Source organism: Cupriavidus sp. FW305-F7 (assembly GCF_058782875.1).
In genome coordinates this window covers 112952-169365 of record NZ_JBYSYC010000013.1, presented here as the reverse complement: position 1 = coordinate 169365, position 56414 = coordinate 112952, and the positions used below count along the sequence as shown (strand labels likewise).

At 66.5% G+C, this 56414-nt stretch carries 55 protein-coding genes and 1 pseudogene (1 of these 56 cut by a window edge); 39 read left to right on the top strand and 17 right to left on the bottom strand.

Annotated features, from left to right (window positions below):
- On the bottom strand, positions 1-871 hold the 5' portion of the coding sequence (locus AC3WL8_RS14875; RefSeq protein ID WP_153954831.1) for a protein adenylyltransferase SelO. Its footprint begins 701 nt before the window's first position; only the first 871 of its 1572 coding nucleotides appear in the window; its start codon is at positions 869-871; its stop codon lies beyond the left edge, outside the window.
- 458 nt (positions 872-1329) lie between these two features.
- Between AC3WL8_RS14875 and AC3WL8_RS14870 the strand changes: the two genes are divergently transcribed.
- The 7 genes from AC3WL8_RS14870 (at position 1330) to AC3WL8_RS14840 (ending at position 11017) form a co-directional block, all read left to right on the top strand.
- Complete coding sequence (locus AC3WL8_RS14870; RefSeq protein ID WP_013956528.1) at positions 1330-2955, top strand: 3-(methylthio)propionyl-CoA ligase; 1626 nt, start codon at positions 1330-1332, stop codon at positions 2953-2955.
- A gap of 140 nt (positions 2956-3095) precedes the next feature.
- Positions 3096-4346 (top strand): branched-chain amino acid ABC transporter substrate-binding protein, encoded by a 1251-nt coding sequence (locus tag AC3WL8_RS14865; RefSeq protein WP_013956529.1) that lies wholly within the window; start codon positions 3096-3098, stop codon positions 4344-4346.
- 190 nt (positions 4347-4536) lie between these two features.
- A complete protein-coding gene (locus AC3WL8_RS14860) occupies positions 4537-5484 on the top strand; it encodes a branched-chain amino acid ABC transporter permease (protein WP_010810051.1) in 948 nt (315 codons plus the stop codon).
- 4 nt (positions 5485-5488) lie between these two features.
- Positions 5489-6802, top strand: a complete 1314-nt coding sequence (locus AC3WL8_RS14855; RefSeq protein ID WP_013956530.1) for a branched-chain amino acid ABC transporter permease — start codon at positions 5489-5491, stop codon at positions 6800-6802.
- Positions 6799-7572 carry an ABC transporter ATP-binding protein gene (locus AC3WL8_RS14850; RefSeq protein WP_013956531.1) on the top strand — a complete coding sequence of 258 codons (774 nt, stop codon included), beginning with the start codon at positions 6799-6801 and terminating at the stop codon, positions 7570-7572. The genes AC3WL8_RS14855 and AC3WL8_RS14850 overlap by 4 nt, the downstream gene beginning before the upstream one ends.
- Positions 7572-8285 carry an ABC transporter ATP-binding protein gene (locus AC3WL8_RS14845; protein ID WP_153954830.1) on the top strand — a complete coding sequence of 238 codons (714 nt, stop codon included), beginning with the start codon at positions 7572-7574 and terminating at the stop codon, positions 8283-8285. Before AC3WL8_RS14850 ends, AC3WL8_RS14845 begins: the two co-directional genes overlap by 1 nt.
- 461 nt (positions 8286-8746) lie before the next feature.
- On the top strand, positions 8747-11017 hold the full coding sequence (locus AC3WL8_RS14840; RefSeq protein ID WP_211980987.1) for a TonB-dependent receptor: 2271 nt from the start codon (positions 8747-8749) through the stop codon (positions 11015-11017).
- Positions 11018-11111: 94 nt separating this feature from the next.
- On the opposite strand, the gene AC3WL8_RS14835 is transcribed toward AC3WL8_RS14840, so the two are convergent.
- A complete protein-coding gene (locus AC3WL8_RS14835) occupies positions 11112-12674 on the bottom strand; it encodes an amino acid permease (protein ID WP_492378381.1) in 1563 nt (520 codons plus the stop codon).
- Positions 12675-13163: 489 nt separating this feature from the next.
- Here AC3WL8_RS14835 and AC3WL8_RS14830 point away from each other — a divergent pair, with 489 nt between their 5' ends.
- From AC3WL8_RS14830 to AC3WL8_RS14765, 14 genes are all read left to right on the top strand, one after another.
- Positions 13164-15245, top strand: coding sequence for a 3-hydroxyacyl-CoA dehydrogenase NAD-binding domain-containing protein (locus AC3WL8_RS14830; RefSeq protein WP_153954828.1), 2082 nt, complete (start codon positions 13164-13166; stop codon positions 15243-15245).
- Positions 15246-15275: 30 nt separating this feature from the next.
- Positions 15276-15920 (top strand): bifunctional nicotinamidase/pyrazinamidase, encoded by a 645-nt coding sequence (pncA, locus tag AC3WL8_RS14825; RefSeq protein WP_013956536.1) that lies wholly within the window; start codon positions 15276-15278, stop codon positions 15918-15920.
- A 47-nt stretch (positions 15921-15967) separates the two neighbouring features.
- Positions 15968-17146 (top strand): acetyl-CoA C-acyltransferase, encoded by a 1179-nt coding sequence (locus AC3WL8_RS14820; protein WP_013956537.1) that lies wholly within the window; start codon positions 15968-15970, stop codon positions 17144-17146.
- 300 nt (positions 17147-17446) lie between these two features.
- Entirely contained in the window at positions 17447-19309 is a 1863-nt protein-coding gene (locus AC3WL8_RS14815) for an acyl-CoA dehydrogenase (protein WP_153954827.1), read from the top strand.
- Between the two features lie 46 nt (positions 19310-19355).
- Positions 19356-20138, top strand: a complete 783-nt coding sequence (locus AC3WL8_RS14810) for an SDR family oxidoreductase (RefSeq protein ID WP_013956539.1) — start codon at positions 19356-19358, stop codon at positions 20136-20138.
- A 127-nt stretch (positions 20139-20265) separates the two neighbouring features.
- A complete protein-coding gene (locus AC3WL8_RS14805) occupies positions 20266-20703 on the top strand; it encodes a PaaI family thioesterase (RefSeq protein ID WP_013956540.1) in 438 nt (145 codons plus the stop codon).
- Between the two features lie 93 nt (positions 20704-20796).
- Positions 20797-21807: an NADP-dependent oxidoreductase gene (locus tag AC3WL8_RS14800; RefSeq protein ID WP_013956541.1), complete on the top strand. Its 1011-nt coding sequence runs from the start codon at positions 20797-20799 to the stop codon at positions 21805-21807.
- A 77-nt stretch (positions 21808-21884) separates the two neighbouring features.
- Positions 21885-22733, top strand: a complete 849-nt coding sequence (locus AC3WL8_RS14795) for a class II aldolase/adducin family protein (RefSeq protein ID WP_153954826.1) — start codon at positions 21885-21887, stop codon at positions 22731-22733.
- A 40-nt stretch (positions 22734-22773) separates the two neighbouring features.
- A complete protein-coding gene (locus AC3WL8_RS14790) occupies positions 22774-23709 on the top strand; it encodes a glutathione S-transferase family protein (protein ID WP_153954825.1) in 936 nt (311 codons plus the stop codon).
- A gap of 60 nt (positions 23710-23769) precedes the next feature.
- A complete protein-coding gene (locus AC3WL8_RS14785) occupies positions 23770-24672 on the top strand; it encodes an SDR family oxidoreductase (RefSeq protein WP_013956544.1) in 903 nt (300 codons plus the stop codon).
- A gap of 34 nt (positions 24673-24706) precedes the next feature.
- Complete coding sequence (locus AC3WL8_RS14780; protein ID WP_153954824.1) at positions 24707-25657, top strand: alpha/beta fold hydrolase; 951 nt, start codon at positions 24707-24709, stop codon at positions 25655-25657.
- Between the two features lie 252 nt (positions 25658-25909).
- Entirely contained in the window at positions 25910-26122 is a 213-nt protein-coding gene (locus AC3WL8_RS14775; RefSeq protein ID WP_228772498.1) for a GntR family transcriptional regulator, read from the top strand.
- Complete coding sequence (locus AC3WL8_RS14770; protein ID WP_228772497.1) at positions 26119-26391, top strand: hypothetical protein; 273 nt, start codon at positions 26119-26121, stop codon at positions 26389-26391. Before AC3WL8_RS14775 ends, AC3WL8_RS14770 begins: the two co-directional genes overlap by 4 nt.
- Positions 26349-26891, top strand: coding sequence for a hypothetical protein (locus AC3WL8_RS14765; protein WP_228772500.1), 543 nt, complete (start codon positions 26349-26351; stop codon positions 26889-26891). Before AC3WL8_RS14770 ends, AC3WL8_RS14765 begins: the two co-directional genes overlap by 43 nt.
- 41 nt (positions 26892-26932) lie before the next feature.
- On the opposite strand, the gene AC3WL8_RS14760 is transcribed toward AC3WL8_RS14765, so the two are convergent.
- Both AC3WL8_RS14760 and gbd read right to left on the bottom strand, forming a co-directional pair.
- Entirely contained in the window at positions 26933-27454 is a 522-nt protein-coding gene (locus AC3WL8_RS14760) for an O-acetyl-ADP-ribose deacetylase (RefSeq protein WP_013956548.1), read from the bottom strand.
- A 77-nt stretch (positions 27455-27531) separates the two neighbouring features.
- Positions 27532-28680 carry a 4-hydroxybutyrate dehydrogenase gene (gene gbd / locus AC3WL8_RS14755; RefSeq protein WP_013956549.1) on the bottom strand — a complete coding sequence of 383 codons (1149 nt, stop codon included), beginning with the start codon at positions 28678-28680 and terminating at the stop codon, positions 27532-27534.
- Between the two features lie 334 nt (positions 28681-29014).
- On the opposite strand from gbd, the gene AC3WL8_RS14750 reads away from it, so the two are divergent.
- The 4 genes from AC3WL8_RS14750 to AC3WL8_RS14735 all read left to right on the top strand — a co-directional run bounded on the left by AC3WL8_RS14750 (position 29015) and on the right by AC3WL8_RS14735 (position 32258).
- Positions 29015-30037: an alpha/beta hydrolase gene (locus AC3WL8_RS14750; RefSeq protein WP_013956550.1), complete on the top strand. Its 1023-nt coding sequence runs from the start codon at positions 29015-29017 to the stop codon at positions 30035-30037.
- Between the two features lie 80 nt (positions 30038-30117).
- Entirely contained in the window at positions 30118-31101 is a 984-nt protein-coding gene (locus AC3WL8_RS14745) for a tripartite tricarboxylate transporter substrate binding protein (protein WP_013956551.1), read from the top strand.
- Between the two features lie 115 nt (positions 31102-31216).
- On the top strand, positions 31217-31654 hold the full coding sequence (locus tag AC3WL8_RS14740; protein WP_013956552.1) for a YbgC/FadM family acyl-CoA thioesterase: 438 nt from the start codon (positions 31217-31219) through the stop codon (positions 31652-31654).
- 235 nt (positions 31655-31889) lie between these two features.
- Positions 31890-32258, top strand: coding sequence for an EF-hand domain-containing protein (locus tag AC3WL8_RS14735; RefSeq protein WP_153954823.1), 369 nt, complete (start codon positions 31890-31892; stop codon positions 32256-32258).
- 100 nt (positions 32259-32358) lie between these two features.
- Here the strand turns inward: AC3WL8_RS14735 and denD are convergent, their stop codons facing one another.
- Positions 32359-33333, bottom strand: coding sequence for a D-erythronate dehydrogenase (gene denD, locus AC3WL8_RS14730; protein WP_153954822.1), 975 nt, complete (start codon positions 33331-33333; stop codon positions 32359-32361).
- Between the two features lie 89 nt (positions 33334-33422).
- Between denD and AC3WL8_RS14725 the strand changes: the two genes are divergently transcribed.
- Positions 33423-34232 carry an RNA-guided endonuclease InsQ/TnpB family protein gene (locus AC3WL8_RS14725; RefSeq protein WP_492378382.1) on the top strand — a complete coding sequence of 270 codons (810 nt, stop codon included), beginning with the start codon at positions 33423-33425 and terminating at the stop codon, positions 34230-34232.
- A gap of 54 nt (positions 34233-34286) precedes the next feature.
- Here AC3WL8_RS14725 and otnI read toward each other — a convergent pair whose 3' ends face one another.
- The 6 genes from otnI to AC3WL8_RS14695 form a co-directional block, all read right to left on the bottom strand.
- The gene (gene otnI / locus AC3WL8_RS14720) at positions 34287-35069 is read right to left on the bottom strand and encodes a 2-oxo-tetronate isomerase (protein WP_013956556.1); all 783 of its coding nucleotides are present in this window, start codon (positions 35067-35069) and stop codon (positions 34287-34289) included.
- Between the two features lie 67 nt (positions 35070-35136).
- Complete coding sequence (locus AC3WL8_RS14715; protein WP_013956557.1) at positions 35137-36510, bottom strand: MFS transporter; 1374 nt, start codon at positions 36508-36510, stop codon at positions 35137-35139.
- Positions 36511-36639: 129 nt separating this feature from the next.
- Positions 36640-37293, bottom strand: a complete 654-nt coding sequence (gene otnC / locus AC3WL8_RS14710; RefSeq protein WP_114130384.1) for a 3-oxo-tetronate 4-phosphate decarboxylase — start codon at positions 37291-37293, stop codon at positions 36640-36642.
- Positions 37290-38591, bottom strand: a complete 1302-nt coding sequence (gene otnK / locus AC3WL8_RS14705; protein ID WP_013956559.1) for a 3-oxo-tetronate kinase — start codon at positions 38589-38591, stop codon at positions 37290-37292. Before otnK ends, otnC begins: the two co-directional genes overlap by 4 nt.
- A 12-nt stretch (positions 38592-38603) precedes the next feature.
- Positions 38604-39497: an L-threonate dehydrogenase gene (gene ltnD / locus AC3WL8_RS14700; RefSeq protein ID WP_153954820.1), complete on the bottom strand. Its 894-nt coding sequence runs from the start codon at positions 39495-39497 to the stop codon at positions 38604-38606.
- A 55-nt stretch (positions 39498-39552) separates the two neighbouring features.
- Positions 39553-40287, bottom strand: coding sequence for a FadR/GntR family transcriptional regulator (locus AC3WL8_RS14695; RefSeq protein WP_211980990.1), 735 nt, complete (start codon positions 40285-40287; stop codon positions 39553-39555).
- Positions 40288-40488: 201 nt separating this feature from the next.
- Here AC3WL8_RS14695 and AC3WL8_RS14690 point away from each other — a divergent pair, with 201 nt between their 5' ends.
- A complete protein-coding gene (locus AC3WL8_RS14690; protein ID WP_013956562.1) occupies positions 40489-40917 on the top strand; it encodes a GNAT family N-acetyltransferase in 429 nt (142 codons plus the stop codon).
- Between the two features lie 18 nt (positions 40918-40935).
- Here AC3WL8_RS14690 and AC3WL8_RS14685 read toward each other — a convergent pair whose 3' ends face one another.
- From AC3WL8_RS14685 to ygfZ, 3 genes are all read right to left on the bottom strand, one after another.
- Positions 40936-41763 carry an NRDE family protein gene (locus AC3WL8_RS14685; protein WP_153954819.1) on the bottom strand — a complete coding sequence of 276 codons (828 nt, stop codon included), beginning with the start codon at positions 41761-41763 and terminating at the stop codon, positions 40936-40938.
- Between the two features lie 69 nt (positions 41764-41832).
- The gene (locus AC3WL8_RS14680; protein WP_013956564.1) at positions 41833-42123 is read right to left on the bottom strand and encodes a DUF4936 family protein; all 291 of its coding nucleotides are present in this window, start codon (positions 42121-42123) and stop codon (positions 41833-41835) included.
- A gap of 17 nt (positions 42124-42140) precedes the next feature.
- A complete protein-coding gene (gene ygfZ, locus AC3WL8_RS14675) occupies positions 42141-43157 on the bottom strand; it encodes a CAF17-like 4Fe-4S cluster assembly/insertion protein YgfZ (protein WP_492378380.1) in 1017 nt (338 codons plus the stop codon).
- Positions 43158-43381: 224 nt separating this feature from the next.
- Here ygfZ and mltG point away from each other — a divergent pair, with 224 nt between their 5' ends.
- The 8 genes from mltG to AC3WL8_RS14635 all read left to right on the top strand — a co-directional run bounded on the left by mltG (position 43382) and on the right by AC3WL8_RS14635 (position 49097).
- Positions 43382-44377: an endolytic transglycosylase MltG gene (gene mltG / locus AC3WL8_RS14670; RefSeq protein WP_013956566.1), complete on the top strand. Its 996-nt coding sequence runs from the start codon at positions 43382-43384 to the stop codon at positions 44375-44377.
- Between the two features lie 7 nt (positions 44378-44384).
- Positions 44385-44996 (top strand): dTMP kinase, encoded by a 612-nt coding sequence (tmk, locus tag AC3WL8_RS14665; protein WP_013956567.1) that lies wholly within the window; start codon positions 44385-44387, stop codon positions 44994-44996.
- Between the two features lie 117 nt (positions 44997-45113).
- Positions 45114-46121, top strand: a complete 1008-nt coding sequence (locus tag AC3WL8_RS14660; protein ID WP_153954817.1) for a DNA polymerase III subunit delta' — start codon at positions 45114-45116, stop codon at positions 46119-46121.
- Positions 46122-46182: 61 nt separating this feature from the next.
- A complete protein-coding gene (locus tag AC3WL8_RS14655) occupies positions 46183-46575 on the top strand; it encodes a PilZ domain-containing protein (protein ID WP_010810001.1) in 393 nt (130 codons plus the stop codon).
- A gap of 37 nt (positions 46576-46612) precedes the next feature.
- Positions 46613-47113 (top strand): GNAT family N-acetyltransferase, encoded by a 501-nt coding sequence (locus AC3WL8_RS14650; protein ID WP_153954816.1) that lies wholly within the window; start codon positions 46613-46615, stop codon positions 47111-47113.
- Between the two features lie 24 nt (positions 47114-47137).
- Positions 47138-47932, top strand: a complete 795-nt coding sequence (locus tag AC3WL8_RS14645) for a TatD family hydrolase (RefSeq protein WP_013956571.1) — start codon at positions 47138-47140, stop codon at positions 47930-47932.
- Positions 47925-48692: an ankyrin repeat domain-containing protein gene (locus tag AC3WL8_RS14640; protein ID WP_013956572.1), complete on the top strand. Its 768-nt coding sequence runs from the start codon at positions 47925-47927 to the stop codon at positions 48690-48692. Before AC3WL8_RS14645 ends, AC3WL8_RS14640 begins: the two co-directional genes overlap by 8 nt.
- A 15-nt stretch (positions 48693-48707) precedes the next feature.
- Positions 48708-49097 carry a YkvA family protein gene (locus AC3WL8_RS14635; RefSeq protein WP_041228373.1) on the top strand — a complete coding sequence of 130 codons (390 nt, stop codon included), beginning with the start codon at positions 48708-48710 and terminating at the stop codon, positions 49095-49097.
- Here AC3WL8_RS14635 and egtB read toward each other — a convergent pair.
- Positions 49094-50383 (bottom strand): ergothioneine biosynthesis protein EgtB, encoded by a 1290-nt coding sequence (gene egtB, locus AC3WL8_RS14630; RefSeq protein ID WP_013956574.1) that lies wholly within the window; start codon positions 50381-50383, stop codon positions 49094-49096. The two genes, AC3WL8_RS14635 and egtB, sit on opposite strands and share 4 nt — an antisense overlap.
- 182 nt (positions 50384-50565) lie before the next feature.
- Positions 50566-51186, bottom strand: coding sequence for an FMN-dependent NADH-azoreductase (locus AC3WL8_RS14625; protein ID WP_013956575.1), 621 nt, complete (start codon positions 51184-51186; stop codon positions 50566-50568).
- Between the two features lie 140 nt (positions 51187-51326).
- On the opposite strand from AC3WL8_RS14625, the gene AC3WL8_RS14620 reads away from it, so the two are divergent.
- The 3 genes from AC3WL8_RS14620 to AC3WL8_RS14610 all read left to right on the top strand — a co-directional run bounded on the left by AC3WL8_RS14620 (position 51327) and on the right by AC3WL8_RS14610 (position 53567).
- The gene (locus tag AC3WL8_RS14620) at positions 51327-52274 is read left to right on the top strand and encodes a LysR family transcriptional regulator (protein ID WP_013956576.1); all 948 of its coding nucleotides are present in this window, start codon (positions 51327-51329) and stop codon (positions 52272-52274) included.
- Positions 52275-52471: 197 nt separating this feature from the next.
- Complete coding sequence (locus AC3WL8_RS14615) at positions 52472-52891, top strand: DoxX family protein (RefSeq protein ID WP_013956577.1); 420 nt, start codon at positions 52472-52474, stop codon at positions 52889-52891.
- A gap of 109 nt (positions 52892-53000) precedes the next feature.
- The gene (locus tag AC3WL8_RS14610) at positions 53001-53567 is read left to right on the top strand and encodes a DUF4136 domain-containing protein (protein ID WP_041227891.1); all 567 of its coding nucleotides are present in this window, start codon (positions 53001-53003) and stop codon (positions 53565-53567) included.
- Between the two features lie 18 nt (positions 53568-53585).
- Here AC3WL8_RS14610 and AC3WL8_RS14605 read toward each other — a convergent pair.
- Positions 53586-54816: pseudogene (locus tag AC3WL8_RS14605) on the bottom strand (EAL domain-containing response regulator).
- A 250-nt stretch (positions 54817-55066) separates the two neighbouring features.
- Here AC3WL8_RS14605 and AC3WL8_RS14600 point away from each other — a divergent pair.
- A partial coding sequence (locus AC3WL8_RS14600) for a DNA translocase FtsK 4TM domain-containing protein (RefSeq protein ID WP_492378379.1) occupies positions 55067-56414 on the top strand: 1348 nt, incomplete at its 3' end.

Below are 56414 nucleotides of genomic sequence, written 5' to 3'. Positions count from 1 at the left end.
CGTCGAATGCATCGAGGAAGCCGAACGGGCCGTAGTCGATGGTCAGGCCCAGGATCGACATATTGTCGGTATTCATCACGCCATGGCAGAAGCCCACCGCCTGCCAGTGCGCGATCAGGTCGGCGGTGCGCAGCGAGACCTCCCGCAGCAGCGCCTGGTAGGGCTGGGTGTCGTCGCGGCACGCGGGCATGAAGTTGTCGATGACGAAATCCGCCAGCTTGCGCAGCGCGGCCACGTCGTCGTGCGCGGCGAAATGTTCGAAGTGCCCGAAGCGGATAAAGGTCGGCGACAGCCTGGTCACCACCGCGGCGGTCTCGATGGTCTCGCGGCGCACCGGCGCGTCCGAGCCCATGATCGACAGTGCGCGAGTGGTCGGCACGCCCAGTGCGGCCATGGCTTCGGAGCAGAGGTACTCACGGATCGACGAGCGCAGCACCGCGCGGCCATCGGCCATGCGCGAGTAGGGCGTCAGGCCCGCGCCCTTGAGCTGGATTTCCCACGGGCCGGTGGCGGTCTCGGCCTGCGCCAGGCGGATGGCACGGCCATCGCCGAGCTGGCCGGCCCACACCCCGAACTGGTGCCCGGAATATACGCTGGCGAGCGGGTCGGCCCAGTCCGGCACCTGGTTGCCGACAAAGGTCTCGATAAAGTCCTCGCGGCTGCCGATGTTGGCGTCCCAGCCGAGCAGCGCCGCCGCGGCCGGCGCCACCCCCACCAGGTAGGGTGACGGCAGCGGCGTGGGACGCAGGCGCGTAAAGAACTGCATGCCGAGTTCGGCGAAGCCGGGCGCGGTGCGAAAGGGCACGGACAGCGTGGCCGGCGTGGCTGTGTCGGAGGGCTGCGGAGCTTGTGACTGGGGCGTGTCTGGCATCGCGTAGGGGCGCCTCGGGGCGCAAGGGGCGGTGCGAATTCCGTGCGTTCGTCGATGTGCGGCGAACCGCGTAAAAGGCGGTGCAGCGCGGCATGCCGGGCGCACGAAAATGCGATGGTGGCTAGGGAAAACGACATGTTGAGGTGCAACATGCCACGCAGTATTGTACGTCCTCAACGGCACTCGACCGCTCGACCGAGTGAATGCCGCCATGCACCGCACGGTTATTTTCCTCCTTCAGTGCGCACATGAATCCGGTGCATGGGCTTTTCGCAGAATTGCGGCCCCGAATTCGATGGCAATACCGACGGCAACCCCGACGGCAATACGCAACGACAGTACGGCAGTGCACAACGAGATCGGCCGGATGCCGATTTGGTGCATGGAAACGACCGCCAAAAAATAGTACGGTTGTTCGTTTTCAGGCGAATTACACAAGACATTCAGGAGGCAGGTTCATGGCATTGATGGGTCAAATGATGAGCGCGCCGCTGCTCATTTCCTCCATCATCAAACACGCCGCGCGTTACTACGGCAGCACCGAGATCGTCTCGCGGCGCACGGAGGGCGACCTGCATCGCTATACGTACCGCGATTGCGAACTGCGCGCCCGCAAGCTGGCGCAGGCGCTGGGCGCACTGGGCGTGAAGCAGGGCGAGCGCGTCGGCACGCTGGCCTGGAACGGCTACCGCCACCTGGAGATCTACTACGGCGTGTCCGGCATGGGCGCCGTCTGCCATACCATCAACCCGCGCCTGTTCCCCGAGCAGATTGCCTATATCGTCAACCACGCGGAAGACGGCTATGTCTTCTTCGACCTGACCTTCCTGCCACTGGTGGAAGGCGTTGCGCCGCATTGCCCCAACGTCAAGGGGTGGGTGGCGATGACCGACCGCGCGCATATGCCGGCCGAATCCAAGGTGCCGCTGCTGTGCTACGAGGAGCTGATCGACGCGCAGGACGGCAACTACGAATGGCCGCAGTTCGACGAGAACCAGGCGTCGAGCCTGTGCTATACGTCGGGCACCACCGGCAATCCCAAGGGCGCGCTGTATTCGCACCGCTCGACGGTGCTGCACTCGTATGCGTCGGCACTGCCCGACGCGCTGGGCTGCTCCGCCAGCGACGTGATCCTGCCCGTGGTGCCGATGTTCCACGTCAATGCCTGGGGCCTGCCGTACTCGGTGCCGCTGGTCGGCGCCAAGCTGGTGCTGCCGGGTGCCAAGCTGGACGGGGCCTCGATCTATGAACTGTTCGAGCAGGAGAAGGTGACCTTCTCCGCCGGCGTGCCGACGGTGTGGCTCGGCCTGCTCCAGCACGTGCAGTCGAACAAGCTCAAGTTCTCCACCTTCCGCCGCACCGTGATCGGCGGCTCGGCCGCGCCGCCGGCGATGATCCGCGCGCTCGAGGCGCTGGATGTGGAAGTGATCCACGCTTGGGGCATGACCGAGATGTCGCCGCTGGGCACGTCGTGCAAGCTGCTGGCCAAGCACCAGGACCTGTCCGACGCCGACCGCCACAAGATCCAGGAAAAGCAGGGCCGCGTGATCTTCGGCGTCGACATGAAGATTGTCGATGGCGACGGCAACGAGCTGCCGTGGGACGGCAAGGCCTTCGGCGACCTGATGGTGCGCGGGCCGTGGATCATCGACCGCTACTTCCGCAACGATGCCAATCCGCTGGCCGACGGCTGGTTCCCGACTGGCGACGTCGCCACCATCGACGCCGATGGCTTCATGCAGATCACCGACCGCAGCAAGGACGTGATCAAGTCCGGCGGCGAATGGATCTCGTCGATTGATATCGAGAACGTCGCCGCTGCGCACCCCGCGGTGCATATGGCGGCCTGCATCTCAGCCTACCACCCCAAGTGGGATGAACGCCCGCTGCTGGTTGTGGTGAAGAAGCCCGGCGCCGAAGTCACCCGCGAAGAATTGCTGCAGTTCTTCGAGGGCAAGGTCGCCAAGTGGTGGATCCCGGACGACGTGGCCTTTGTCACCGAGATCCCGCTGACCGCCACCGGCAAGATGCAGAAGCTCAAGCTGCGCGAGCAGTTCAAGGACTACAAGCTGCCGACCGCCTGACGCCGGCACGCGCTTTCCGGTGCGCCATGCCTGCTTGCGGCATGGCGTGTCCGGGGCCGGCTGCAGGGCGTGGCATGGAGGACGCCGCGCAGCCAGCCAAATACGACGACAAGCCAACGACAAGAGTGAAGGAGACAGGTATGACCAAAATGCGTCCGCTGGTGGCCGGTGTGGCCGTGTTTGCCGCACTGGGTTCTGCGCTGGTTTCAGGTACCGCACTCGCGGATACGGTGAAGATCGCCTTCATTGACCCGCTATCGGGGCTGATGGCTCCCGTTGGGCAGAACCAGCTCAAGAGCTGGCAGTATGTCGCCGACATCGCCAACCAGAAGAACTGGGCCGGCGCGCACAAGTTTGAGGTGGTGGGTTTCGACAACAAGCTGTCGCCGCAGGAAAGCCTGACCATCCTCAAGCAGGCGGTCGACCAGAACATCCGCTATATCGTGCAGGGCAACGGCTCGTCGGTCGGGCTGGCGCTGCAGGACGCGGTGGCCAAGCACAACGAGCGCAACCCCGGCAAGGAGATCGTCTACCTGAACTACGCCGCGGTGGACCCGGACATGACCAATGCCAAATGCAACTACTGGCATTTCCGGCTCGACGCCAACTCGGACATGAAGATGGAGGCGCTGACCACCTTCCTGGCCAAGGACCCGAACGTCAAGAAGGTCTACCTGATCAACCAGAACTACTCGTTCGGCCACCAGGTGGCGCGCGCGGCCAAGGACTACCTGAAGCGCAAGCGCCCGGACATCCAGATCGTCGGTGAAGACCTGCACCCGCTGGCGCAGGTCAAGGACTTTGCCCCGTACGCGGCCAAGATCAAGGCCTCTGGCGCCGATACCGTGATCACCGGCAACTGGGGCAGCGACCTGGCGCTGCTGATCAAGGCGGGCAAGGATGCCGGCCTGACCACCAATTACTACACCTACTACGCCGGCACCACCGGCGTGCCCACGGCGATGGGCGCCACCGGCGCCGAGCACGTCAAGTATGTCGGCTACTACAACCCCAACAACAAGGGGTTCAAGGGAGCGGATGTCATCGAGGGCTTCAAGAAGAAGTACAACGATGACTTCTACGTGATGGCCTCCTACACCGGCATTGCCATGCTGGCCAAGGCCTTCAAGGACACCGGCTCGACCGATCCGATCAAGGTTGCCAAGGCGCTCGAGGGGATCAAGGTCGACAGCATGAACGGCACGGTCGAGATGCGCAACTCGGATCACCAGGCGCAGCAGTCGCTGGTGGTCGCCACCTGGACCAAGGTGGATGGCAAGGAAATTAAGTACGACCAGGAAAACACCGGCTACGGCTGGAAGACCAACGCGCTGATGGACCAGTACGTGTCGGCCCAGCCGACTTCCTGCCAGATGAAGCGGCCGGGCTGATCCTGTTCGTGACGGGCCGGCCACGCTGACAAAGTGGCCGCCCGATCCTGCATACTTTCGGTCTTTTTCGGTCGATACCGGGGAGCGTCCGGGGCGGGCATCCGCCCCCGGAGGGGGACGCTCACCCTCAATCCAACCGGACGGATGCCGGCATGCCCACGCATGGCGGCGCCAGCTTGAAGGACACGCTGTGGAATTCTTCGTCATCTCACTGCTGAATGGCATCAGCTACGGGCTGCTGCTGTTCATGCTGTCATCGGGCCTTACGCTGATCTTCAGCATGATGGGCGTGCTTAATTTCGCCCACGCCAGCTTCTACATGCTGGGCGCCTACTTTGCCTACACCATCGCCAGCAAGGTCGGGTTCTGGCCGGCGCTGATCTTCGCGCCGCTGCTGGTGGCGGGCGCGGGCGCGCTGGTGGAGCGCTTCGGCCTGCGCACGGTGCACAAGTACGGCCACGTGGCCGAGCTGCTGTTCACCTTCGGCCTGGCCTACCTGATGGAAGAGGGCGTCAAGCTGGTGTGGGGCCTGGCGGCGGTGCCATACCGGATTCCCGCGGAGCTGGACGGGCCGCTGTTCACGGTGTTCACCTCGTCCTTCCCCAAGTACCGCGCCTTCATGATGCTGGTGTCGCTGGGCATGCTGGTGGCGATCTACCTGGTGCTGACGCGTACCCGCATCGGGCTGGTGATCCAGGCCGCGCTGACGCACCCGGAGATGGTCGAGGCGCTGGGCCACAACGTGCCGCGCGTGTTCATGATGGTGTTTGGCGGCGGCGCCGCGCTGGCCGGGCTGGCGGGGGTGATCGGGGGCAATGCCTTTGTCACCGAGCCGTCGATGGCCGCGGCAGTCGGGTCGATCGTGTTCGTGGTGGCGGTGGTGGGCGGCATGGGATCGCTGGTGGGCGCCTTCATTGCGTCGATCCTGATCGGCGTGCTGCAGACCTTCGCGGTCACCATCGACGCCTCGCTGGCGGGCCTGATGACCAGCCTGGGGCTGGCCGTCAGCGAGGCCACGCCGTTCTATTCCTTGTGGAAGCTCACGGTGGCCCAGGTGGCGCCGGTGCTGCCGTACCTGTTGCTGGTGGTGATGCTGATCTTCCGCCCGCGTGGACTGATGGGAACCCGGGAGAGCTGACACCATGGAGCAAGCGATGCAACAACCCCGCGAGCCGGTGGTGACCGGCCGCACCCTGCGCTACAGCCCGCTGAATCTGGCGCGCTGGATCATCTGGAGCCTGACCGTGCTGGCCATGCTGGTGCTGCCGCTGATCTTCACCGGGGGCTTCGCCATCACGCTGATGTCGCAGATGGGCATCATGATCATTTTCGCGCTGTCGTACAACATGCTGCTCGGGCAGACCGGCATGCTGTCGTTCGGCCACGCGGTCTACTCCGGCCTGGGCGCGTTTATCGCCGTGCATGTGCTGAATATGGTCGGGGCGGGCAAGGTCTGGCTGCCGGTGTCGATGCTGCCGCTGGTGGGCGGCCTGGCGGGCGCCTTCTTCGGCGTGATCTTCGGCTACGTCACCACCAAGAAATCCGGCACCACCTTTGCCATGATCACCATGGGCATTGGCGAGATGGTGTTCGCCAGCTCGCTGATGTTCCCGGAGTTCTTCGGCGGCGAGGGCGGCATCTCCACCAACCGCGTGGTCGGTGACCCGTTCCTGGGCATCACCTTCGGGCCGGGGCGCCAGGTGTACTACCTGATCGCGGCGTGGTGCCTGCTGTCGATGGTGGCGATGTACGCCTGGACGCAGACGCCGCTGGGCCGCATCGCCAACGCCGTGCGCGACAACCCCGAGCGGGTCGAGTTCATCGGCTACAACACCCAGCGCGTGCGCTACCTGGTGCTGATCCTGTCGGCATTCTTCGCGGGTATCGCGGGGGCCCTGGGCGCCATCAACTTCGAGATCGTCTCGGCCGAGAATGTCAGCGCGGTGCGCTCCGGCGGCGTGCTGCTGGCGGTGTTCATCGGCGGCGCGGGCGTGTTCTTCGGGCCCATCATCGGCGCGGTGGTGTTCGTGCTGTTCGCGGTGGCGCTGTCGGACCTGACCAAGGCCTGGCTGCTGTACCTGGGCCTGTTCTTCGTGTTGATGGTGATGTTCGTGCCGGGCGGGCTGGCCAGCCTGCTGCTGATGCAGATGCCGCTGCTGGGCAAGGGCAAGCTGGGCCCCATGCTGCCGTCCTACGCGCGTGCCGGCGGCGCCGGCGTGGTGCTGCTGCTGGCCATGATCCTGACGGTCGAGCTGGTCTACAAGGTTCAGGTCGATAGCGCCAACGGCACCGCGATGTCGCTGTTTGGCGTCGGCTTCGATGCCGCAACCTGGACGCCATGGCTGGTGGCGGCGGTGCTGTGGGCGGCTGGCCTGTTCGCGTGGCGCCTGGCGGCGGCGCGGGTGCGCGGTGCGTGGGACAAGGTACAGATGGAAATCGCAGGAGGCAGGGCATGACAGCGGCACTGGAACTGACCGATGTACGCAAGAAGTTCGGCCAGACGGAGATCATCCGCGGCGTGAACCTGAGCATCCCGAAGGGTGAGCGCCATGCGCTGATCGGGCCGAACGGGGCGGGCAAGTCGACCACCTTCAACCTGATCTCGGGGCGCTTTGCGCCGACCAGCGGCACGGTGCGCCTGAACGGCGCGGAGATCGGCGGGCTGCAGCCCTTCGTGATCAACCGCATGGGGCTGTCGCGCAGCTTCCAGATCACCAACATCTTCCATCGGCTGTCGGTGTTCGAGAACCTGCGCTGCGCGGTGCTGTGGTCGCTCGGCTACAAGTATTCGTTCTGGCACCGGCTCAAGGGCCTGCGCGACACGCGCGAGCGCGCGGAGGAGGTGCTGGAACTGATTGGCATGCAGCACCGCCGCGACAGCCAGGCGGGCCTGCTGACCTATGCCGAGCAGCGTGCGCTGGAGATCGGCATCACCATCGCCGGCGGTGCCGAGGTGATCCTGCTGGACGAGCCCACCGCGGGCATGAGCCGCTCCGAGTCCGATCACGCGGTCGAACTGATCCGCAAGGTTACCGTCGGCAAGACGCTGGTGATGGTGGAGCACGACATGAGCGTGGTGTTCGGCCTGGCCGACCGCATCTCCGTGCTGGTCTACGGCGAAGTGATCGCCACGGATACCCCGCAAGCCATCCGCAATAACCGCAAGGTCAAGGAAGCCTACCTGGGCACCACCCTCGACGAGGAAGCCACCGAAGGAGCGCACTGATGGGCAAGCGCATGCTGAACGTCCAGGGCCTGCACGCCTACTACGGCAAGAGCCATATTCTCCACGGCGTGGACGCGCATATCGACGAAGGCGAGATCGTCGCGCTGCTGGGCCGCAACGGGGTGGGGCGCTCGACCATGGCCAAGGCCGTCCTCGGCATGGTCAAGGCCGAGGGCTCGGTGCGGTTTCGCGACGAAGAGATCCTGGGGCGGCGTACCTTCGAAATCGCGCACCTCGGGATTGGCTATGTGCCGGAGAACCGCGACATCTTTCCGACCCTGACGGTGCGGCAGAATTTGCTGCTGGGGGAGAAGCGCAACCCACGGCAGGCCAAGCCGCGCTGGACCGTCGAGGACATGTTCAACATGTTCCCGCGGCTGAAGGAGCGCGAGAACACCTCGGCCGGCGTGCTCTCCGGCGGCGAGCAGCAGATGCTGACGCTGTGCCGCACGCTGATGGGCGACCCCGACCTGGTGTTGATCGACGAACCGACCGAAGGGCTGGCGCCGATGATCGTGGCCTTGGTCGGGGACTACCTGAAGACGCTGAAGGAGCGGGGTATTTCCGTGCTGCTGATCGAGCAGAAGCTGGCGATCGCGCTGGACATTTCCCAGCGCGTCTACGTGATGGGACACGGGCACATCGTGTTCGAAGGCACGCCCGCGGAGCTGAAGGCCAACTCGCAGGTGAGAAAGGAGTGGCTGGAGGTCTGATCCGGCGCTTACCATGGATTTGCGCCGGGTCTGCATCGACCCGGCGCCAAGGCCCAGCCGCGCCCTGCGGCACAGCTTCAGCCGGGCTGAAATATCAGAAGAATCAATAGCTTGTCAGCGCCCTGGCGGTGACGGGAAAGCAACGCCGGGCGGACGCTCCCGCACGCGCCATGCCCGCCGGTAGCGCGAAGTAGACTAGTCAACTAGCTGCCGTGCACCATCAAAAAGTGGCTATATTGTCACGCAAAATTGATATATGCAGCCATTTCTGCCGTTTCATGCATTGTATTCGACACTTTTTATAGTTGAATGCGAATGATTCGTGTTTGTGTTTTGATTTGTATCAATCTATAATCGCCCGCCGTTATGGATGACATGAATCAAAGCTTTCGCGCTGCCTGAACTTGTCTTCATGACCATGAATAGATCGAGTCAAGAAAACTACAAAGGGAAGGTAGATCGTGAAACAACAACAGGACACGTTCCGGCTGAATCCGCTGGCCGGGGCGCTCGCCGGCGCCATGGCAGTGTTTGCCATGCAGGGCGCTGCGGCGCAGGAGAGCCAGCCTGCCGCCGTGGCCGGTGCCGGCACCAAGCCCGTGACGCTGCAGAGCGTGACGGTGACTGGGGCGAAGGAGGACGGCTACAAGGTGGATGAGGCCCAGTCGGCCAAGTTCACCGCGCCGCTGCTGGATACCCCCAAGTCCGTCACCGTGGTGCCGGCACAGGTGGTACAGCAGACTGGTTCCAACTCGCTGCAGGACGCGCTGCGCACCACGCCGGGCATCACCTTCGGCGCCGGCGAAGGCGGCAACCCGATCGGCGACCGTCCGTTTATCCGCGGCTTCGACTCGATGTCGAGCATCTATGTCGACGGCGTGCGCGACACCGCTTCGCAGACACGCGACACCTTCAATATCGAAAGCATCGAAGTCATCAAGGGCCCGAGCTCGGCCTTTGGCGGCAAGGGCTCGGCCGGCGGCATGATCAACATCGTGTCGAAGCTGCCGACCAGTGAGAACTTCGCGCAGGGCTCGGTGGGCGTGGGCACGGACTCTTATTTCCGCGCCACGGCTGACGGCAACTACGTGCTCAACGACAATACTGCCGTGCGCCTGAATGCGCTGGGGTATACCGCCAACGTGCCCGGCCGCAACGAGGTCGACCAGAACTCCTGGGGCTTCGCGCCGTCCGTGACCTTTGGCCTGAATTCGCCCACGCAGGTCACGCTGTCGTACTACCACCTGCAGGGCAACGGCATGCCGGACTACAGCATCCCGTATTCCCGTCCTGCCAGCCAGTCGACCAAGGCCAGTCCGTCGCAGCCGGCCAGTGTCGACCGCAACAATTTCTACGGCCTGACCGACCGCGATTTCCAGAAGACGCAGTCCGATATCGCCACGGCCACGGTCAAGCATGACTTCCGCAACGGCCTGGTGTTCAGCAACACCAGCCGCTGGGGCCGCGCCAGCAACAACTACATCGTCACCAACCCTGACGACAGCAAGGGCAACGTGCCGCGCGGCTTTGTCTGGCGCAATACCAAGAGCCGTGATTCGGCGACCGAGACGCTGACCAACCAGACCGACCTGAGCGCCAAGTTCGACACCGGCAGCCTCAAGCACACCGTGCTGTTCGGCTTTGAGTTCAGCCGCGACGATACCAGTAACACCCCATATAACGTGGTCTCGGCCAACCCCGCGGCGGCCGCGGGGATCTGCAATGCGTCGCTGGTGGCCAGCTTCGACTGCGCGCCGCTGGCCAACCCGAACCCGAACGACCCGTGGCGCGGCAGCATCACCAAGATGCCCGTCACCACCACCACGACCACCAACACGCAGTCGGTCTACCTGTTCGACACGGTGGAGATCACCAAGCAGTGGCTGGTCAACGGCGGCGTCCGCTACGACAACTACGACACGCACTCGTTCGCCAACGCGTACAGCAACCCGAACACTGGCGCAGCCGTGGCGCAGCTGGATGTCCGCAACAAGTCGCACTTCTTCAACTACCAGGCGGGCGTGGTCTACAAGCCGGTCGAGTACGGCAGCATCTATGTGTCGTACGGTACTTCGTCGACGCCGCCGGGCTCAACCAATGGCGACGGGGCGGACAACATTACCCTGGCGCAGCGCAACCTGGAGCCGGAAACCTCACGTTCGGTGGAAATTGGCACCAAGTGGGACCTGCTGGCTCGCCGTCTGTCACTGACCGGTGCGATCTTCCAGATCGAGAAGAACAACGCGCGGGTCGCGGTTGATGCCAACACCACGATCAATGCCGGTAAGCAGCGCGTGAAGGGCTTCGAACTGGGCTTCGCCGGCAGCCTGACCGACAAGTGGGGCGTGTTCGGCGGCTATACCTACCTGAACAGCGAGCTGATCGACAACGGTCCGCAGGCAGTCAACGCGGCCAACAACGGCAACCAGTTCCCCAATACGCCGAAGAACAGCTTCAGCCTGTGGACCACCTACCAGGTGCTGCCGGCGCTGACTTTGGGCGCGGGTGCGTACTATGTCGACAAGGTCTATGCCAACCCGGCCAACTCGCTGTATGTGCCGTCGTACTGGCGCTTTGACCTGATGGGCGCCTACAAGGTGAACAAGAACCTGTCGCTGCAGCTCAATATCCAGAACCTGTTCGACAAGACGTACTACACCAAGGCGCACAACCACTACGGCGCGCTGGGGGCGGGGCGCTTTGGCATGCTGACGGCGAACTTCAGGTTCTGAGGGGTACTGCGGCCGGAGTTCGGCAACCTCGGCCTGCGCAATCTGTGTGCCCCCTCTCCCGCTTGCGGGAGAGGGGGGTGAGGGCGGGGCGCCCCTACGAAGTCATGCCAGTGCCTGCCCTCACCCCCTGCCCCTCTCCCGCAAGCGGGAGAGGGGAGTGAACCGGCGGTTTCGGCAAGTCAAACGGCATATCGTCGTAATCAATCAGCCGTGACTTCTTTACGGCCCGGTACCCCCACCACAGCGCCAGGAACGCCGGCACGCCGATATAGGTCGCCACGATCTCCGGCCACAGGTTCGGAATATCCGCAAACGCCTGGTAGTTCTGCCCGGCCACGATCACCACGCACAGCATCACGGTAAAGATGGGGCCGAAGGGATAGAGCGGCGAGCGGTACGCCAGCATGCCTACGTCATAGCCCTGGTGCACCAGCCCGCGACGGAAGCGGTAATGGCTGATGGCAATGCCCAGCCAGGCAAAGAAGCCGGTCATGGCCGAAGTGTTGAGCAGCCACAGGTAGGCCGCCTTGTTCCCGAACAGCGAACTGAAGAAACACAGCGCGCCCACGGCGGTGGTGGCCAGCAGCGCATTGAATGGCACGCCGCTCACGGTCAGCTTGCCGAACGCGCGCGGCGCGCGGCCGCTGACGGCCAGGCCGTAGAGGATCCGGGTCGACACGTACATGCTGGAGGTGCCGGCCGAGAGCAGCGCGGTCAGCACCACCGCGTTCATCAGCCCCGCGGCAAAGGCCAGGCCGGCGTGGCGGAACACCAGTGCGAACGGGCTCACGCCCACGTCGGTGACGTCGTTGCGCAGCAGGCTGGGATCGGTATAGGGAATCAGCACCCCGATGATCAGGATCGCGATCACATAGAACAGCAGGATGCGCCAGAAGGTCTGCCGGATCGCGCGCGGGATGGTCCTGGCCGGGTTCTCCGCTTCGCCGGCGGCCACGCCCACCGTTTCCGTGCCCTGGAAGGAGAAGCCCGCGATCATCGCCACGCCGATCATGGCCGGGATGCCGCCGACAAAGGGCGCGTCGCCCATGGTGAAGTTGCGCCAGCCCGACTGCGGGCCACCTTTCATGATGCCGAAGATCATTAACAGGCCCACGCCCAGGAACACGATCACGGTCACCACCTTGATCAGCGCGAACCAGTACTCGGCCTCGCCGAAGCCGCGCACCGAGAACGCATTGAGCCCGAACATCAGCAGCAGGAACGCGGCGCTCCAGACCACGCCGGGCATTTCGGGGAACCAGTACTGCATCACCAGCTGCGCCGCGGTCAGTTCCACGGCGATGGTCACCGCCAGGCTGAACCAGTAGTTCCAGCCCAGCGCGAAGCCGAAGCCTTCGTCGACATAGAGCGCGCTGTAGGTGACAAAGGAGCCGGCCACTGGCATATGCACCGCCAGCTCGCCCAGGCTGGTCATCAGGCAATAGACCATCAGGCCGAGCAGCATGTACATCAGCAGCGCGCCGCCGGGGCCGGCCTGCGCGATCGAGGCGCCCGAGGCCACGAACAGCCCGGTGCCGACCGCGCCGCCGATGGCAATCATGGTCAGGTGGCGGGCCTTGAGCTTGCGCTTGAGGTGGTCGTGCTCGACTACCGGGTGCTGGTGCTCGTGAGCGTGGGAATGTGAGGGGGAAGACATCAGGGTCGCTGGACCTTCCGCCGATCCGCATCTTGTGGAACCCGGACGGCAAAAAACGAAAAGCCGCGAGTCTACCGTGTCGGCCCGCGCGATTTGTCCGTGTCGGTCAAATAAAGTCCGATACTGATTTAGAGGCGGCACTCAGTCGCACTCTGAAAGTGCTCTATCAGGCACGTCATGGCGATTTGGCGCTGGGTTAGGTGCCCCCTCCATGCATCGCGATCAGGGGCGGCATTCGCGCCGCGCATGTCGCCGGAATAGTCCGAAAATTGAAATTGAACGACCGTGCTATTTTGTGTATGCTTGTTTCGCCCAAGCGCCGGAAGGCGTTGCGGGACGCGGGAAAGCGGCAGGTCGGGCGGAGGGTTTACCCGCCCATGACAGTCACCTCCCGCAGCAGTCGCCGGCCGCCGCTGGCCGCGCCTTGCAGTAAAAAATGAATTCGAGAATTCGAATCCCGAGACAACTTTTGACACCAAAGGAACCAGCATGACAGCGCAGTATCAGGTTCAGGACGGCGTAGCCGTCATCACGCTCGACAATCCCCCTGTCAACGGCCTGGGTCACAGCACCCGGCTTGGCATCGTCGAAGGCATGACCCGTGCGCTGGACGATGCCGCCGTCAAGGCCATCGTCATCACCGGCGCTGGCAAGGCTTTCTCGGGCGGCGCCGACATCCGTGAATTCAATACGCCCAAGGCCATGCAGGAGCCGACGCTGCACTCGGTGATCCGCGTGCTGGAAGGCTCCTCCAAGCCGGTGGTGGCCGCCGTGCACTCGGTCGCCATGGGTGGCGGCCTGGAACTGGCGCTGGGCTGTAACTACCGCGTGGCGTCCAAGGGCGCGCAGATCGCGCTGCCGGAAGTGAAGCTGGGCCTGCTGCCCGGCGCCGGCGGCACGCAGCGCCTGCCGCGCGTGATCGGCCTGGAGGCCGCGGCAAACATGATTGTGTCGGGCACCCCCGTGCTGTCCGAGAAGTTCGCCGGCACCAAGCTGTTCGACGAGATCGTCGACGGTGACGTGCTGCCCGCGGCGGTCAAGTTCGCGCAGAACGTCGGTGCCGCCGCCGGCCCGCACCCCAAGGTGCGCGACCTGAAGGTGCGCCACGAGAACCCCGAAGGCTACCTGGGCTTTGCCCGCAACACGGTGGCCGCGATGGCAAAGAACTTCCCGGCGCCGCTGAAGTGCCTGGAAGCGGTGGCCGGCTCGCTCAAGCCGTTCGAGCAAGGCCTCAAGGAAGAGCGCGAGGGCTTCTTGTTCCTGGTGACCACGCCGGAATCGCGCGCGCTGCGCCACGCCTTCTTCGGCGAGCGTGCCGCCAGCAAGATCCCCGACGTGCCCGAAGGCACGCCGACCCGCAAGATCGAGAAGGTCGCCGTGATCGGCGCCGGCACCATGGGTGGCGGCATCAGCATGAACTTCCTGAACGCGGGCATCCCGGTCACCATCCTGGAAACCAAGCAGGAAGCGCTGGACCGCGGCGTGGCCACGATCCGCAAGAACTACGAGAACAGCGCCAAGAAGGGCAAGCTGACGCAGGAGAAGGTCGAGCAGCGCATGGGCCTGCTGAGCACCACGCTGTCCTATGACGACCTCAAGGACGCCGACCTGATCATCGAGGCCGTGTTCGAGGAAATGGGCGTCAAGGAGACCGTGTTCAAGAAGCTGGATGAAGTCGCCAAGCAAGGCGCGATCCTGGCCTCGAACACCTCCACGCTGGACGTCAACAAGATCGCCTCGTTCACCAAGCGTCCGCAGGACGTGGTCGGCATGCACTTCTTCAGCCCGGCCAACGTGATGAAGCTGCTGGAAGTGGTGCGCGGCGAGAAGACCGGCAAAGACGTGCTGGCCACGGTCATGCAGATCGGCAAGAAGATCAAGAAGACCGCGGTGGTGTCGGGCGTGTGCGACGGCTTTATCGGCAACCGCATGATCGAGCAGTACAGCCGCCAGGCAGGCTACCTGCTGGACGAAGGCGCGCTGCCGGAACAGGTGGACAAGGCCATCGAGAAGTTCGGCTTTGCCATGGGCCCGTTCCGCATGGGCGACCTGGCCGGCAACGACATCGGCTGGGCCATCCGCAAGCGCCGCGCGGTGGACAAGCCGGACATCCAGTACTCGAAGACCGCCGACCTGCTGTGCGAGATGGGCCGCTTCGGCCAGAAGACCGGCGCGGGCTGGTACGACTACAAGGCGGGCGACCGCAAGCCGTACCCGAACCAGCAGGTCAACGACATGATCGTGCAGCATTCGAAGGACCTGGGTATCACGCGCCGCAAGATTTCTGACGAAGAGATCGTCGAGCGCCTGGTGTTCGCGCTGGTCAACGAAGGCGCCAAGATCCTGGAAGAAGGCATTGCTTCCAAGGCCTCGGATATCGACATGGTGTACCTGACCGGCTACGGCTTCCCGCTCTTCCGCGGCGGCCCGATGCTGTACGCGGACCAGGTCGGCCTGTACAACGTGGCGCTGTCGATGAAGCGCTATGCCAAGGGCTACCACGGTGAAGCCTGGCAGGTCGCGCCGCTGCTGCAGAAGCTGGCGGACGAAGGCAAGGGCTTTAACGGTTAATACAGCCACACGGTTCAGCCTGGAGCTGAGATGAACACCACTATCGGACCGGACGATTGCCTGCTGGTGATCGACGTGCAGAACGACTTCATGCCGGGCGGCGCGCTTGCCGTGCCCCACGGCGATGAGGTGGTGCCCGTCATCAACCGGCTGGCGCGTGCGTTCGGTCATGTGGTGCTGACACAGGACTGGCATCCCGTCAGCCACGTCTCGTTCGCGGCCAACCATGCGGGCACGCAGCCGTTCCAGACGCTGACGCTGCCGTATGGCGAGCAGGTGCTGTGGCCGGTGCATTGCGTGCAGGACACGCCCGGCGCTGCGCTGCATGCGGGCCTGCACGTGCCGCATGCGCGGCTGGTGATCCGCAAGGGCCATCACGCCGATGTGGACAGCTACTCCGCCTTCCTGGAGGCGGACCGCGCCACGCGCACCGGGCTAGCCGGCTACTTGCGCGAGCATGGCGTCAAGCGCGTGTTCTGCGCCGGGCTGGCGACGGACTACTGCGTGGCCTGGAGCGCGCTCGATGCGCGCGCCGCGGGCTTTGCCGCCGCGGTGATCGAGGATGCCTGCCGCGCCATCGACCTGGAAGGGTCGCTGGCCAGGGCATGGCAGGACCTCGGCGCCGCCGGCGTTGCGCGCGTCACGTCCGCTGAACTGCTCAAGGGCCAGGGCTGAACCGAACCACCGAACTGAACGACACAAGAGATTCCGAGGAGCAAGACATGAACGAAGCAGTCATCGTATCCACCGCGCGGACCCCCCTGGCCAAGAGCTGGAAGGGCGCCTTCAACATGACCCACGGCGCCACGCTGGGCGGCCATGCCGTCCAGCACGCCATTGCCCGCGCCAAGATCGAGGCCGCCGAAGTGGAAGACGTGCTGATGGGCTGCGCCAATCCGGAAGGTGCCACCGGCGCCAACATCGCGCGCCAGATCGCACTGCGCGCCGGCTGCCCGGTCACCGTGCCCGGCGCCACCGTCAACCGCTTCTGCTCGTCTGGCCTGCAGACCATTGCCATGGCCGCCCAGCGCGTGATCGCCGATGAGGGCGACATCTTCGTCGCCGGCGGCGTGGAGAGCATCTCGTGCGTGCAGCAGGAGATGAACCGCCATATGGTCCAGGAAAGCTGGCTGCTGAAGAACAAGCCGGAAATCTACTGGAACATGCTGCAGACCGCCGAGAACGTGGCCAAGCGCTACAACATCTCGAAGGAGCGCCAGGATGAGTACGGCGTGCGCAGCCAGCAACGCGCCGCCGCCGGGCAGGAAGCCGACAAGTTCAAGGACGAGATCGTGCCGATGACGGTGCTGGCGGGCGTGGCCGACAAATCGACCGGCCAGCTGGTGACGAAGGAAGTCACCATCTCCGCCGACGAAGGCATCCGCGCCGATACCACGCTGGAAGGCGTGGCCAAGATCCGCAGCGCCGTGCCGGGCGGCGTGATCACCGCCGGCAATGCCTCGCAGTTCTCGGACGGCGCTTCGGCTGCCGTGGTAATGAACGCACGCGTGGCCGAGGCCCGCGGCCTGCAGCCGCTGGGCGTGTTCCGCGGCTTTGCCGTGGCTGGCTGCGAGCCGGACGAGATGGGCATCGGCCCGGTCTTTGCCGTGCCCAAGCTGCTGAAGAAGGCTGGCCTGAAGGTCGACGACATCGGCTTGTGGGAGCTGAACGAAGCCTTCGCCGTGCAGGTGCTGTATTGCGCCGATACGCTGGGCATCCCGATGGACCGCCTGAACGTCAACGGCGGCGCCATCGCCGTGGGCCACCCCTACGGTGTGTCGGGCGCGCGCCTGGTCGGCCATGCGCTGATCGAAGGCAAGCGCCGCGGTGTGAAGTACGTGGTGGTGACCATGTGCATCGGCGGTGGGCAGGGCGCGGCTGGATTGTTCGAAGTGCTCTGAAGCAGGGCACGGTCATGGCGCTGGTCCCATGCTTTGCATGGGACCAGGCAGGGCGCGTATGCGCCTTTTTTTGACCACAGCTTTACACCCGACGCCGGTTTGCTCCCCTCTCCCATTTATGGGAGAGGGGCGGGGGAGAGGGCGGGAGTCTCCACGGAGTGAAGCGTTCCGGCGCTTGCCATACGCCGGCCCTCTCCCCCAGCCCCTCTCCCGCAGGCGGGAGAGGGGAGCAAACCGGCGGTTGGTTAGAAGGCAACAAGAATTCACGGCGCGCCACGCAGTGCGCCGCATGGAGACACCATGTCGATGATCCTTTCCCGCCGCGACCTGAACTTCGTGCTGTACGAATGGCTCAAGGTCGACGAGCTCACGCGCATCCCGCGCTATGCCGATCACTCGCGCGAGACCTTCGACGCCGCGCTGGACACCTGCGAAAAGATCGCCACCGACCTGTTCGCGCCGCACAACAAGAAGAACGACCAGCAAGAGCCGCATTTCGACGGCGAGACCGTCAGCATCATCCCCGAGGTCAGCACCGCGCTGAAAGCCTTCTGCGAGGCCGGGCTGATGGCCGCCGGCCAGGACTATGAACTGGGCGGCATGCAGCTGCCAGTGGTGGTCGAGAAGGCCGGCTTCGCCTACTTCAAGGGTGCCAACGTCGGCACCAGCTCGTACCCCTTCCTGACCATCGGCAACGCCAACCTGCTGCTGACGCACGGCACGCCCGCGCAGGTCGAGACCTTCGTCAAGCCGGAGATGGAAGGGCGCTTCTTCGGCACCATGTGCCTGTCCGAGCCGCAGGCGGGCTCTTCGCTGTCGGACATCACCACGCGCGCCGAGTACGAGGGCGAATCGCCGCTGGGCGCGCAGTACCGGCTGCGCGGCAACAAGATGTGGATCTCGGCCGGCGAGCACGAGCTGTCGGACAATATCGTCCACCTGGTGCTGGCCAAGATCCCCGGCCCGGACGGCAAGCTGATCCCGGGCGTGAAGGGCATCTCGCTCTTCATCGTGCCCAAGTACCTGGTCAACGAAGACGGCTCGCTGGGCGAGCACAACGACGTGGTGCTGGCCGGCCTGAACCACAAGATGGGCTACCGCGGCACCACCAACTGCCTGCTCAACTTCGGCGAAGGCATGAAGTACCAGCCGGGCGGCAAGGCCGGCGCGATCGGCTACCTGGTGGGCGAGCCGCACAAGGGCCTGGCCTGCATGTTCCACATGATGAACGAGGCACGCATCGGCGTGGGCCTGGGCGCGGTGATGCTGGGCTATACCGGCTACCTGCACGCGCTGGACTACGCGCGCAACCGCCCGCAAGGCCGCGCGGTCGGCCCCGGCGGCAAGGATGCGGCCAGCCCGCAGGTGAAGCTGGTCGAGCACGCCGATATCCGCCGCATGCTGCTGGCGCAGAAGAGCTATGTCGAAGGCGGCCTGGCGCTGAACCTCTATTGCGCGCGCCTGGTCGACGAGGAAGAGGCCGCGGCGGCCGCCGGCGACGAGGCCGCGCATGCGCGCCTGGCGCTGCTGCTCGACATCCTGACCCCGATCGCCAAGAGCTGGCCGTCGCAATGGTGCCTGGAGGCCAACAACCTGGCGATCCAGGTGCATGGCGGCTATGGCTACACACGCGAGTACAACGTCGAGCAGTTTTACCGCGACAACCGCCTGAACCCGATCCACGAAGGCACGCACGGCATCCAGGGCCTGGACCTGCTGGGCCGCAAGGTGGTGATGAAGGATGGCGCGGCCTTCAAGCTGCTGGGAGAGCGCGTGCAGGACACCATCGGCGGCGCGCTGGCCGCCGGCGATGCCGAGCTGTCGCAGCAGGCAGGCGCCCTCGGCGCCGCCACCAGACGCCTGGCCGAGGTCACGCAGGCGCTGTGGAGCGCGGGCGACCCCAACGTGACGCTGGCCAATGCCTCGGTCTACCTGGAGGCCTTCGGGCACGTGGTGGTGGCGTGGATCTGGCTGGAGCAGGCACTGCTGGCGCAAGCCGCGCTGCCGCGCGCGAACGGCAAGGAAGACGAGGACTTCTACCGCGGGAAGCTGGCCGCGGCGGCTTACTTCTTCCGCTGGGAGCTGCCCAAGGTCGGCCCGCAACTGGCGCTGCTTGAATCGCTCGACCGCACCACGCTCGACATGCAGGACGCGTGGTTCTGAGCGGCGCTCGCCCATCCCCGAACACTACAGAACGAAGGAAGACAATATGCGTACCATCCAGCAACTATTTGACCTGAAGGGCAAGACCGCGCTGATCACCGGCGGCTCGCGCGGGCTTGGCCTGCAGATTGCCGAGGCGCTCGGCGAGCAGGGCGCGCGCGTGGTGCTGTCGGCACGCAAGGCCGATGAGCTGCAGGCGGCGCAGGCGCACCTGAAATCGCTCGGCATCGAGGCCGACTGGATCGCCGCCGACGGCTCGCAGGAGTCGGAGATCGCGCGCCTGGCGGACGAAGCCATCGCTAAACTGGGCCACGTCGACATCCTGGTCAACAACGCCGGCGCCACCTGGGGCGCACCCGCCGAAGACCACCCGGTCGAGGCCTGGGACAAGGTAATGAACCTGAACATCCGCGGCCTGTTCCTGCTGAGCCAGCGCATCGGCAAGCTGTCGATGATCCCGCGCCGCTATGGCCGCATCATCAACGTGGCGTCGATCGCGGGCCTGGCCGGCAACCCGCCGGGCAGCATGGAGACCATTGCCTACAACACCTCCAAGGGTGCGGTGGTCAATTTCACGCGCACGCTGGCGGCCGAGTGGGGCGAGCACAACATCACCGTCAACGCGCTGGCGCCGGGCTTCTTCCCGTCAAAGATGACCAAGGGCTCGCTCGAGCGCATGGGCGTAGAGGCGATGTGCGCCGGCGTGCCGCTGCACCGCCTGGGCGACGACGAGGACCTGAAGGGCGCGGCTCTGCTGTTTGCCAGCGACGCCGGCAAGCACATCACCGGCCAGATCTTGGCGGTGGACGGCGGCGTCAGCGCGGTCTGAGCCGGGCCAGGGGCATTCCGGACATGACGCACGGCGCGGCTTGGCGGAATCCCGGATTGCCCTCAAACTTGGGGCCGGCGCGAGGCCTCGGCCTCGCCGGCACCTAATTCTCGGACTCGCAATTGCCATGAACCAGTTCAAAGGCCCCCTGACCCACATTCCCTTCCTCGCCGACCTCGGCGTGACCTGCAACCTTGCCGAAGGCGGCCGCAGCGAGATCGCGCTGCCGATCGAGAAGCGCCACCAGAACAGCTGGGACATGGCCCACGGCGGCGTGATCATGACGCTGCTCGACGTGGCCATGGCGGTGGCCGGCCGCAGCAGCGACGCGGATGGCCGGGGCGTGGTCACCATCGAGATGAAGACCAGCTTCATGACGCCGGGGCGCGGCGCGCTGACCGCGCGCGGCACCACCGTGCACCGCACCACCACCATGGTGTTCTGCGAAGGCGAGATCGTCGATGCCGACGGCAAGACCGTGGCGCGCGGCTCGGGCACCTTCAAGTACATCCGGCGCATGCCGCCGCAGCGCCCGGGTGAAACCGATACCGGTGCCGACGGCTGAGCGCCGGCACCGATGCAGCAGACGGGGCAGCGCGGCTGTCCCTCCCGACGCAGTATTCAAGCCGTTCCATATTCCTACTGAAAGGAATCGATCATGTCCAAAACGTTCAAGCGCATAGTCCTGGCCTCGCGTCCCGAAGGCGCGGTGACGCCGGCCAATTTCCGCCTGGAAGAAGTGCCCGTGCCGCAGATCGCCGACGGCCAGGTGCTGGTGCGCAACCATTACCTGTCGCTGGACCCGTACATGCGCGGCCGCATGAACGACAGCAAGTCCTATGCCGCGCCGCAGCCGCTCGATGAGGTCATGATCGGCGGCACCGTGGGCGAAGTGGTGGAAAGCAAGAACAGCAAGTTCAAGCCGGGCGACAAGGTGGTCGGCATGTTCGGATGGCAGGAGATGGGCGTCAGCGACGGCACCGGCCTGCAGCCAGTCGACACCACGCATATCCCGCTGTCGGCCTACCTAGGCTCGGTCGGCATGCCGGGCGTGACCGCCTGGTACGGCCTGAACAAGATCATCCTGCCCAAGCCGGGCAAGACCATCGCGGTCAGCGCGGCTTCCGGCGCGGTGGGCAGCGTGGTCGGGCAGCTGGCCAAGCTGGCCGGCTGCCGCGCGGTCGGCTTTGCCGGCGGCAAGGACAAGTGCGACTACGTGGTCAATGAGCTGGGCTTCGATGCCTGCATCGACTACAAGGCGGCCAAGGATCCCAAGGAGCTCTACACGATGCTCAAGGAAGCCACCCCGGACGGCATCGACGGCTATTTCGAGAATGTCGGCGGCGATATCCTGGACGCCGTGCTGACGCGCATGAACGCCTTCGGCCGCATCGCCATGTGCGGCATGATCGCGGGCTATGACGGCCAGCCGCTGCCGCTGAAGAACCCGCAGCTGATCCTGGTGTCGCGCCTGACCATCGAAGGCTTTATCGTCTCCGAGCACATGGAAGTCTGGCCGCAGGCGCTGAAGGAACTGGGCACCGCTGTCGCACAGGGCAAGCTCAAGTTCCGCGAAAGCATCGCTGAAGGCCTGGCCAGCGCGCCGGAAGCCTTTATCGGCCTGCTCAAGGGCAAGAATTTCGGCAAGCAGCTGGTCAAGCTGGTCTGATCGGCGCATGCAGGGCCGCGGCGCGCCTGCCGGGCGCGCCGCGGGCAACGGATTTCACCAAAAAAACGGAGACACCGATGAATGCCCCGCAAGCCCCGCAAATCCAGAGCGACGACGAGATCGGCGCCGGCCTGCCCGAAGAGGTCAAGGCCCGCTACCGCAACCTGCCGCGCCCGCCGCAGTTCGCCACCGCCGCCGAAGAGCGCCTGCACCGCAAGCAGCGCCTGGCCGCGGCCTTCCGGCTGTTTTCCAGGTTCGGTTTCGATGAAGGCGTGGCCGGCCATATCACCGCGCGCGACCCGGAGTTTCCCGATACCTTCTGGGTCAATCCCTTCGGCGTGCATTTCAGCCAGGTCAAGGTCTCCAACCTGATCCGCTGTGACCACCACGGCGACGTGGTCGAGGGTGACTACCCGGTCAATGCCGCGGCCTTTGCCATCCATTCGCGCGTGCACCAGACCCGCTCCGACGCGGTCGCGGCCGCGCATTCGCACAGCACCTATGGTCGCGCGTGGTCCACGCTGGGCCGCCCGCTCGATCCGCTGACGCAGGACGTGTGCGCGTTCTACCAGGACCATGCGGTCTATGACGATTTCGGCGGCGTGGTGGTGGAACTCGACGAGGGCCAGCGCATCGCCAATGCGCTGGGCCAGAACAAGGCCGCGATCCTGCAGAACCATGGCCTGCTGACGGTCGGCAAGACCGTGGACGAAGCCGCCTGGTGGTTCATCACCATGGAGCGCTCCTGCCACGTCCAGTTGCTGGCCGAAGCCGCCGCGGCGCGCACCCAGGCGCCGCTGAAGCTGATCTCCGATGCGGCCGCGCGCCAGGCCTATTCGATCGTCGGCACGGCGCAGGCGGGCTGGTTCCAGTTCCAGCCGCTCTATGCCCGCATCGTCAAGGAACAGCCGGACCTGCTGGACTGAATTCGCACGGCACCCGCTGGCAAACATGGAGGTGGACCGCATGGCTGACATCATTCTTCACCAGTACGCAACTTCGCCATTCTCCGAGAAGGTCCGCCTGCTGCTGGGCGCCAAGGGACTGGCGTGGCAGGCGGTGGAAATCCCCGCCATCCTGCCCAAGCCTGACCTGCTGGCGCTGACCGGCGGCTACCGCCGCACGCCGGTGATGCAGGTCGGTGCCGATATCTACTGCGATACCGCGCTGATCTGCGAGGTGCTGGACGCGCTGGCGCCCACGCCGGCGCTGTATCCGCCGGCCCAGGCCGCGGTGGCGCGGGTCGCGGCAGCCTGGTTCGATGCGGCGCTGTTCACGGCGTCGGTGACCTATGTGTTCCAGCCAGCCGGCGTTGCCAGCATGCTGGGCCACCTGTCGCCGGCGCAGGTCCAGGCCTTTAGCGCCGACCGCAAGGCCATGCGCGGCGACACCAATGCGCTGCGCATGCCGTTGGCCGAAGCCACCGCGCTGCTGCATGAAACGTTCGGTCAACTGGAAACGCAGTTCGCGGCCGGGATCGAGCATGTGGCCGGGCCGGCGCTGTCGGTTGCCGACTTCTCGCTGTACCACAACCTATGGTTTATCCGCCGCGCCGGCGCGCTGGCGCAGCTGCTGGAGGCTTACCCGCGCCTGCAGGCCTGGTATGCGCGCATGAACACCTTCGGCCATGGGCGGCCGCGCGTGATCGACAGCGAGGACGCGCTCGGCGCCGCGCGCAGTGCCGATCCGGTCGTGCTGGATGAGGGTGTCATCGCCGATGCCGGCCTGCAGGCCGGCGACCCCGTCACCGTCACGCCCACCGACTATGCGCGCGACCCTGTGGCCGGCGTGCTGCTGTCGCTAACCGCGCGCCGCGTCACGCTGCGCCGCCAGGACCCGCGCGCCGGTGCGCTCAATGTGCATTTCCCGCGGCAGGGCTACCAGGTGCAGCGCGCCGCCTGAGCGCGCGCACGGCACACGGCCCGTCGTTCCCCAAACGAATCACGCAACAGGACAGACGATATGAAGGATTTCTCCAACAAGGTGGCTGTCATTACCGGCGGTGCCTCGGGTTTCGGCAAGGAGTTTGCCCACATTGCCGCCGACATCGGCATGAAGCTGGTGCTGGCGGATGTGCAGGAAGACGCGCTGGACGCGACCGTAGCGGAATTCAAGGCACGCAATGTGCCGGTGATCGGGCTGCGCACGGACGTCTCGCGTGCCGACCAGGTGCAGGCGCTGGCCGATGCTGCCATCGAGGCCTTTGGCCAGGTCAACCTGCTGTTCAATAACGCCGGCGTGGGCGCGGGCGGCCTGATCTGGGAGAACTCCGAGAAGGACTGGGAGTGGGTGCTGGGCGTCAACCTGTACGGTGTGGTGCACGGCGTGCGTATCTTCACGCCGCTGATGCTGGCCGCGGCAGGGAAGGATCCGGCCTACCAGGGCCATATCGTCAACACGGCGTCGATGGCGGGCTTGCTGAACCCGCCGGCAATGGGCGTGTACAACGTGTCCAAGCACGCGGTGGTGGCTTTGACTGAAACCCTATACCAGGACCTGGGCCTGGTGACGGAGCAGGTGCGCTGCTCGGTGCTGTGCCCGTACTTCGTGCCGACCGGCATCAACCAGTCCCAGCGCAACCGGCCCGCCGACCTGGCCAACCAGGCGCCGCCGACGCGCTCGCAGCTGGTGTCGCAGGCCTTGTCGGACAAGGCCGTCGGCTCCGGCAAGGTGACCGCCGCCGAGGTCGCGCAGCTGACCTTCGATGCCATCCGCGACGAAAGCTTCTATATTTATTCCCACCCCCAGGCGCTCGCCCCCGTGCGCCAACGCTTCGAGGATATCGTCGGGCAGCGCAATCCCGGCGATCCGTTTGCCGACAAGCCCGAGGTCCGCGCGGGCCTCGTTGCCGCGTTGCGCGGCTGACGCCAGCACAACGCCACAACGAGGAGGACCGCATATGGAGAACAACATGGCTGCCCCCGCCGCCGTGATCCGCCACCTGCAGTACGCCACGCTGCCCAACGGCACCCGCCTGCACTACGCCAGCGCGGGCGAGCGCGGCAAGCCGCTGATGCTGTTCGTGCACGGCTTTCCTGAATTCTGGTTCGAATGGGAGGCCCAGCTGGCCGAGTTCGGGCGCACGCATTTTGCCGTGGCGCCGGACCTGCGCGGCTACAACCTGTCGAGCAAGCCCGCCGAGGTCGAGGCCTACCGGCCGCGCCATATCGTCGAAGACCTGGTGCAGCTGGTCAGCGCGCTGGGCTATGACCAGGCCGTGGTGGTGGCGCACGACTGGGGCGGGGCGATCTGCTGGAACCTGGCGATCCAGTTCCCGCGGCTGGTGCGCCAGCTCATCATCGTCAACTCGCCGCATCCGTACCTGTTTGCGCGCGCGCTGGCCACCGATCCCGAGCAGCAGGCCGCTTCCGCGTACATGAACTGGCTGCGCAAGCCGGGCGCGGAAAAGGCACTGGCCGCCAACGACTTCGCGCTGCTGGACCGGATGCTGGCCGATGCCGACGGCAAGCCGGCGGCCTGGTACACGCCCGAGACGCGCGCCAGGTACCACGCGGCATGGTCCCAGCCGGGCGAAGGCCTGGACGCCGGCGTCCATCCGCTCACCGGCGGCGTCAATTTCTACCGCGCCTCGCCCATGCACCCGCCGGGCGAGGGCGAGCCGCCGCCCGACATCTCGCGCCTGGATTCGGCCGCCTTTGTGGTCAGGGTGCCCACGCTGGTGATCTGGGGCGAGCGCGACCGCGCGCTGCCGAAATCACTGGTGGACGGGCTGGGTGACTTCGTGCCGGACCTGCGCGTGGAACGCATCCCCGAGGGCACCCACTGGGTGATCCACGAGCAGCCGGAGCGGGTCAACCTGCTGATCCGCAGCGCGCTGCCTGTGTCCTGATCCGGGCAAGACCAGCCCCCGGGGGCTGGTCTTGCCTTCTTCCTCTTCCATTGCCATCGCGGCGCCGCCCCCCATCTCCTCTTCCACCCGGCGAACCAGTCATGCTCCAGCGAGTTTGCCGAAATTGGTTCGTACTGGTCCCTTAGTGATATCTAATTGATGCCAATGGTATTAATTGGCCGAAGGGAAGGCAGCGGCCGCGCCAGACTTGAAAGATAACGACTGCCATTCATGGGAAACCAGAGCTCACCGATGCTGCGTTATCACCGCATTTACCTCGTATTGCGCCAGAAAATCCTCAACGGGGTCTATGACGTGAGCGGCCTGCCGCCCGAATTCGGGCTGATGGAGCAGGACCGGGTGGCGCGCGTGACCGTGCGGCGGGCGCTGGCCGAGCTGCACAAGGAAGGGCTGATTTACCGGCGGCCGGGGCAGAGGACCTTCGTCACGCCGCCGGCGGCATGAAGTCGCTGGGCGGCGCCAGGCTGGAAGCGGTGCTGGGCGATGCCGAGTCGCAGCCGGAGATCGGCGCAGCCGAAGTCGAGAAGATGAACGAGGCTGGCGCCAGCGCCGTGGTCGGCGCCTATGCCAGCGCGATATGCCTCGACACCGACGCCATTATCCCGTCGCGGGAAATGAAGCGTGTCTCCAAGCACGGGCTGGCCGAGGGCCTGTTCTCGGCTGGCGCTACCTGGCGGGAACGGACCGCAGCCTCGCTCCCTTGTTCGTGCTGAACCAGCCGGCGTACACCGGGGCGTCGATCCTGCTGGCCGGAAGCGATTTCGGCTCCGGCTCCTCGCGCGAGCATGCGGTGTGGACGCTGAAGGAGTTCGGCATCCGCGCCATCGTCGCGCCTGGCTTCGGTGCCATCTTCCACAACAACTGCGTGCGCAACGGCCTGTTGCCGGTGGTGCTGCCGATGGCAACGGTGCAGGCGCTCGCCGACGACTGCGCCGGAGCGCCGGCCACGCATCACGGCACCGCGATCTTCAACAACGTGGAAGCCAGCTTCAAGTACCAGGTGACGCCGGCATTGCTGATGAGCGTGTGGCCGCGGACTATGCCAGGGGCTGCGGCATCAACGACGCTCCAGGCGCACCGAATGGCGATCTACCAGAAGGCATCGGGGATCGATTGCACCGGCCAGCGCGCGGTGGCCGCGATCAACGGCGTGTGTCCGTCGGCCGATGACAGCCAGGCGGTGTTGCCCGTGGGCCTGCGCCACAAGTTCTGACGCAGGCGGTGCGGATCGCGGGGCACGCCCCGCGATCCGTCTCAGGACAACCGCTCGCGGTACAGGCGGTAGTTCTCGTCGTCGAAGCAGACGAAGGTGACCTGCTCGATCTCCGGCGCCCCGGCCAGCGCCTCGCGCACCGCGGCGATGGCAATGTCCGCCGCGCGCTCGCGCGGGAAGGCGTAGATGCCGGTGCTGATATTGGGAAAGGCCAGCCTGCGCAGGTGGTGCTGCGCCGCCAGCCGGATGCTGTTGCGGTAGGCGTTGGCGAGCAGTTCGTCCTCGCCCTGGTCGCCGCCTTGCCAGACCGGCCCGACCGCGTGGATCACGTATGGCGCCGGCAGGTGGCCGCCGGTGGTGATCACCGCCTCGCCGGTGGGGCAGCCGCCCTGCGCGTCGCGGATCGCGCGGCAGGCCTCCTTGATGGCGGAGCCGCCGGCCCCGTGGATGGCCCCGTCTACGCCACCGCCGCCCAACAGGCCGCTATTGGCCGCGTTGACGATGGCATCGACCTCCATCCGGGTGATATCGCCATGGACTACCTGCAAATGCTCGCCGCTCATGTTGTCTCCTGCGCTGTGGAGGGGAGGGCCGCCGGACAGCCGCTTGGTCGGTCTGACCGGCGGGAAGCTGCTGTGTGCTACATGGACTGCTCAAGCATACGCCGATAATCCGCGGCGCTGGCGTCTTTCGGGTTGGTCTTGTGGCAGTGATCGACCAGCGCACCGGCAATCACCTTGTCGAACATGTCCTCGGTGACGCCCATCTGGCGCAGCCCGGTGGGCAACCCCAGGCGCGCGGTCATGTCGTGCACGGCCTGCGCGATATCGGCGCCGTCGGGCAGGTGCATGGCGCGGCGCAGGCGTGCGTAGCGGTCGTCGCGCACCACCGTGGGCGCGTCGGCATTGAAGCGCAGCACCGCGGGCATCACTACCGCATTGAGGGTGCCGTGGTGCAGGCCGGTGCGGCCGTCGATCTTCAGCCCGCCCAGCGGGTGCGACAGCGAATGCACGCAGCCCAGCCCCTTCTGAAAGGCCATTGCGCCCTGCATCGATGCGCTCATCATGTTCAGGCGCGCGTCGCGGTCCTGGCCGTCGCGGGTGGCGCGCTCGATATGGCCCCAGCCGCGCTCCAGGCCATCCAGCGCAATGCCGTCCGCGGGCGGGTTGAAGGCGGGGGCCAGGAAGGTCTCGATGCAGTGCGCGATTGCATCCATGCCGGTGGCCGCGGTCAGCCCGGCGGGCAGCCCCAGCGTCAGTTCGGGGTCGCAGACTGCGGACTTGGGCAGCAGGTGCCAGGAATGGAAGCCCAGCTTGCGGCCGTCGTCCAGGATGATGATGGCGCCGCGTGCTACCTCGCTGCCGGTGCCCGAGGTGGTGGGCACCGCGATCAGCGGCGCCGCCTTGTCGGTGATCTTGGCGCTGCCGCCTTCGATGGTGGCATAGGTGGTCAGCTCGCCCTCATGCGTGGCCAGGATGGCGATGCCCTTGGCCAGGTCGATCGACGAGCCGCCGCCCACCGCCACCAGCCCGTCGCAGCCGGCCTCGCGGTATTGCGCGGCGGCCTTGCGCACCATGGCCTCGGTCGGGTTCGACGGGGTTTCATCGAACACTGCAACCTGCAGGCCCTGCATCGCATCAACGGCACGCTGCGCCACGCCGGCGGCGACCACGCCCTTGTCGGTCACCAGCAGCGGGCGGCGGATGCCGATGCGCTCGCATTCGGACTTGAGCAGGCTTACTGCGCCGAAATCCAGGTGGATGTGGGTCAGATAGTAGATAAACGCCATGTTTGCTTGTCTCCTGCCGGGATCTGCCGCGAAATTGTCTTTTGCACGGGCCTGGACCGGATACTCGCCAGGCACGCTGTCTTGGGTTTCAATGGGCCTGCATTGCTGTTTCCGGAGCCCTCGGGATCGCTTCAGCCGATCATCGCCCAAAAACTTGCCGCGTGGCAGGCTGACAGGGATTTTTCGGGGTTATCTCGTACTGCCGGGCACCTGGAACATCTGGCATCATACTAAAATCGAACGATCGTTCACAATTCGAACTTCTCCCGATGCGGGCGACGTGCCAGAGCTTCTGCGCGCCGCTGGCGCCGGGTCCGGATCCGCGTCATTCCCTATGTCCGCCGTACCGTCTTCCAGCCCTGATGCGCCCGCCACGCCCGGCCTGCCGTCCAGCCCGCTCGACCCGCAGGTGGCCGCGCTGCTGGAGCTGATCGCGCGCGCCAAGCGGCCGCCGATCCACGCGATGGCGCCGGAGGACGCCAAGATCGCCTACGAGAAAAGCGCGCCGATCCTGGATATCAACCCGCCGCCCGTGCATATGGCGGAAGACCTGCTGGTGCCGGCGTGCGACGGCCACGCCATTCCGGTCAGGCTTTACACCCCGCGCGAGGCCAGCTGGACTGAACCGCTGCCCTTGCTGGTGTATTTCCACGGCGGCGGCTTCACGGTCGGCAGCGTCAATTCGCACGATCCACTGTGCCGGCTGCTGTGTGGCCAGGCGGACTGCATGGTGCTGTCGGTGGACTACCGGCTCGGGCCGCAATGGCGTTTCCCGACGGCGGCCAACGACGCTTTCGACGTGCTGCACTGGGTCTTCGCCGAAGCCGACCGGCTGGGTGCCGACCCGGCGCGCATCGCGCTGGGAGGCGACAGCGCCGGCGGCACGCTGGCCGCGGCGTGTGCCGTGGAGGCCCGCAATACGGGCCTGGCGCCCGTGCTGCAGTTGCTGATCTATCCCGGCACCTGTGCGCGCCAGGACACGCCGTCGCACCGCGCGCTGGCCGATGGCTACCTGCTGACGGCGGACATGATCCGCTGGTTCTTTGCCCAGTACCTGGACCAGGAAGCCAGCCGCGACGACTGGCGTTTCGCCCCGCTGGACGGCGGCGGCACCGGCGCCGAGGTGCGCGGCACATGCCCTGCCTGGATCGCCGTGGCCGGCTACGACCCGCTGCACGACGAGGGCGTGGCCTACGCAGAGAAGCTGCGCGCCGCCGGCGTGGCCGCCACGCTGGCGGACTACCCCGGCATGATCCATGATTTCTTCAAGCTGGGCCGGTTCGTGCCGGCGGTGGCGCAGGCACATGCCGACGCCGTTGCCGCGCTGCGCGCCGCGTTCGGCACACCGCACAACTAGACCAGCAGCCGCGGTCAGCGCCGCACCGGCCCGGCCTTCCATTTTCAGCAGTGACTTGCAGCACAAGGAGACATAGTCAAATGCAACGCCGCCACTTCATCGCCCGCGCGGGCATCGCCGCCGCCACCGCGGCACTGGGCCTTGCCGCCATGCCCGCCCAGGCACAGGCCGACAAGTTCCCGCAGCGCCCGATCCGCCTGGTGATCGGCTACACCGCCGGCGGCTCCACGGATATCCCGTTCCGCGTGCTGGCCGACAACGCCTCCAAGATCCTGGGCCAGCCCGTGATCGTCGAGAACAAGCCCGGCGCGGGCGGCGTGCTGCCCGCGCAGATGATGCAGGCCACCGCGCCGGACGGCTACACGCTGGCCCAGGTGGCCATGCCGGTCTACCGCCTGCCGTACACCACCAAGATCAACTGGGACCCGGTCAAGGACCTGAGCTACATCATCAACCTCGCCGGCTATTCGTTCGGCCTGGTGGTGCCGGCCGATTCGCCGATCAAGACGATGCAGGAGTACATCGCCTACGCCAAGGCCAACCCGGGCAAGCTGACCTACGGCTCGCCGGGCTCCATGACCACGCTGCACCTGACCATGGAAGAGCTGGCCATGAAGCAGGGCGTGCAGTTCTCGCACATCCCCTACAAGGGCAATTCCGAGTCGATGCAGGCGCTGCTGGGCGGCCACGTGATGTCGGTGGCCGACACGCCGGCGTGGGCACCGTATGTGGAGCAGGGCAAGCTGCGCCTGCTGTCGACCTGGGGCGAGAAGCGCTCGGCGCGCTTCCCCAACGTGCCGACGCTGAAGGAACTGGGCATCGGCATCGTGCAGACCTCGCCGTTCGGCCTGGTCGCGCCCAAGGGTACCGACCCGAAGATCGTGCAGAAGCTGCATGACGCCTTCAAGAAGGCCATGGACATGCCGAACTACCGCGAATCGCTGGCCAAGTTCGACATGGAGCCGTACTACATGAACAGCCAGCAATACGCGCAGTTTGCGGCCGAGACCGTCAAGAAGGAAAAGGCGATCATCGAGAAGCTGGGGCTGGCCAAGGCGCAATAACGCGATCAGCCTGCCGCCACCATCATCGATTCAGGCCGCCGCGCCTGCCGGCCCTGTCCGGCGGGCCGGCGGCCTGGTGCCTTGACAAGCCACGACAAACAAGGAGACCAAGCCGATGGCCAAAGAGGATTTCCGCCACAGCATCCCCCTGCGCGTGCGCTGGGCCGAAGTCGATCCGCAGTCGATCGTCTTCAACGCGCACTACCTGACGTACTGCGATATCTGCGTGACCGAGTACTGGCGCGCGCTGGGCATCCGCTATCCGGAAGACGTGCTGCACGCGCATGGCGTGGACATCTTCGTGGTCAAGTCCACGCTGGAATACCACGCCTCGGCGCGCTTTGACGACGAGCTGGAAATCCGCGGCCGCATGTCGCGCCTGGGGCGCTCGAGCATGCTGTTCCGGGTGGAGATGTTCCGCGGCGACGAGCACCTGATCACCGGTGAGATCGTCTATGTGTGCGCGGACCCGGCCACGCAGAAATCGGCGGCGATTCCGGGGCAGGTAAGGGAGACGATTGAAGGGTATGAGGTGGTGAAGCCGGCGGTGTGAGGCAAGGCGTCACCGAATGACGCCGCCCGCCTTGCCGGTAGCGCGCCGCCGGATTCCAGGTGCAGCAAGAATTATCGGTGTCCTGCATCAGCTGTCGCGACCTGTAACACAAAGATGTTGGTAAGTAGGGATCGCTTGCCTAGAATCGGTGTGAGCCAGTGCTCAAAGAGGATCTTCGTTGCCGAAGCATTCTTTAGGAAGGCAATGTCGAATCACAAACCATGAGGAGACGGCAATGACCATGCGTAAGCTGCCTGCAGTCGGCTTGACAGTGATGATGGTGCTCGCTTTTACGGCGGCGAGCGCCCAGCAGAAACCGGAATCAACAGCCCCGCAAAGCGCGGAATCCACCCAAATTCCGCCAGCGCCATCGACTACCGCCGAAGCCAAGGCCAAAATCTCCGAGCGTTTCAAGATTGCCGATACCAACCACGACGGGAAGCTAAGCCGCGAAGAAGCCCAGGCAGGCGCGCCGGTAGTCTACAAGCACTTTGACAAGATCGATGTCAAGAAGTCGGGTTACGTCACCGAACGTCAGATCGGTGCGTACTGGACATCGAAGTCCAAGGCACAGCAGCAGAAAGAGGATCCCATCTGGAACTGACGTCTTCGCCTCTGCTTGACCCGGCCCCCTCTCCCGCGCACGGGAAAGGGGGCCGGCCCGCGGGAGATGCCAGTATGTCGCGAAGGAAGCCGGCCTGGCTTTACTTGCTCAGCCCCACATCCTCCATATAAGCCCGAATCACCTCATCAAAGCTCGCATCGCTCTGGAACCCCAGCGACTGCGCACGCTCCGCATTCCACGCCGCCGGCCAGGTGCCGACGATGTTCTCCACGCGCGCTTCGCGCTCCCACGTCACGCGGTCCGCCACGGCATCGCCCGCCACGCGGCGCAGGGCGTCGACCATGCCGGCAGCCGTGACCGACAGGCCCGGCAGGTTCACCACGCGGCGGTTGCCCAGCCGTTCGCCGGCCAGTTCGATGCCATTGACCAGTGCCGCCACCGCTGCGCGCGGCGACAGCAGCCACAGCGGCGTGTCCGGTGCCACCGGGCAATTGGCGCTGACACCCGACAGCGGCTCGCGGATGATGCCGCTGGCGAACGACGAGGCCGCCGCATTGGGCTTGCCCGGGCGCACGCTGATGGTGGGCAGCCGAAGCACGCGGCCGTCGACAAAGCCGCGGCGGCTGTAGTCCGACAGCAGCAGCTCGCCGATGGCCTTCTGCACGCCGTACGACGATTGCGGGCTCAGCGCGGTGTCGTCCTGCACCACCGGCGGCAACTGGCCGCCGTAGACCGCGACCGAGCTGGTGAACAGCACGCGCGGCTGGTGGCCCAGCTCACGGCAGGTTTCCAGCAGCGCGCGCGAGGCGTCCAGGTTGACGCGCATGCCGAGATCGAAATCCGCCTCGGCCTGGCCGCTGACCACGGCCGCCAGGTGGAACACGGCGCCGGTGTCCTTGTCGATGGCCTGGCGCAGCACGGCCGGGTCGGACAGGTCGCCCGTCACCACGCGCACGCGCGCATCGTCCAGGCCTTGCGGCGCTACCACGTCGAGCAGCGTCAGGCGGTCGATGGCGACGGGCTGGCCGTCCAGGTTCAGGGTGCCGCGTTGCAGCAGCAGGCGGGCGAGTTGCAGGCCGAGGAAGCCGGCGCCGCCGGTAATCAGTACGTTCATCAGACTTGCTCCGAGAAACCTCGCCCTTCAGGGCGGGGAGTGAAAGGAGTGCTGCCGGCAGCAAGCAATCCCATATTAGAATGACCGGCATGCTTCTGGTCTATCGCTGCCGGGTGAAGTCGCTGAACGGCCTGCTCAATCAGCAGAGCCGCGCGGTGAACTACGTCTGGAACTTCTGCAACGACACGCAGAAGCACGCACTCAAGTGGGGCAAGAAATGGCCCACGGGTTTCGATCTGAACGTGTTGACCACCGGCAGCAGCAAGGAACTGCGCATCCATTCCGGGTTCCTGAACATCGTGATTGAAGTTGCCGACACCCAGGCCCGCTGCCCGGAACGCGGCATCGGCATCGATCTGGGCTTTAAGGACATTGCCACGCTGTCCACCGGCGAGAAGGTCGAGAATCCGCGCCACCTTGGCCGACTCGAGCAAGCGCTGGCCAAAGCGCAGCGAGCGCGCAAGCGGCGACAGGCAACGAACCTTCACGCCCGCATCACCAACGCAAGGCGTGACTTCCTGCACAAGCTCTCGCGTCGCATCGTGCGAGACTTTGACTACATCGCGGAGGGGCATGTGAACGCCGCCGGCCTCGCCAAAACCAGCATGGCGAAGTCCGTCCTCGATGCGGGCTGGTCGACCTTCCGCACAATGCTCGCGTACAAGGCGATTGCGCATGGCGCGTGGTATGAGGAAGTCGACGAACGTTTCACCACCCAGGTTTGTTCTTCGTGCGACGCGATGCCGCCGGGGAGGCCGAAAGGTATCGCAGACCTCGGAATAAGGCAGTGGGTATGCAGTGAATGCGGTGCCGTACATGATCGCGATGTGAACGCTGCGTTAAATATCCTTGCCCGATCGGGACATCGATCGCCTGCAGAGGGAATCTCCTCCCTTTAGGGAGGGGAGAATGTCAAGGCAGGAAGGATTTGTTCTTTGGGTTTGCGCGAAGGATCAGCGGCCGAGGTAAGGCTTGAGCCAGCCCAGGCCCTCGGAAGTGCCGGCGCGGGGGCGATATTCGCAGCCGATCCAGCCTTCGTAGCCGAGCCCGTCGATGACCTCGAACAGATAGGGGTAGTTCAGTTCGCCCAGGTCCGGTTCATGGCGCTCGGGCACGCCGGCGATCTGGATATGGCCAATGCCGGACATGTCGCGCTTCAGTTTCATCGCGATATCACCCTCGACGATCTGGCAGTGATAGCAGTCGAACTGCACCTTCAGGTTGGCCGCGCCGATCTCCTTGCAGATTGCCTGCGCATCGTCCTGGCGGTTCAGGAAGTAGCCTGGCATGTCGCGCGTGTTGATCGGTTCGAGCACGATGGTGATGCCCTGTGCGGCAGCGGCCTTGGCGGCGAAGGCCACATTCTCCAGGTAGGCGGCGCGGTGGCGGGCGCGGTCGGCACCGGCCGGCACTAGCCCCGCCATCACGTGCACGCGGTCATTGCCGATCACGCCAGCGTATTCCAATGCGCGGCCGACGGCGTCGCGGAACTCCGCCTCGCGCCCCGGCAGCGCAGCCAAGCCGCGCTCACCGGCTGCCCAGTCGCCCGGCGGGGCGTTGAACAGCGCCTGCGTGAGACCGTTCGCGTCCAGGCGCGCGCGCAGCTCGGTGGCGGCGTGCTCGTAGGGGAACAGGTACTCCACCGCCCGGAAGCCGTCCGCCGCGGCAGCGGCGAAGCGGTCCAGGAAAGCGTGCTCGTTGTACATCATCGAGAGATTTGCGGCGAAGCGCGGCATGGGAACTCCAAAGCGGTAGTACGGAACCGGCCCGATCGAGGCTAGGTCGAAAGCGGGCCGGCCAGGATCAACGGTTGACCAGTTTAGCGGGCGTCAGCCACACCAGCACGGCGCCGACGACCAGGATCGCGGACAGCACGTACATGGGCAGCTGCGTACTGTGCGTCATGTCCTTCAGCGCGCCGACCATGTACGGCGACACGAAGCCGGCCAGGTTGCCGACCGAATTCACCACGGCAATACCAGAAGCGGCGGCAATGCCCGACAGGAACGAGGTCGGCAGCGACCAGAACAGAGGCGCGCAGGTCAGCACCCCGGCAGCGGCCAGCGACAGTGCGGCGATGGCCACCGTTGTATTGTTGGTGAACGAGGCAGCAATGGCAAAGCCCAAGGCACCCATCAGCGCCGGCACGATCAGGTGCCAGCGGCGCTCGCGGCGGGCGTCGGCGCTGTGGCCCAGGATGTTCATCACGACCACGGCGCAGATGAAGGGGATCGCCGACAGCAGGCCGATGTTCAGGTTGCCGGTCACGCCGCTGGCCTTCACCAGCGTGGGCATCCAGAAGGTCAGAGCGTATTGGCCGGTGACGAAGCAGAAGTAGATCAGGCACATCCACCACACGCGGCGGTCGGAGAACACCGCGCCCAGCGAGTGGCCGTGGGACTTGCCGGCGGCGGTGGCGGCGTTAAGGGCGTTGCGCTGGTCTTCCTCGATATTGCGCTTGAGCACGCGCTTTTCATCGGCGTCGAGCCACGGTGCCTTGTCGATGCCGTCGCGCAGCACGAAGATCGTCACCACGCCGATCACGAACGCGGGCAGCGCCTCGATCAGGAACATCCATTGCCAGCCACGCATATCGTGCACGCCGTTGAAGGCATCCATGATCCAGCCCGACAGCGGGTTGCCGAACATGCCTGCAATCGGGATGCCCGACATGAACAGCGCGATCATCTTGCCGCGGCGGTTGGCCGGGAACCAGTAGGTCAGGTACAGGATCACGCCGGGGTAGAAGCCCGCTTCGGCCAGGCCGAGCAGGAATCGCATCGTGTAGAACTGGGTCGGCGTCTTCACGAACAGGAACAGCGCCGAGATGATGCCCCAGGTGATCATGATGCGCGCGATCCAGATGCGCGCGCCGATGCGGTGCATCAGCAGGTTGCTGGGCACCTCGAACAGGAAGTAGCCGATAAAGAACAGGCCGGCGCCGAGGCCGAACACGGTCTCGGAGAAGGCCAGGTCCTGGCCCATCTGCAGCTTGGCGAAGCCGACGTTGACGCGGTCGAGGTAGGCGACCACGTAGCACAGCATCAGGAACGGCATGACACGCCAGAACACCTTGCTGTAGGCGCGTTTTTCGATCTGGGCTTCGGTGTCCAGCCGGGCGTTGCCGCCCAGGCTGTCAAGGGCGGGCACGCTCGCCGCCGGTTGGTTTGGATTCACGGTGGTCTCCGGGTATGGTGGTGGGTCTAATGCGGCGGCGCGCGGAATGCAGGCATGCGCGTCCCCCGCACGGTGGCCGCTAGGCAACCGCGCCGGGTGAAGCCGTCGTTTATCGGGGAAAAGCGGTTGTTACCAGCGCGCCTGGAAGGCGTCGCGCAACTCAGCCAGTGCGCCGTCGGGCAGCGCCGCGCGGGCGGCGAAGCCCGGCGTGTCTTTCATCGTCATCCATAGCTTGGCGGTCTCCTCCAGTTCTTCCAGCGCGAACGCGGCGCGCGAGACGCTGGATTCCCACACCACCGGGCCAAGGCGCTCCAGCAGCACGCCACGCACCTGCGCGGCCAGCGTGGCCACGCGCGCGGCCACGGCCGGATCGCCGGGGCGATGGTAGGGAATCAGCGGGATATGGCCGACCTTCATCACGTAATACGGCGTGAGCGGCGGCAGTACGTCGTCCGGTTGCCAGACACCAGCCAGCGTCAGGGCCACGAGGTGCGTCGAGTGCGTATGCACCACGGCGTGCGCCCCGGGGTTGTTGTCGTAGATCGCGCGATGCAGCGTCAGCGTCTTGGACGGCTTGTCGCCGGAGACCCAGCTGCCATCAGTGGCCACCTTGGCAACCGCGGCCGGGTCCATCATGCCCAGGCAGGCATCGGTCGGCGTGATCAGCCAGCCGTCGTCCAGCCGCGCGCTGATATTGCCGGCCGAGCCCACGGTATAGCCGCGCTGGTACAGGCTGGCGCCGATGCGGCAGATCTCTTCGCGCAGCTGGTTTTCCGTACTCACGACTGGCCTCCAAGCTGGCGCAGCGCCTCGTCAAAGAAGTCCGGGCCGCCGAAGTTGCCCGACTTGAGCGCCAGCGCCAGCGGCTTTGCATCCAGCGTGACGGTGGCCGGCACGCCCGGTGCAATCTGCGCGCCGATACGCAAGGCGCGCACGCCCAGCGCCTGCACCACCGCGCCGGAGGTTTCGCCGCCGGCCACGACGAAGCGGCGCGTACCGCGTGCCAGCAGCCCGGCGGCAACCGTGGCCAGGCACTGCTCGACCAGGTGTCCTGCGCGCTCAACGCCCAGTTCGGCCTGCACGGCCTTGACTTCATCGGGGCTGGAGGTGGCGTAGATCAGCACAGGTTCGTCATGCGCGGCAGCAAAGGCCAGCGCCGAGTCGGCCACGGCTTCGCCGCGCGCCAGCGCGAGCGGGTCGATGCGCAGCGCCGGGCGGCCTTGTTCCAGCCAGCGTGCCACCTGGCCATTGGTCGCGCGCGAGGCGCTGCCGGCCAGCACCACGCCCGGGCCGTCGATGGCAGGCACCGAAGCGGCGTCACCGCGCTGCGGCAGCAGGCCGGCGCGGCGGAAATTCCCGGGCAGTCCCAGCGCGATGCCGGAGCCGCCGGTAATCAGCGGCAGGTTGGCGCAGGCTTCGCCCAGCGTAAACAGGTCCGCGTCGGATACCGCGTCGGCTATCGCCAGCCGCACGCCGTCGCTGCGCAGCGCGGCGATACGCTCGGCCGTGGCCTGCGCGCCGCGTGCCACCGCGTCGTAGCGCAGCAGGCCGACCTTGCTCTTGCTCTGGCGCTGCAGCACGCGCACCAGGCTGGCATCGGTCATCGGCGTCAGCGGATGGTGCTCCATGCCCGATTCATTGAGCAGCACGTCGCCCACGAACAGGTGGCCGCGGAAGATGGTGCGGCCGTTCTCGGGAAAGGCCGGGCAGGCGATGGTGAAATCGCTGTCCAGCGCCGCCAGCAGCGCTTCGGCCACCGGGCCGATATTGCCGGCATCGGTTGAGTCGAAGGTGGAGCAGTACTTGAAGACAAACTGGCGGCAGCCCTGCGCGCGCAGCCATTGCAGCGCGGCCAGCGACTGGGCCACGGCCTCGACGGCCGGGATGGTGCGGGACTTGAGCGCCACCACCAGCGCATCGGCTTCGCCAATGTCCTGCACGGCGCCCACGTCGGGCAGGCCGATGGTCTGCACGGTGCGCATGCCATTGCGCACCAGCGTGTTGGCGAGGTCGGTGGCGCCGGTGAAATCGTCGGCGATGCAGCCCAAAAGCGGGCGATGGGCGAGGGTGCCTGCGGTCATCGTGCGCCCCTCTTATTCGGCCTTGCCCGGCAGTTCGATGCCCGGGAAGATCTTGATCACGGCCGAGTCGTCCTCGCCGCCATGGCCGGCGGTGGAAGCCATCATGAACATCTGGTGCGCGGCCGCCGACAGCGGCAGCGGGAATTTGCTGTGGCGCGCGGTGTCGAGCACCATGCCCAGGTCCTTGACGAAGATGTCGACCGCTGACAGCGGCGTGTAGTCGCCCTTCAGGATATGGGGCACGCGGTTCTCGAACATCCACGAGTTGCCCGCGCTGTGCGTGATCACGTCATAGAGCGCATCCGGGTCCACGCCTTCGCGCAGGCCCAGTGCCATCGCCTCGGCGGCCGCGGCGATATGCACGCCGGCCAGCAGCTGGTTGATGATCTTGACCTTGGAGCCCGCGCCGTGCGCGGCGCCCAGGCGGTACACCTTGCCGGCGATGGCGGCCAGCACGTCCTCGGCCAGCGAGTAGGCTTCGGCCGGGCCGGAGGTCATCATGGTCATTTCGCCGCTGGCGGCGCGCGCTGCGCCGCCGGAGACCGGTGCGTCCAGCATCAGCAGGCCCTGTTCCGCCAGCCGGCGGCCCAGCGCCTGGGCAAAGCCCGGCGGCACGGTGGCGCTGGCGATCACCAGCTTGCCCGGCTCCATCGCGGCCGCGGCACCGTTGGCGCCGAACAGCACGGCCTCGGTCTGCTGCGCGTTGACCACCAGCGTCAGCACCACGTCGCAACGGCTGCCCAGCTCGGCGGGCGAGGCGCACGGCACACCGCCGGCATCGGCAAAGCGCTGCAGCACTTCGGGGCGCAGGTCGCACGCGTGCACGTTGAAGCCGGCACGCAGCAGCGACTGCGCGACACCAAAGCCCATGGCACCAAGGCCGATGACGCCGATATTCCTGGACATGAAGGGACTCCTGAAACAGATACGGATAATTCGATGGTTCGGGCTTGCGCGCGCGTCAGTTGGTGGCGCCGTGCGCTTCGCCGCTCTCGTCGGCACCCAGCTGGGCCAGCCGGTGCGCGGCGTTGTACATATGGTTCTGCGCGGCATTGCGGGCGGCCAGCGGGTCGCCTGCGCGGATGGCGGCGACGATGGCCTGGTGTTCTTCACGCACCTGGCGCGAAAAGTCCGCGCGGCGCGCCTCGTTGGTCCGGGTCACGCGCGTGGCCGCTTCCAGGTACTGGCTGAGGAAGGCCAGCGTCTTCAGGAAATACGGGTTGCCGGTGGCCTCGGCGATGGCACGGTGGAAGGCCACGTCTTCGGTCACGCCGTCGCCGCCTTGCGCTACCTCTTCGTCGAGCCGGGCCAGCGCGGCGTCGATGGCTGCCATCGACGCATCGGTGCGGCGGCGGGCGGCCTGCGCGGCCACCTCGGCCTCGATCGCGCGGCGCAACTCGACGATCTGCAGCACCGATTCCAGCGTGCCGGTTTCGGTGTAGTCGATGCGCAGCGGCCGGATGCCGGCCTGTAGCGTCACGAACACGCCGCTGCCCTGGCGCGACTCCACCACGCCTTCGTACTTGAGCCGGGAGATGGCTTCGCGCACCACGGTGCGGCTGACGCCGAATTCCTCGGACAGCACCGCCTCGGTCGGCAGCTTGGCGCCGCGGGCAAAGGCGCCGCTCTGGATCTTGTCCAGCAACTGTTCGGCGACGTTGTCGGTCAGGGCGCGGGCTGGGACTTTCTGGAACACGGAAGTCTCCGGGTCATTGGGTAATAAGGTCATCATACAAATTTGCTAAAGGGATGCCTCCCCGGGCAAACCCTAATCTGGTGCGGAAGATGTCGTCTTTGGTCCACTTTGGTGCAATATGCGCGCCCCGCACCACTGGCGTATGATGAGCGCCCGCCCGGATTTCGGGCGCTGCCATTCAACCAGCCTGATTGCACCGCCATGCCCGTCACCGTCCTGATCTGCCCCTGGTCCGAAGCCCGCGAACGCGCGCGCGCCATCCGCTACACCGTCTTCGTCGAAGAGCAGGGCGTGCCGGTGGAGCTGGAATGGGATGAATGGGACGAGCCGAGCTGGCACGCGCTGGCGCTGGCCGAGGATGGCACGCCGGTCGCCACCGGACGGCTGCTGCCAGATGGCCATATCGGGCGCATGGCGGTGCTGAAGTCCGCGCGCGGCACCGGCGTCGGCGCACTGGTGCTGGATGCGCTGATGCGCAAGGCTGAGGCGCTTGGCTACCCGGAACTGGTACTCAATGCGCAGACGCACGCGGCGCCGTTCTATGCGCGCGTGGGCTTTGCTCAGGTGGGGCCGGAATTCGAAGAGGCGGGCATCCCGCACGTGGAGATGCGCAAGCGGCTGGCCGGCTGAACGCCGGGAATCCGTGCTTCAGCGTGGCGCGGGCACGATGCCGGTGTCGCGTTGCAGGTTCAGCTTGCCGTGGAAGTTGACGTCGCCGATGCGCCCGTCGGCGTCGAAGCTGCGCTCGCTCAGGTCGAAACGGCCATCGTGGCGCACGCGCAGCACCGTGCTGGCGCGCGTGCCGTACAGCGGCGAGCGGATGAATGCCGACGACAGCAGCTTTTCCCATTCCGGCGCCACGCCCGTGGCTGGCAGTTCGAAATCCGCCGCCTGGCGCGCGTCGGCGAGCATTTGCAGGTAGGGCTCGGCGCTGGCGTTGGCCTGGCCGCTGTCGGCGGCCAGCACCTCGGCCAGCGCGCCCACGCGGCTGCGCACCTTGGGCCAGGGCGTGTCGAGCAGGGCGTTGGACAGGCCGTACAGCCCCGGGCGCAGCCGTTGCGGCTGGCGCGAGGCGGAGCGGTTGCTGTACCACCAGAGTTCACGCAGGTCGCTCGCCAGCAGGTTGAAGCCGTTGTAGCAGCCGTCTTCGCCGGCGAGGCCGTCCAGGTAATCGAACGGGGCCGTATGGCCGCGCAGGAAGCCGGCCACCAGCTCGCCGCGCGAGCGCGCGTCGGTGCGTTTTTCGGACGGGGCGCGGTAGTTGGTCAGTGCGGCGAAGCGGCCGTCGGCGTTGACGCCCATCCAGGTGCCAGGCTCGCCGATGACTTCCGCCAGGTCGCGCCCAGCCAGCACCTGCGGTGCATCCTGCCACCAGTGCGCGGCCGCCGCGGGGCGGACATAGAATTCATCGCGGTTGCCGGCGACGACCAGGGCATAGTCCGGGTGGGATTGCCAGGCAACCAGGATCAGACACATCGCTTTGCTTCCTTTGCCGCCGGGGTTGCTGCAGTGGCACCCGGCGTACTTCAGTCCAACGGCAGACGTCTATAGCACGTCCAGGTCCACAAAGTGCTCGGCCCGCCGCTCGCCATCCACCCATTGGTCCAGCCCGCTCTGCCGCCACAGGCCTTCCAGCGTGGCATCGAAAGCAGGCGGCACGTCGGCGTAGCATTCCATCCAGGTCTGCACGCCGGCGCGGGTTTCCGGCCTGCGCATCAGCGTACCACCAATTCCGGTTGCTTCGGCGACCGTCTCCATCCAGCGGTGCCAGTGCGGTAGCGCCTCGGCGGCGACGGCTTCCGGGACGCGGAAATAGACGTAGAGGTGATCGCTCATGGCAGGTCCCTGTGGGTTCAGCCAGCGGCCTGGGCGGCCTCGCCCAGCGGCACCTCGTAGGGCAGGGCGGCGGTGGCCACCGCTGCGCCCTCGGCGCTGCCCAGGCGCAGCGCGCTGGCGGCGGCATCGATCTTCAGCTCGGCCAGGCCGGCCCATCCGCCCTGGGGTGCCGGCGCGGCATTGACGATCATGCCGCACGGCTGGCCCGGATCTTCCGGACGATAGATTTCAGCCGCCGGTGCCGGCACTTCGCCTTCGCCCTGCACCAGCCACATGCGGCGCTTGAGCGTGCCGCGGTACTGGCTGCGCGCCACGATTTCCTGGCCGGGATAGCAGCCCTTGCGGAAATTGACGCCGCCTACCAGTTCGAAATTGATCATCTGCGGCACGAACTGCTCTTGCGTGGCCGCGACGATGCGCGGCAGGCCCGACTGCACTTCCAGCCAGTCCCACAGCGCGGGCGACGCATCCTGCAGCGAGGCGGCAAGCGCCGCGCGCACCGCCTCGGCCCGCTCGGCCGGCAGCACCAGCTGCCAGCGCGGCTGGCCGGCGCCATCCGGCAGGCGGATCACGGTGACGCCGTCGGCTTCGGCGACGGCAAAGGCGACCTCCGGCGCGGGCAGGCCGGCTGCGGCCAGGGCCTTGGCCGCGCCCGCCCCGGCGAGGCCGAGGACAGCATGGGTGGGGGTGATGTCGGACAGCCTGGCCTTGGCGCGCAGCACGAACATCGACAGGCGCTTCTGCACCGGGGCCTGGATGTCGGCCGACAGCTGCAGCACGATGCCTTCGGCATCGCACCACATCAGGAAGGTGGCGAGCAGCCGCCCCTTGGGCGAGCAGTAGCCGGCCAGGCGGGCCGCGCCGGCCTTCAGGTCTTCGACCGCATTGGTCAGCTGGGTGTGCAGGAAGCTGCCGGCATCGTCGCCGGCCACGCGGACCAGGCCGAGCCCGGCCGGGCTGCAGACGATGCCGCTGCCGCTCAAAGCTTCAAGGTTTGCGGCGAGTTCCTGGGCTTGGGCATTCATCACTGACATTGCGTGGCAATCGTTGAGGCAATTCGGGAGAGGGAAGGCACCGGTCGTGCGCCGTGCCGGGCGGGCCGTCAAGCGGCGCCGGCGCCGCGGCGCATGGTCGGTGCGAGGCTGCCGGTTATTATATGGGGCTATGAGATTTTCGGCCGGCGCCGGCAGCACGTGGCGGCAAGCGGTGGCGCGCAAGCCCTCCGACGGATCCGGTCAGCCGCCCCTATTTTTGATACATGAAACGATTTTTCCTTAGTCTTGGCCTGGCCATCCTGGTATTCGCGCTGGCGGCCGTGGGCGCGTTCGCGTGGTGGGCCAATCACCCGCTGCCCCTCAACAAGTCGCCCATGGAGGTGGTGATCAAGCCCAATTCCGGCGTCGCCAGCGTCGGCCGCCAGATCCAGCGCGGTGGCGTCGGCATGGACCCGCGGCTGTTCATGCTGCTGGTGCGCCTGACCGGCCACGGCCCTGACCTGAAAGCCGGCGGCTATGAATTCGAGACCGGCGCCACGCCGCTGTCGATCATCGGCAAGCTGGCGCGCGGCGAGGTTACGCACTATGTAGTCACGGTGATCGAGGGCTGGGAATTTCGCAAGATGCGCGCCGCCGTGGACGCCAGCCCGGCGCTGCGGCACGACACCCGGGACATGTCCGACGCGGAGCTGATGAAGGCAATCGGCGCGGCCGAGACCTCGCCCGAAGGGATGTTCTTCCCGGATACCTACCTGTTCGCGCGCGGCAGCAGCGATGTCGAGTTGTACAAGCACGCCTACCGTGCCATGCAGCGGCGCTTGAACGAGGCCTGGAACGCACGCTCGCCCGACCTGCCGTACAAGACCCCGTACGAAGCCCTGGTGATGGCGTCGATCGTCGAGAAAGAAACCGGCCAGGCCGCCGAACGGCCGATGATCGCCGCCGTGTTCATCAACCGGCTGCGCAAGAACATGATGCTGCAGACCGACCCGACCGTGATCTACGGCCTGGGCGATGGCTTCGACGGCGACCTGCGCAAGCGCGACCTGCAGGCCGACACCCCGTACAATACCTACACCCGCACCGGCCTGCCGCCCACGCCGATTGCGCTGCCGGGGCTGGCCTCGCTGGCGGCGGCCACCACGCCGGCGCCATCCGACGCACTGTACTTCGTCGCACGCGGCGACGGCAGCAGCCATTTCTCCAACTCGCTTCCCGAACACAACCGCGCGGTCGACAAGTACCAGCGCGGCAAATAGGCATTCCATGCGCGGAAAATTCATCACGTTTGAAGGCATCGACGGCGCCGGCAAGAGCACCCATATCGACTGGGTCGCCGACCGCCTGCGCGCACGCAGCGATATTGCCGGCGTCGTCACCACCCGCGAGCCCGGCGGCACGTCGCTGGGCGAAGACCTGCGGCAGATCCTGCTGCATCGCAAGATGCACCTGGAAACCGAGGCGCTGCTGATGTTCGCGGCCCGGCGCGAGCATATCGCCGAGGTCATCGCCCCCGCGCTGGAGCGCGGCAAGTGGGTGATTTCCGACCGCTTCACCGACGCCACCTTCGCCTACCAGGGCGGAGGCAGGGGCCTGGCCACCGAGCGCCTGGAAGTGCTGGAAGACTGGGTGCAGGGCGGCCTGCAGCCGGACCTGACGCTGCTGTTCGACGTGCCGCTGGAAACCGCCAGCGAGCGGCTGGCCGGGGCGCGCGCGCCCGACCGGTTCGAATCCGAATCGCGCGCGTTCTTCCAGCGCACCCGCGACGAATACCTGCGCCGCGCGGCCCAGTCGCCGCAGCGCTTCCGGGTGATCGACGCCACGCGCAGCATTGCGGACATTCGCGATGAACTTGAAAAAATCATCGCAACTGTCTGATTTTTGGCCGATATATGCCTGGCGTGATAGATGTGAATGCCGCGCCATTGTGGAATCGCAATGGCAGGGCGTTCATTAGGTAAAACTTGAAGTTAGATCGCTAATCTACTGATTCACATGCTATATCCCTGGCAGAAGGAAGACTGGCAACGGCTCGGCGCGCTGCGTGAACGGCTGCCGCATGCCTTGCTGATCCATGGCCAGCAAGGCATCGGCAAGCGCGACCTGGCCCTGCATTTCGCGCAGGGACTGTTGTGCGAGGCGCCGCTGCCGGACGGCCAGCCCTGCGGCCAGTGCGCCGCCTGCCACTGGTTCAGCCAGGGCAACCACCCGGACTTCACCGTGGTGCGGCCCGAGGCGCTGGACGCCGCGGCCGAGGCCGAGACCGACGAGGGCGGCAAGAAGAAGGCGCCCAGCAAGATCATCCGCATGGAGCAGGTGCGCGCGCTGATCGAGGCCGTTGGCGTGGGCACGCACCGGGCCGGGCTGCGCGTGGTGGTGGTGTATCCACTCGATGCGCTGCAGACCGAGGGCGCCAACGCACTGCTGAAGACGCTGGAAGAGCCGCCGCCGTCCACCGTGTTCCTGCTGGTGACCGACCGCCTCGACCGCATCCTGCCGACCATCTTGTCGCGCTGCCGCCAGTTCTCGACCCAGCGCCCGACGCCGGAGGCCGCGCTGGCCTGGCTGCGCGGCCAGGGCGTGGCCGATGCCGAGGCCCAGCTGGCGCTGGCCGGCGGCTCGCCGCTGACCGCGCTGCATGCCGCCGAGGCCGAGGAGCAGCCGCTGCAGCGCTGGCTGGTCGGCCAACTGGGCGCCGCCGCCGCCTTCGACGCCTCTGCGGCGGCCGAGCAACTGCAGAAGCTGCCGGTGCCTGCCGTGCTTGGCATCCTGCAGCGCTGGACGTACGATCTGCTGACGCTGCGCCTGGACGGCAGTGCCGCGCCGCGGTACCTCCCCAAGGAACGGGCCGTGCTGGCGCGCTGCGCCGAGGCCACCGACGCGCGCCGCCTGCAGGCCTTTGCCACCCGGTTGGCCGCGCACCGCCGCAGCGAGAACCATCCACTGGCGGCCCGGCTGGTGATGGAGGCGGTATTCCTGGAATACCGCCAGCTGTTCCGGTAGTACGCCTGGCAGTCAAAAAAAGCCATAACAACAAGCATTACCGTCATTCAGGGGGTCAACCATGAACACAGCAGTCGCCGGCGCACCGCCCGCTGCGCCAACTGGCAGCGGAGCGGCATCGCGTCCCAATGTGCTGTCCTTGTCGATCAAGGACCAGGCCGGGCTATATGCGGCCTATATGCCGTTCCTGGCGCGCGGCGGCATCTTCGTGCCGTCGAACCGGCCGTTCCGCCTGGGCGAGCAGGTGTTCCTGGTGCTGTCGCTGCTGGACCGGCCGCAGAAATACCAGATCGCGGGCCACGTGGCCTGGATCACCCCGGCGGGCACGCCGATGAAGACCCCCGGCGTCGGCGTGCATTTCCCTGACGACGACAACGGGCGCAACCTGCGCCGCGCGGTGGAGGAGATCCTGGGCAAGATGCTGGAGTCCGGGCGCCCCACACAGACCTTATGAACGTTGTGAGGTTGTTCTCACAATATTTTGATTTTCAATGAATTTTTCACTTCGTATTGCCGAGCCCCGCGACCTGCCGGGCATCGTCGCCATCTATAACAGCACCGTGCCCTCGCGCATGGTCACCGCCGATACCGAACCGGTCACCGTGGCCTCGCGCCAGGCCTGGTTCGACGCCCACCAGCCCGGGCGCCGCCCGCTGTGGGTGTGCGAGGACGCCGACGGCCGCATGGCCGGCTGGATGAGCTTTTCAGATTTCTATGGCCGCCCGGCCTACGGTGCCACTGCCGAGGTGTCGATCTACCTGGACGCGCAGCGCCGCGGCCAGGGGCTGGGCCGCTACCTGCTGCAACAGGCCATCGACCATGCGCCCAGGGTCGGCGTGAATACGCTGCTCGGCTTTATCTTCGGCCACAATGCGCCCAGCCTGGGCCTGTTCGCGTCGCTGGGCTTTACGCGCTGGGGCGACCTGCCGCGCGTCGCCGTGCTCGACGGTGTCGAGCGCGACCTGATCATCGTCGGCCGCCGCGTGGACTGAGCCACCCGCCAACAGAGATTCCCCATGTTTGTCGATTCCCACTGCCATATCGATTTCCCCGAGCTGGCTGCGCGCCTGCCGGAACTGCTGGAGAATATGCGCGCCAACCAGGTCACGCATGCGCTGTGCATCTCGGTCACGCTGGAAGACTTCCCGCGCGTGCTGGCGCTGGCCGAGCAGCATCCCAACCTGTACGCCTCGGTCGGCGTGCATCCGGACTACGAAGAGGGCGAGGAACCGACGCTGGAGCGCCTGGTGGAGCTGTCCGCCCACCCGCGCGTGGTCGGCACCGGCGAGACCGGGCTGGACTACTACCGCCTGAACGGCCGCAGCATCGCCGACATGGAATGGCAGCGCGAGCGCTTCCGCACCCATATCCGCGCCGCGCGCCAGACCGGCAAGCCGCTGATCATCCATACCCGCTCGTCTGCCGACGACACACTGCGCCTGATGCGCGAAGAGAATGCGCGCGAGGCCGGCGGCGTGATGCACTGCTTCACCGAGACCTGGGACGTCGCCCGCCAGGCCCTGGACGAGGGTTTCCATATCTCGTTCTCGGGCATCGTCACTTTCAAGAGCGCGGCCGACCTGCAGGAAACCGCGCGCAAGGTGCCGCTGGAGCGCATGCTGATCGAGACCGATTCGCCCTACCTGGCGCCGGTGCCATACCGCGGCAAGACCAACGAACCTGCCTGGGTGCGCCATGTGGGCGAGTTCATCGCGCAGCTGCGCGGGGTGCCGGTGGAACAGGTTGCGGAACAGACGACGGAAAATTTCTTCAATCTATTCAAGCATATTGACAGGGAATCGCATGTTTAACATGAAGTTTGCCCGACGCGCTGCCGGCGCCCTTGCGCTGGTCGCCGCCACGCTGGCGCAGGCCGCGCCTGCCGACGACATGCGCAAGGCCGTCGAATTCGACGACGCCAACACCGTCAAGAAGCTGCTGGCCAAGGGCGTCGATCCCAATCTGGTGGACAGCCGCGGCAACCCGGCGCTGGTGCTGGCGCTGCGCGAGAAGTCGCTGAAGGCGGCCACGGTGCTGATCCGCGCCAAGGACATCGATTTCGACAAGGCCAACCCAGCCGGCGAGACCCCGCTGATGATGGCCGCGCTGCAGGGCGAGCTGGACATGGTCAAGCTGATGGTCGACGAGATGGAGGCCGAGGTTAACAAGACCGGCTGGACGCCGTTGCACTATGCGGCCACCAACGGCCACAACAATGTGGTCAAGTACCTGGTCGACCAGGCCGCCTATATCGACGCCGAGAGCCCCAACGGCACCACGCCGCTGATGATGGCTGCGCGCGGCGGCCATATCGAGACCGTCAAGCTGCTGCTGGACGAGGGCGCCGACATGCGCTTGAAGAACCAGCAGGGCATGACCGTGATCGACTTTGCCGAGCGCTACAACCAGGCCGAGATCGCCAAGGGCCTGAAGGCGCGCTGGCAGAAGCTGTACCCGCAGACGCCGATCGTGGCGGCGCCGCCGCTGAAGGCGCCCACCGGCGAGCCGGGCGGGCAGCGGCCCGCGGCACAGCAACCCGCGGCGCAGCAGCCCAAGACCAAGGGCTGGTAAGCGCTCATGCCGGCGATGACCGTCGGCGCACGCCTGCGCCAGTGGGCGCGCGGGCTCAAGGCGAGCCTGCTGACGCTGTGGTTCTGCAGCCGCCATCCCGGCACGCCGTGGAGCGCGCGGCTGCTGGCCGCGCTGGTGGTGGCCTATGCCTTCAGCCCGATCGACCTGATCCCCGATTTCATCCCGGTGCTGGGCTATGTCGATGACGTGCTGCTGGTGCCGCTGGGCATCTGGCTGACGCTGCGGATGATTCCACCGGCGGTAAAGGATGAATGCCGCGGCCGGGCTCAGGCGTGGCAGGCCACGCATGCAAAACGGCCGCGCAATCGCGCGGCCGCCGTGGTCATCGTGCTGGTGTGGGTGTTGCTGGCCTGGCTGGCATGGCGCTGGCTGGCGCCGGCCTAGACATCATCCGCCAGCCGCACCCCGGTGAACTGCCAGCGCTGGTGCGGATAGAAGAAGTTGCGGTAGGTCGCCCGGATATGCGATTCGGGCGTGACGCACGAACCGCCGCGCAGCACCATCTGGCCGCTCATGAACTTGCCGTTGTACTCGCCCACCGCACCCGCGTTCGGGCGGAAGCCCGGATACGGCAGGAAGGCGCTGCCGGTCCATTCCCACACATCGCCGAACATCTGGCGCAGCACGCCTGAGGTGTTCTGCCGATCCGGCAACGGCCGCAGCGCGCGGCCTTCAACAAAATTCCCGGTGGCCGGCAGGCTGCGCGCCGCGTGCTCCCATTCGGCCTCGGTCGGCAGCCGGCGTTCGGCCCAGCGCGCGAATGCCTCGGCCTCATAGAAGCTGACGTGAGTGACGGGGCTGTCCGGATCGACCGGATGCATCCCACGCAGCGTCATCTGCCACCACGTGCCTTCGCGTTCTTCCCAATAGAGCGGGGCCAGGATGCCTTGCTCGCACACCCAGCGCCAGCCGTCGGACAGCCACAGCCCGGCCGTCTGGTAGCCGCCATCCTCGATGAATTCAAACCATTGCCGGTTGCTGACCGGGTGCGAGCACAGCGTGAACGGCGCCAAGTAGGCCTTGTGCCGCGGCCCTTCGCAGTCAAAGGCAAAGGTCTCGCCGCGGTGGCCGATCTCCACCAGGCCGCCGTCAAAGCCGATCCAGTCCGGCGCGGGCCGCGGGTCGGCAATCACCGGCTCGGGCAGTTCCGGGGCAAAGGCGGGGCGCAGCGGGTTCTGCGCGAACAGGTGCAGGATATCGGTCAGCAGCAGTTCCTGGTGCTGCTGTTCGTGCTGCAGGCCGAGCATGATCAACGCCGCCTCGTCATCGGTCTGGGCGCTGCCCAGCAGCGTCAGCATCGATTCGTCCACGGCTTCGCGGTAGGCCAGCACCTCATCCAGCGAGGGGCGGGTCAGCAGCCCGCGTTGTGGCCGCGGGTGGCGCGGGCCGACCGCTTCGTAGTAGGAATTGAAGAGGTAGCGGTAGTCCGGGTCCACCGGCTCGTAGTCCGGGATGCGCGCGGCCAGCACGAATTCCTCGAAGAACCATGTGGTGTGCGCCAGGTGCCATTTTGCCGGGCTGGCGTCGTCCATGGACTGCACGGTGGCATCGGCATCGGACAGGTCGGCCACCAGGGTCTCGGTGGCGGTCCGTACGTGGCGATACTGCGAAAGCAGGGCGGGTTCGTGCGGCGGATGGAGGGCGGCGGCTGGCAACAGGGCTGAAGTCATGCGGGCTCCCGGGAGTGGATCGGTCGATGACTGCAGGCGGCGGGACAGCCGCGGGCAAATAGCCGGGGCCGGCGCGCCGCCCATGGCACGCGGGGCGCCGTAGCGCCCCGATCCATCATAGACCTGATCCGTCCGCGGGGCGAGCCGGCGCCGTCCTGCAGCGCCGGCCGGCCCTCGGGACCTCAGGCTGCCAGGCGGCCGGCGTCGTTCAGTGCCGCGATTTCGGTGCGGGCGCTGGCCAGGCCGGCTTCGCGGAACTGCGGACCCATGGCCAGGCCGTGGGCACGCACGTAGCTGATGTCGGTGATGCCCAGGAAGCGGAACACGATGTCGACGGTCTTTTCGTGCAGGTCCAGCTCATTGGCATCCTGGCGCACGCCACCGCGCGACGACACCACGATCACGCGCTTGCCGCCGGCCAGGCCCACCGGGCCGTTCTCCGTGTACTTGAAGGTGCGGCCAGCCTGCGCGATGCGGTCGATCCAGGCCTTGAGCTGGCTGGGGATGCTGAAGTTGTACTGCGGCACGCCCACCACCAGCACGTCGGCGGCCAGGAATTCGCCCAGCCATTGCTCGGTGCGCTGCAACTCGGCTTCCTGAACGGCGTTCAGGCCTTCCTTCGGGCCGCCCAGCACGGGCAGCAGGTTGCCGGACAGGTGCGCCGGAGCGTCCTGGTCCAGGTCGCGCACGGTGACCTGGGCGCCCGGGTTGGCGGCGACGAGGTCGGCTACCACGCTGGCGGTCAGGCTGCGCGAAACGGAGTTGTCGCCAAGGACGCTGGAATCGATCTGCAGGATGTTCATGTCTTTCTCCACAAGGGTGCGGTTGCGATGGATGAAAGATAGCGGCTGGCCATTGGTATCGGTAGTGAGGCAAAATGCAAATGATTGTTCTACCGGCGCAACGCCAGCCTGGCGGGCGCACGGTGATCCCGGAGCCATCCATGCAAGACCTCAACGACTTGTCCCTGTTTGCCCAGGTGGTCGAACACGGCAGTTTTTCCGCGGCCAGCCGCGCCTCCGGCGTGCCCAAGTCACGCCTGAGCCGGCGCATCGCCCAGCTGGAACGTGACCTGGGCGTGCAGCTGCTGCGTCGCACGACACGGCAGGTGCGCGTTACCCCGCTTGGCGAATCCTTCTACGAACGCTGCCGCGCCATGCTCAATGAGGCCAAGGCGGCCCGCGAGGTCATCGAGCAGGCGCGCGAGCAGCCCGGCGGCACGCTGCGCGTGAGCTGCCCGATCGCCATCGCCCAGATCCTGCTGGCGCCGGCCATCGGCCATTTCATGCGCGCCAACCCGGCGGTGCGCATCGAGCTGGAGACCACCAACCGGCGCGTGGACGTGATCGGCGAAGGCTTCGACCTGGCGCTGCGCGTGCGCGAGTCCATGGAGGACTCCAGCCTGGCGGTGCGCACCTTCGGTGAAAGCCAGGTGATGCTGGTGGCCAGCCCCGCGCTGCTGGACAGCATCGGCCGCCCGCGCACGCCGCAGGCGCTGGATGGCATGCCCGGCGTGGGCCAGCCGCCCCACGACGGCAAGCATGTCTGGAACCTGCGCTGCAAGACCAGCGACTCGATCCAGATTGCCTATGAACCGCGCCTGGTCACCGAAGACTTCGTACTGCTACGCGAGGCGGCGATCGCCGGCGCGGGCGTGGCCATGCTGCCGCGGATGTATTGCCGTGATGCGCTGGAAAGCGGCGAGCTGGAACTGGTGTTGCCGCAGTACGACATGCCGGTCGGCACGCTGCATGCGGTTTTTCCGTCGCGCAAGGGCGTGACGCCTGCCACCCGGCGCTTTCTCGACTTCCTTGGCGAGGTCCTGCCCGAATGCGCATACAAGGCCGGCATGCTTGAACCGCGCCAGCCGGCCATGCACCGGGTGGTGTAGCGCAAGCCTCCCGGATGCGGCGCGGCGGGATTGGCGAGGTGGTGTGCCGGTCGCATGCCGGCCAGACGGCAGCCTCGTATTTGCGGCTTTACCTTCACGCCGCCTCGCACTAAGGTACAGGGGCGAGCCTCGCGCGTGAGGGTAAAGGCGCTTGGCTTCAACAACCAACTCGACAGACAACGGCAAGGAGAACGGCCATGGGTGGCTCTCAGGGTTCCCAGGACTTGGGCAAGGCGCTGCTGCGCATCGTGCTTGGCGTGCTGATCCTGATGCACGGCATCGCCAAGCTGACCGGTGCGTCCGGAATGGGCTTTGTGGCGAAGGTGGTCGCCGACGCCGGGTTGCCGGCATGGCTGACCTACGGCGTCTACATTGGGGAAGTCATAGCCCCGATCCTGCTGATCATCGGGCTGTGGAGCCGCCTGGCGGCGCTGATCGTTGCGCTCAACATGCTGTTTGCGGTAGCGCTGGTGCATACCAAGCAGCTCGGCATGCTGGCCGATACCGGCGGCTGGGCGCTTGAGTTGCAGGGGATGTTCCTGGGCGCGGCGCTGGCGGTGGCCCTGCTGGGGGCGGGCCGGCTCAGCGTGGGCGGCATCAATGGCAAGATGAATTAGCCCGTCGGGTCAGATGGCGTACGCTGCGCCGGCGTTCCGGCGCCGGTGGCGCGTGTGCGTGCCTGCATGGCTGCATGTGCGCGCTGCCGCGGACTCATGGAGATGTATCGTGAAACCCTTCCGGCAGCTCTTTCCGGTTGTGGCCGCGGCGCTGGTCCTGTCAGGCTGCGCCAGCGTGCCCGACATCAAGACCGACTACAACCGCAGCACGGATTTCAGCGTCTATCGCAGCTTCGGCTTTGTCGAGCACCTTGGCACCGACCGCCAGGGCTATGAAAGCCTGACCACTCAGTACTTCAAGTCTGCCGTGCAGCGGGAACTGACCGCACGCGGCTACCGCTATGCGGCGCAGTCGCCGGACTTGCTGGTCAACTTCAATGCCCGGCTGCAGGAGAAGGTCCAGGTCAGCCCGGCGCCGACGCCGATGATGGGCTACTACGGATATCGCGGCGGGCTGTATGCGCCGTGGCCGGGCTACGGCTTCTATAACGACGTCTATACCTACACCGAAGGCACGGTCAACATCGACCTGGTCGACCGGCGCCAGATGAAGCTGGTCTGGGAAGGCGTGGCGGTGGGCAGCGTGGACACCAGCGACAAGGCCAGCGCCCAGCAGCGCATCGACAAGACCGTGACGCAGATCTTTGCCAAGTATCCGTTCCGGGTCGGGCAGTAGCGCCGGCTCCGGGCCATGTCAGGCTGCCGGCGGCGTGGTTGCTGCCCGGTCGATGGCATCCGCGACGAAGACCTCGGCCGGCTTGGGCGCGGACCACAGGTAGCCCTGGCCCAGCGGGCAGCGCAGCGCCAGCAGCGCTGCCCGCTGCGTGTCGGTCTCGACGCCTTCGGCCACACACTCCAGGCCCAGCTCGCGCGCCAGGTTGATCATGTTGCGGCAGATGGCGGCACGCTGGCCATGCCCGTCGACATCGACAACGAACGACCGGTCGAGCTTCAGCTGCGTGAAAGGCAGGTCCGCCAGCAGCTTGAGCGTGGCGATGCTAACGCCGAAATCGTCGATTGCCACACCGTAGCCCAGCAGCCGCAAGCGGTTCAGCGCGACCGACAGGGCCAGCGTATCGGGCACCGGATAGCCCTCGGTCAACTCCACTGTCAGCGCCTGCCGCGGCACGCCGCTGGCGGCCACCAGGGCATCAGACGCCTCCAGCACGCCCGACCGGCACAGGGTTTGCGCCGACGCATTGATGCCCAGCGCAATGTGGATGCCGGCTGCGCGCAGCCGCTGCTGCGCTGCCAGGCACTGGCGGGTCACAAAGAAGAACACCGGGTCGGCCGCATCCAGTGCTTCGAGCCGTGGGATAAAGAGGTCGGGCTGTACCAGGCCGTGCTCGGGATGGCGCCAGCGCACCAGCGCCTCGGCGCCGGCCCGCCGGCCGCTTGCAATGTCGTGCTGGGGCTGCAGCATGACCAGCAGGTCCGTGCCTGACTGGGTGGCGGCGAGCAGTTCCGCGTCGTCGGGTGACCACGCCGGCGGGGCGGACTCGCCCGCGGGCTGGCGCACCAGCGCATCGGCCAGGATCTCTTCCACCACATCGCGCGACAGCGGCTTGCGCAGCGCGTGCACGCGCGGGATGCCGGCGGCGTGCGCCAGGCCGCGGTTTGAATCCAGGATGTCCTCCGCCAGCGCCGTCACCCAGACCCACACCGGCGCCGCCCCGGCAAAGGCATGCTGCCCCGCGCCGGTGCAGCTCGGCAATCAGTTCGGGGCCGTTGCCGCCAGGCATCTCGATGTCGCAGAGCACGATGTCGAACGGTTCGCGTGCAAGGATCTCGGCCGCTTGCGTCCCGTTTTCAGCGCAGACCGGGGTCTGCACGCCTAGATGCCGCAGCAGTCCCTCGGCCGCGACGCGCTGGAACGGATGGTCTTCGACGACAAGAACGCGCAGCCTGGCGTAGCGGATCGGCATGGGGGAGGGGGGAGGGGGAGGCGGCGGGCCGCCTGGAGTGCAATTCGATCGGGGGTTGCCGCATGGTAGCGCGGCGCCGCTGCGCCAACCACCGGATGGCGCAAAGTCTGCCGCCGCTGGCATCCGGAATCGCACAGGGATCGAGCGCAATCGCCCCGGAAACACGCTGCGTTACGAATATTTGCGCTTTCCGATTCAATCGCCGCCTGCCATAACCGCTACAATCGCTGCCCGTAGTTTTGAACATGGCATGTCGATAATGGGTTTTGGCTGGTTCGGATTTTCGACTTTCTGGATAGTGCCGCTGGTCTGGCGGCTGGTGACGCGCTGGCTCGCCGGCGAGCGCCGGCTGGCAGGGCCCGGCTCATTGCGCGTCTGGCTCGGCACGCTCGCCGTGCTGTGCGCGAGCGCCTGCCTGGAAGCGCTGACCAGTGGCACCGATCCGGACTCGAGCGCCGGCGGTTCGGCCGGCCGCGCGCTGGCCGGCATGATGGGCAACCTGTTCGGCTGGACCGGTGCCTTGCTGTTGATGCTGGGCGTGCTGGCGCTGGCCGCGCCGATGGTGTTCGGCGAAACCTGGCGCAGCCTGTTCGCGCGCAAGCCGCGCCGCGGCGCCGCGCCCGACGCGGCGCCGGAAGAGCCGCCGGTTTCCTTTGCGCCCACCCAGCCGCTGCGCGAGGCAGAGCGCTGGGAGCCGCCGTCGGCAGGCAACCCCGGCTGGACTGCGCCCGCCACGCGCCATCGCAGCTTTGAGGCGGTCTCGGCGCGCCGCCAGCCCGCCTGGCAACCGCCGCGTCGCACGCGTGAATCCCCGCCGCAGCCGGGCGAGATCTGGCTGCACCATGCCGAGTCGCCGAACGCGGTCAAGCCGACGCGCAGCGCGCCGCCCGCACCTGCCGCACCGGCACCGGCACCGCGCCCTGCCCAGCCGGCGGCACGCAAGCCGGCCGCGACGGCAGCCCCTTCACCGGCTTCAGCGCCGCGGCCGGCGCAGCCTCTGCGCGGCACGGTGGTAAGCAGCCCGTTCCGCCAACCGCAGCCCCTGGTGCGTTCGGCGATTACGACGCTGCCTGAGGCTTCCGGCAAGGGCATCGCCGCGGCCGCTGCTTCAGTCACCGTAGCTGCCGCCGTATCCGCGCCGGCCGAAGCCGCCGCCGCTGCGCCGGCGGCCACTGGCGCCACGCAAGCCGTGGCCGCTCCCGCGCAGCCGGTTACCAGCCCGGAACCTGAGGTAGTGGCAGTGCCCGAAGCGCCTGCCATGGAACCAGTGTCCGCAGACACCGATATCGTTGGCGATATTGCGCCGGAAGCAGTGCCGGCCGAAGCCGACGAAGCCACGCTTGCCGCGATCCGGCAGGAAGCCCTTGACCTGCTGGCCGAGTTGCAGGCGCTGGCTGGCAAGTCAGTGGTACCGCAAGCGGGTGCGCCGGAACCGCAACAACTGGAAGCGGCTGCGCCGGATTCAGCGCCGAATATTGCCGACGACGCAGAACCGCAAGCACTGTCTACCGTCACCCTGCCAGCCGAAGCCGAAGCCGAAGCCGAAGCCGAAGCCGAAGCCGAAGCCGAAGCCGAAGCCGAAGCCGAAGCCGAAGCCG

Bases quoted from the DNA above. Each gene is read 5' to 3' on its own strand.
- AC3WL8_RS14870 (WP_013956528.1), top strand. From the start codon at position 1,330: ATGGCATTGATGGGTCAAATGATGAGCGCGCCGCTGCTCATTTCCTCC.
- AC3WL8_RS14865 (WP_013956529.1), top strand. From the start codon at position 3,096: ATGACCAAAATGCGTCCGCTGGTGGCCGGTGTGGCCGTGTTTGCCGCA.
- AC3WL8_RS14855 (WP_013956530.1), top strand. From the start codon at position 5,489: ATGGAGCAAGCGATGCAACAACCCCGCGAGCCGGTGGTGACCGGCCGC.
- AC3WL8_RS14850 (WP_013956531.1), top strand. From the start codon at position 6,799: ATGACAGCGGCACTGGAACTGACCGATGTACGCAAGAAGTTCGGCCAG.
- AC3WL8_RS14845 (WP_153954830.1), top strand. From the start codon at position 7,572: ATGGGCAAGCGCATGCTGAACGTCCAGGGCCTGCACGCCTACTACGGC.
- AC3WL8_RS14835 (WP_492378381.1), bottom strand. From the start codon at position 12,674: ATGTCTTCCCCCTCACATTCCCACGCTCACGAGCACCAGCACCCGGTA.
- AC3WL8_RS14830 (WP_153954828.1), top strand. From the start codon at position 13,164: ATGACAGCGCAGTATCAGGTTCAGGACGGCGTAGCCGTCATCACGCTC.
- pncA (WP_013956536.1), top strand. From the start codon at position 15,276: ATGAACACCACTATCGGACCGGACGATTGCCTGCTGGTGATCGACGTG.
- AC3WL8_RS14820 (WP_013956537.1), top strand. From the start codon at position 15,968: ATGAACGAAGCAGTCATCGTATCCACCGCGCGGACCCCCCTGGCCAAG.
- AC3WL8_RS14815 (WP_153954827.1), top strand. From the start codon at position 17,447: ATGTCGATGATCCTTTCCCGCCGCGACCTGAACTTCGTGCTGTACGAA.
- AC3WL8_RS14810 (WP_013956539.1), top strand. From the start codon at position 19,356: ATGCGTACCATCCAGCAACTATTTGACCTGAAGGGCAAGACCGCGCTG.
- AC3WL8_RS14805 (WP_013956540.1), top strand. From the start codon at position 20,266: ATGAACCAGTTCAAAGGCCCCCTGACCCACATTCCCTTCCTCGCCGAC.
- AC3WL8_RS14800 (WP_013956541.1), top strand. From the start codon at position 20,797: ATGTCCAAAACGTTCAAGCGCATAGTCCTGGCCTCGCGTCCCGAAGGC.
- AC3WL8_RS14795 (WP_153954826.1), top strand. From the start codon at position 21,885: ATGAATGCCCCGCAAGCCCCGCAAATCCAGAGCGACGACGAGATCGGC.
- AC3WL8_RS14790 (WP_153954825.1), top strand. From the start codon at position 22,774: ATGGCTGACATCATTCTTCACCAGTACGCAACTTCGCCATTCTCCGAG.
- AC3WL8_RS14785 (WP_013956544.1), top strand. From the start codon at position 23,770: ATGAAGGATTTCTCCAACAAGGTGGCTGTCATTACCGGCGGTGCCTCG.
- AC3WL8_RS14780 (WP_153954824.1), top strand. From the start codon at position 24,707: ATGGAGAACAACATGGCTGCCCCCGCCGCCGTGATCCGCCACCTGCAG.
- AC3WL8_RS14775 (WP_228772498.1), top strand. From the start codon at position 25,910: ATGCTGCGTTATCACCGCATTTACCTCGTATTGCGCCAGAAAATCCTC.
- AC3WL8_RS14770 (WP_228772497.1), top strand. From the start codon at position 26,119: ATGAAGTCGCTGGGCGGCGCCAGGCTGGAAGCGGTGCTGGGCGATGCC.
- AC3WL8_RS14760 (WP_013956548.1), bottom strand. From the start codon at position 27,454: ATGAGCGGCGAGCATTTGCAGGTAGTCCATGGCGATATCACCCGGATG.
- gbd (WP_013956549.1), bottom strand. From the start codon at position 28,680: ATGGCGTTTATCTACTATCTGACCCACATCCACCTGGATTTCGGCGCA.
- AC3WL8_RS14750 (WP_013956550.1), top strand. From the start codon at position 29,015: ATGTCCGCCGTACCGTCTTCCAGCCCTGATGCGCCCGCCACGCCCGGC.
- AC3WL8_RS14745 (WP_013956551.1), top strand. From the start codon at position 30,118: ATGCAACGCCGCCACTTCATCGCCCGCGCGGGCATCGCCGCCGCCACC.
- AC3WL8_RS14740 (WP_013956552.1), top strand. From the start codon at position 31,217: ATGGCCAAAGAGGATTTCCGCCACAGCATCCCCCTGCGCGTGCGCTGG.
- AC3WL8_RS14735 (WP_153954823.1), top strand. From the start codon at position 31,890: ATGACCATGCGTAAGCTGCCTGCAGTCGGCTTGACAGTGATGATGGTG.
- denD (WP_153954822.1), bottom strand. From the start codon at position 33,333: ATGAACGTACTGATTACCGGCGGCGCCGGCTTCCTCGGCCTGCAACTC.
- AC3WL8_RS14725 (WP_492378382.1), top strand. From the start codon at position 33,423: ATGCTTCTGGTCTATCGCTGCCGGGTGAAGTCGCTGAACGGCCTGCTC.
- otnI (WP_013956556.1), bottom strand. From the start codon at position 35,069: ATGCCGCGCTTCGCCGCAAATCTCTCGATGATGTACAACGAGCACGCT.
- otnK (WP_013956559.1), bottom strand. From the start codon at position 38,591: ATGACCGCAGGCACCCTCGCCCATCGCCCGCTTTTGGGCTGCATCGCC.
- ltnD (WP_153954820.1), bottom strand. From the start codon at position 39,497: ATGTCCAGGAATATCGGCGTCATCGGCCTTGGTGCCATGGGCTTTGGT.
- AC3WL8_RS14690 (WP_013956562.1), top strand. From the start codon at position 40,489: ATGCCCGTCACCGTCCTGATCTGCCCCTGGTCCGAAGCCCGCGAACGC.
- AC3WL8_RS14685 (WP_153954819.1), bottom strand. From the start codon at position 41,763: ATGTGTCTGATCCTGGTTGCCTGGCAATCCCACCCGGACTATGCCCTG.
- AC3WL8_RS14680 (WP_013956564.1), bottom strand. From the start codon at position 42,123: ATGAGCGATCACCTCTACGTCTATTTCCGCGTCCCGGAAGCCGTCGCC.
- ygfZ (WP_492378380.1), bottom strand. From the start codon at position 43,157: ATGTCAGTGATGAATGCCCAAGCCCAGGAACTCGCCGCAAACCTTGAA.
- mltG (WP_013956566.1), top strand. From the start codon at position 43,382: ATGAAACGATTTTTCCTTAGTCTTGGCCTGGCCATCCTGGTATTCGCG.
- tmk (WP_013956567.1), top strand. From the start codon at position 44,385: ATGCGCGGAAAATTCATCACGTTTGAAGGCATCGACGGCGCCGGCAAG.
- AC3WL8_RS14660 (WP_153954817.1), top strand. From the start codon at position 45,114: ATGCTATATCCCTGGCAGAAGGAAGACTGGCAACGGCTCGGCGCGCTG.
- AC3WL8_RS14655 (WP_010810001.1), top strand. From the start codon at position 46,183: ATGAACACAGCAGTCGCCGGCGCACCGCCCGCTGCGCCAACTGGCAGC.
- AC3WL8_RS14650 (WP_153954816.1), top strand. From the start codon at position 46,613: ATGAATTTTTCACTTCGTATTGCCGAGCCCCGCGACCTGCCGGGCATC.
- AC3WL8_RS14645 (WP_013956571.1), top strand. From the start codon at position 47,138: ATGTTTGTCGATTCCCACTGCCATATCGATTTCCCCGAGCTGGCTGCG.
- AC3WL8_RS14640 (WP_013956572.1), top strand. From the start codon at position 47,925: ATGTTTAACATGAAGTTTGCCCGACGCGCTGCCGGCGCCCTTGCGCTG.
- AC3WL8_RS14635 (WP_041228373.1), top strand. From the start codon at position 48,708: ATGACCGTCGGCGCACGCCTGCGCCAGTGGGCGCGCGGGCTCAAGGCG.
- egtB (WP_013956574.1), bottom strand. From the start codon at position 50,383: ATGACTTCAGCCCTGTTGCCAGCCGCCGCCCTCCATCCGCCGCACGAA.
- AC3WL8_RS14625 (WP_013956575.1), bottom strand. From the start codon at position 51,186: ATGAACATCCTGCAGATCGATTCCAGCGTCCTTGGCGACAACTCCGTT.
- AC3WL8_RS14620 (WP_013956576.1), top strand. From the start codon at position 51,327: ATGCAAGACCTCAACGACTTGTCCCTGTTTGCCCAGGTGGTCGAACAC.
- AC3WL8_RS14615 (WP_013956577.1), top strand. From the start codon at position 52,472: ATGGGTGGCTCTCAGGGTTCCCAGGACTTGGGCAAGGCGCTGCTGCGC.